This is a genomic window from Sphingorhabdus sp. (genome assembly GCF_040079335.1).
Lineage (GTDB): Bacteria > Pseudomonadota > Alphaproteobacteria > Sphingomonadales > Sphingomonadaceae > Sphingorhabdus_B.
Genome location: NZ_JBEBKL010000015.1, coordinates 1 through 54,184 on the forward strand (window position 1 = coordinate 1; position 54,184 = coordinate 54,184).

The window sequence follows — 54,184 nt, forward strand, 5'->3', positions numbered from 1 at the left end:
TCCCCTCCACCACTCGGCTATCGCCGAGCGGTCCCCCTCCCCATCGCAAGTCGATGGGGAGGATATTAAACACGCAGCAACAAATGCTCGCGTTCCCAACTGCTGACCACCGACTGGTAGTTGAACAGCTCATAATCCTTCACCGCGTAGAATATCTCGAAGAAATCCTCGCCAAGCAGGTTGCGGACGGGTTTGCATGCCGAAAAGCGATCGAGCGCGGCTTCCAACGTGCGCGGCAGGGTGCGGGCGCGGTTATATGCGCTACCGGTTATCGCCTTTGCAGGCACCATCCGGTCGACCATCCCGATATAGCCACAGACCAGCGACGCGGCCATCGCCAGATATGGGTTGGAGTCCGCACCAGGCAGCCGGTTTTCAACGCGGCGGTTATGCTTGTCGGAAATCGGCACGCGAAATCCGCAGGAGCGATTATCCTCTCCCCATTGCACATTGATGGGTGCCGCGCTGTCCGGCCGCATGCGGCGGAAACTGTTCACATTGGGCGCCCAAAGCGGCGAAATTTGCGGCATGAACTTGACTAGGCCGGCAATATAGCTGCGAAACATCGCGCTATCCTTGCCATTGGCGTTAGAGAACAGGTTTTTACCCGTTTCGGCATCGACCACCGACTGGTGGATGTGCATCGCGCTGCCCGGTTGCCCCGCCATCGGGTTTGCCATGAAGGTCGCATAGACGCCGTGCTGCTTCGCCACCGCGCGGACCACGCGTTTGAACAGAAACACCTGATCGGCAAGTTTCAACGGATCGCCATGGAGAAAATTCACCTCCAGCTGTGCAGCACCCATTTCATGGATCATCGTATCGATATCGATCTTCATCAGTTCGCAATCGTCATAGATATGATCGATGATATCTTCATATTCGTTCATCGCCTCCAACCCATAAGGCTGGCTGGCAGTCTCGGCCCGGCCGCTGGACCCTGTCGGCGGAACCAGCGGGAAATCGGGGTCGACATTCTGGCTGACGAGATAAAATTCCACCTCTGGCGCGATGATCGGTTTCCAGCCTTTGGCGGCGTATAAACCCAGCACTTTTTTGAGGATGGCGCGCGGGGCCAACTCCACCTCGGTGCCGTCGCCATTATAAGCATCGGCAATGACAAAGGCGGTGGGCGATTTGAAGCCGGGGGCAATGCAAATCGTATCCGGATCGGCGATCAATATCTTGTCAGGGTCCTTGTCCCAGATATCCTCGATATCTTCGGGATAATGTCCGTCGATCGTGCAGATAAAGATGCTTCCGGGAATGCGGAGTGACTTGTCACTGACCGAGGAGAGGAATTTTTTTGCAGGCAGAACCTTGCCGCGCTGCACCCCGTTAATATCGGGAACGATACATTCGACTTCGTCGATTTTGTTTTCGGCGATCCAGTTCGCCAGATTGACAGACATTGTTTTTCACCGGTTTAGGGCCGGAAATGGACCTGCCGCATAAGGACATGCCGGGCTTGAACAGTCAAGCCCGGCATGCAAATTTGGATTTGCCGGCCCGAAGGCCAGCGAAAAATCAGAAGCCGTAGCTGATGGAGAAGACCGCACCGGCCTTGCCGAGACCACCGACAAAGCGGTTGGTATCGACATAAGATGCACCGAGCGTAAAGCCTTTGACTTCAGCGGTTACACCCAGTGACCAATCGATCTTGTCGTTGCCAAACGCGCCATCTTCATAACCGACCGAACCCGTGAAGGTCAGCGGAGTATCGGGGATGCCGATCGAGGCATTGGTGCCGATATAGACATTGTCGGTGTTGCCTGTGCCGTCCTGGCTCGGTGCATAAGCGAGCATCGCGCCAATAGTTGCCGGGCCGACCGTGGTGCCAACCTTGCCGATGATTTCAGCATAGTTGAATGCCGAAACGCCGGGGTAGATGTAATAGGTAACGCCAAGATCGTATGTTACGGCATCCCCGCCGGCAAAACCGGCGTAGATGTCGAGTTCAAGATCATCGCCAGCATTGTCGGCGATGTTCGAGCCCCAGGCACCTAAATATAAGCCCGATTCATGGCTGATGGTGATGGTGGGCTGAACCGCAAAATCCTTGTCCGACAGCGAAACGCCGCGGAAACGATAGTCGGAAACGACTGCGATGCCGCCCGAAACGGTGATCGGACCTTCGGCTTCTTCAGCGGCTTCTTCCTGCGCAAAGGCAGGAGCTGCAGCCGAGATGCTGCCCAGAGCAACGCAAGCTGCGGCCAGCTTGAAAACAGATTTACGCATATTATTGACCTTTCTTCACTTAAACTCGCTGACAGTCGGCACAAAGGCCCCTGCCTCCAATATGGCTGTTCGTTCCCGCGAGTTCTGCCAGCTTCCACTTGTTGTATGGTTAATATCGCTGTCAGTGTGCAAGTGCACAAAAACAGCAAGACGCACCGCAATCAAGCCATTTTATGTCTGCAACATTGTCCTTTTTATAAGTTGTGGCATATCGGTCACAGTCAGTCGGCGCCCAACGGCGCCCAACAAGGACCGAATCGATGCGTGAAAACGACCCTTTGGCAGCATTCTGGATGCCCTTCACCGCCAACCGCGCCTATAAAGCACACCCGCGCCAGTTGGCCGCTGCCAAGGACATGCATTATTGGGATGTCTCCGGAAACCGCATCCTTGATGGCACCTCTGGCCTGTGGTGTAGCAACGCAGGCCATTGCCGCGCGCCGATTGTGGAGGCGATCTCGAAAACGGCGGCGAGCATGGATTTCGGCCCGACCTTTCAGTTGGGCCATCCGCTTGCCTTTGAACTCGCATCCCGTGTCGCCGAACTGATGCCAGAAGGACTCGACCGCATATTCTTCACCAATTCGGGCAGCGAGTCAGTCGATACCGCGCTCAAGATCGCGCTCGCATTGCAACGGTCACGCGGCCAGGGGACGCGCACCCGACTGGTCGGGCGCGAGCGCGGCTATCATGGCACCGGCTTTGGCGGAATTTCGGTCGGCGGCATCGTCAATAACCGTCGCTGGTGGCAGGGGCTACCCGGTGTCGATCACCTGCCGCACACCCATGATTTGGCGCGCAACGCCTTTTCAAAGGACTTTCCGGCGCACGGTGCGGAACTGGCAGACGACCTTGAACGACTGGTTACACTCCACGGCGCCGAAACGATTGCGGCCGTTATCGTTGAACCGATGGCAGGCTCCACAGGTGTTCTAATTCCCCCGGTCGGTTATCTGCAGCGGCTGCGCAACATCTGCACCAAGCATGGCATTATCTTGATCTTTGACGAGGTAATCACCGCCTATGGCCGCGTCGGCGGCGCAACCGCCGCTGGAACTTGGGGCGTAACGCCCGACATTATCACTATGGCCAAGGGCCTGACCAACGCCGCCGTCCCGATGGGTGCAGTCGCGGTCAGCCGCCAAATCCATGATGATGTGGTCAACAATGCGGCGGACGGCATCGAGCTGTTCCACGGCTATACCTATTCAGGCCACCCGGTCGCCTGCGCGGCGAGCCTTGCGACGCTTGATCTCTACCGTGACGAAGGGCTGTTCGACAAAGCCGACGAATTGGGTGCCTATTGGGCCGACGCCGCGCACAGCCTTCGCGGCAAGCCGCATATCATCGACATCCGCACCATCGGACTGGTCGCCGGAATCGAACTCGAACCCCGCCCCGGCGCCCCCACAAAGCGCGCCACTGAGTTGTTCCATGCCTGTTTTGACAATGGACTATTGGTGCGTGCGACTGGAGACATCATCGCGCTATCTCCGCCGCTGATTCTGGAGAAGGCGCATATTGATGAGATGTTCGGGAAGATCGGGGAACTGCTCGAGACGATCGGTTAGCGCCGACCGAACAGGCGCCTGAAGAAGCCCGGCCTCTCCTCCTCGGCCTCAACCAGCACCCGCTGGCGCAGGCTGCTGCCCGAAAACTCTTCGGGGATTTCTTCCATGTTGCGCTTGATGGTAACCGCAAGCTTCGGGATCCGCGCCATTTCGACAATGACCGCCGATTTCGCCATATAGACTGAGCTGATCTCGGGCTTCATATTGTGCATGCCGACCAGTACCGGCACATTTTTGCGCAGCCCAAAGCCTTCGACCAACGCCTTCACAGCCTGATGATAACGCACTGAGCGCAGCATCGACGTCAGACGGAACTCGACATAGAGCAAGGGCGCGGTGTCGGCGGCCAGCCCGTTCTTTTCATCGAGCACATGCATCTGGTCGCGGAAATAATATTGGCGTTTGTGGTGCAGCAATGCGGTGTTCAACTGGCTGAGGCCGTTGATCTCCAGATAGGCCTCCATATCTTCGCCCAGCCCCCACCAGCTTTCGTCTTCGGTCAGACTTGCGGCGAGCAGTTCCTCGCGCGACATCTCGGAAAAGGCGAGATGCTCGTCGCTGTAGAACACCACTTCGATCATCGGATGGTGGGTCACGCTTTTGTCTTCGAACACCAGATCGGGCTCGTTCGAAATCATGATGTGGACTGCGGTGATCGGTTCGCCTTCATATTGCGAAATCGAATCGCCAAGCTCCTCCCATCCGGCAATATCGACCGCCTCCTCGCTGAGATCGCGGCACAATTGGCCAAGCGGCGTATCGAGGCTGGCCAGGTCGTCTTCAAGGATTGCGGAAGCGGCATCCAGATCGCCCGCCTGCACCATTGCCTCTATGCGCTGGAAATAGGCATTTTCGACCGCTTCATCGGCCCATGCTTTTTGCAATTGATGTTCCATTGGGCCCCCGCCTCGAACAAATATCCACGTATGCGGGGTTAACGTCCAAAGCTTGTCATATTGTAAATCAGCCTAACAGCCTCGGCGGGACCGTGCGGTTGACGACTTCGCGAAGGGCAAAGGCCGTCTCGATCCGCGCTACTCTGGGCAATCGTGCAATTTCCTGACGGTGCACCCGCTCATAATCTTCAATGGACGCTGCCCGGACGGTGAGGTGGTAATCATTGCGCCCGCTCATCAAATGACAGCGCAAAATGGAGGGGCTCGATGCGACAGCTTGCTCAAACGCCTCCATCGCCTCCTCGCTTTGGCTGTCGAGTGTGATCGTCACCATCACCGTTGCGCCCATGCCCAGCTTGCGCAAATTCACATCGGCGCGATAACCGCGCAATATGCCCGCATCCTCCAGCGCCTTTTGCCGCCTTGACGCGGCGCTGGGCGAAAGCCCCGCCGCTTCGCCCAATTCCTGCTGCGTCGCCCGACCATTGGCGACCAGTGCGCCGAGTATCTTGCGGTCTATCCTGTCTATTTGCATATTTTGAGCGCCATTTTGTACAATTTCGGCATTTACCTGCATCAAACAGACAAAACTGTCCAGACTTTGCGCATTACACTTACACTCAGCGTGATAAAAGCGGCGTAACACCGCTTTTATGCAGGAGGCTATTATGCGCGTCGGCGTCCCCACCGAAATCAAGGTCCATGAATATCGCGTCGGACTGACGCCCTCTGCCGTGCGCGAATATGTTGCGCGTGGCCATCAGGTGATGGTGCAATCAGGCGCAGGCGCAGGGATAATGGCGACCGACGAGGCCTATAAAAAGGCGGGGGCCAAGATCGTTAAAACCGCAGAAGAAATCTTTGCCAAGGCCGAAATGGTGGTCAAGGTGAAGGAGCCGCAGCCCAGCGAATGGGTGCAACTGCGCGAAGGCCAGTTGTTGTTCACCTATCTCCACCTTGCGCCCGATCCAAAGCAGGCCAAGGGTCTGGTCAAATCGGGTTGCACCGCGATCGCCTATGAAACCGTCACTGACGACAAGGGCACCCTGCCCCTTCTCGCCCCGATGAGCGAAGTTGCCGGTCGTCTGGCCATCGAAGCCGCAGGCGAAGCGATGCGCCGTTCGGAAGGTGGCGCCGGTATCCTGCTTGGCGGCGTCCCGGGTGTTCCAGCCGGTCGTGTTACCGTCTTGGGCGGCGGTGTTGTCGGCACCCATGCGGCGCGCATGGCAGTTGGCCTTGGTGCCGAGGTGACTATAGTCGACCGCTCGATCCCGCGTCTGCGCCAATTGGACGAGCTGTTCCACGGTCGCGTGCGCACCCGCTATTCGACGCTCGACACTATCGATGCCGAAATCAGCATCGCTGATGCTGTCATCGGCGCGGTCCTCATCCCCGGCGCGAGCGCACCCAAGCTGGTAACCCGCGCCATGCTCAAGCATATGAAGCCCGGCTCGGTGCTCGTCGACGTTGCGATTGACCAAGGCGGCTGCTTTGAAACCTCAAAGCCCACCACCCATGCCGAGCCGACCTATGTCGTTGATGGTATCATCCATTATTGCGTTGCCAATATGCCGGGGGCCGTTCCGCAGACCAGTGCCGCTGCGCTCAACAATGCGACCCTGCCTTATGGTCTTGCCCTCGCCGACAAGGGGCTCGAAGCGCTGCATGGGCATAGCGAAATCGGCCGCGGCCTGCTTGCTGGTCTCAACGTCCACAAGGGCAAGGTGACCAGTAAAGCGGTTGCCGAAAGCTTGAACATGAAGTTCGTCGACCCCGAGGTTGCACTGGCCGATTGATTGCGCCATCCTCTCTCTTGAGGACATAAGAGGGAGAGGCACATGGCCAAAAAAGCGGTTATCGCAGCGGCAGCGCTTGCGGTTGCAACATCGGGTGCGCAGGCACAAAGTGAGCGCAAACAGCTCGATGCGGCTGCAAGCGATCCGGCCAAGCTCGGCTGGATGCAAGGCACACCGCCGCCTGCCGACAAGCAGATCAAGTTCGATGACGGCAGCTATTTCCGCTTCCCGCAGCTGCGATGGAGCTTTTCGAACTGGCGGCAGTTTTTCGCGTCGCAACCGCTCCATCGCGGCGATGCCCCCGCCCATGCCTTTCCGCGCACCGAGCGCGATGACATCGACGCGCTGACCTTTACGCCGCTGGGCAGCGACACGCCGATGAGTTGGAAAGAGGCTCTTGGCGCAAACTACACCGACGCCATTGTCGTGCTGCACAAGGGCAAGATTGTCTATGAACGCTATATGGGCGTCACCACACCCGCGTCGCAGCACATCACATTCTCGGTGACCAAATCCTATATCGGTACGCTAGCCGCAAGTCTTGCGGCAGAGGGCAAGCTTGATCCGGACAAGCTGGTTACCGACTATATTCCCGAACTGGCCGGCAGTGGCTTCGCAGGCGCGACTGTCCGCCATGTCATGGATATGACGACCGGCATCGCCTTTGACGAAACCTACACCAATCCTGACGCCGACATTATCCGTCACGCCCGCGCTGGCCGGGCGGCACCGCGGCCCGCAGGTTATGACGGCCCTGACGGCTTCCTCGCTTTCCTACCCACCATCGGCAAGCAGGGCGAGCATGGCGAACGCTTCACCTATCGCACCGCCAATAGCGACGCGCTTGGCTGGATCATCGCGCGCGCAACCGGCGTTCCGGTTCGCGACCAGTTGGAGCAGCGTTTCTGGTCAAAGCTCGGCATGGAACAGGATGCCGCCATTGTCGTCGATGCGCAGGGCACGCCTTTCGGGGGCGGCGGCCTTATGCTGTCTGCCCGCGACATGGCGCGTTTTGGCGAGATGATGCGGCTGGGTGGCAAGTGGAAAGACAAGCAAGTCGTTCCCGCCGCGGCTATTGCCGATATCGCCAAGGGTGGTGGCAAGGCGGAGTTCGCCAAAAACGGGGCTTACCCGACCCTGCCCGGCTGGACTTACCGTAACCAATGGTGGATCAGCCATAACGACCACGGCGCCTATATGGCGCGCGGCATCCACGGACAGGCGATCTATATCGATCCCAAGGCCGAAATGGTCATCGCCCGCTTTGCCTCGCATCCTGTCGCCGGCAATGTCGCCATCGATCCGACCTCAATCCCGGCCTACGAAGCGCTGGGTCGATATTTCGCCAGCGGTAAATAGAGCGATCGGCCGGAATAGATTGAAACATCAAGGATAAAGAGCTTCAATTCATTTCGACTTTAGCGCTATTCTTCGCCTTCATCTCTGCCGAATAGAGCCGACCTGCAAACACCATCGCAGCCGCGCTAAGCAAGCAAGGTAGCGGTAGAAATTTGAGCGCGACGAGCAGATCATATTGATCGGAGAGCCAACCGGTGACGATCGGTCCCGGCGCAAGTCCGAGCAGGTTGTAGGCGAGTGCAAGTACCGCCATCGACGTGCTGTGGATTTCTCTTGGGGTGGCGTTGGCGACCATCGATCCGGTGACCCCGGTGATCCCGGCAACTACCAGTAGGGCGCCGCCAATCAGCACAAGTTGCAACTGCCCCGGTGGCGAAAAAAATGCCCCGGCAAACAGGGCTGCGGAGAGAAGCGAGAAGCCAATCGACAGCTTGGGCGTGATCGCCGGATCGCGGCGGGCCATCCGGTCGACCAGAACTCCGCAGCTGACCATTCCGATCGCACACAGCATCAGGAAAATAGCGGTGCTCCGCCCGGCAACGTCCAAGGCCATTCCGTAGTGACGGGTGAACAAGATAGGCAGGAACACAGCTAATGTGCCCGTGCAGAACAATTGGATACCCCCGGCGAAATAGGTCAATGGCAGCAGTGGTCGGCCAAACAGCAGGCGCGCCAATTCTCTCCATTCCAGTCGCTTGCGCTCGGGCGGGGTTCCGAGCCGATTCTCACGCACAACCATCGGGTAGATTAGCGCCAGCACCAGTCCGAAAATGCCAATCGCCACAAAAGACGATCGCCAGCCGTGGGTTGCTGCGATTTGCGCCCCCAAAATGACGCCCGCCATCTGGCCTGCGATCGATCCTGCGAGAAACGACGATGACAATGTCGCGCGCATGTGCGTCGGGAAAACCGCCAGCACCACCGCGATGCCAACGCTGCCATAAGCAGCCTCACCAACGCCGACGAACAGCCGTGCCGCCAGCATCTGCGGGTAGCTTTGCGCCCAGGCCCCAGCGAGCGTCGCGAGGCTCCAGAGAAGCGCCATTGCGACCAGACTCTTCACCCGTCCGAACCGATCTGCAATATAGGAAAGCGGCAGGGTGAGCAGCCCGACGGCAAGCGCAACCACGCTGGATAGCGAAGCAAGCTCGGCATCGCTGAGCGACCATTCGCTTTTGATCTGCGGCCCGACCGCGGCGAGCACTTGCCGCGCCATATGGTCGCTCATCAACAGGCCAAAGCTGAGCGCAAAAACCACCCAGCCATATGCGGAGGCACGCGAGGGGCCAGGGCTGTCATCGATTACGATCGGTCCTGCCACCTAGAACATCCCTCCAGTTGGGCTGATTGTCTGGCCGTCAAGATAGTGTTTATCACCCGATAGATACAGGACAAGTTCGGCATATTCGTCCATCGTTCCCAACCGTCCGGTGGGAATGAGCTGGAACAGACGGTTACGCACTTCTTCGCCGATTTTTTCCAAATAGTCGTCGAACATCGGTGTCGCCACGCCAACCGGAGCAATGGCCTTGACGAGAATATTGGCCCCTGCCACTTCAGCCCCAACCGAGTGGGTGAAGGCGATAACGGCACCCTTGGTCGCCGAATAATGCGGGCTGTGGGCGCTGAACATCGACATCCCTACGATCGAAGCGATATTGACGATCCGTCCATAGCGGCGCGGCTCCATTCGGCGGAGCGCTGCGCGGGTGCAATAGAATAGCCCGTGGACGTTGACCGCCCAATATTTGTGCCACTCCGCATCGCTCATAGTTGCCGTGAGCCTAACGCTGTCACGTTCGACCGGGATGGTGAGCCCTGTTTAATGTTTGTCTCGCCGCACTTCATCATCCGTCCCTCGGAGCGGAGAGTCCGCGCGCTTTCATCTCCTCAACCAGCATGGGGGCGCCCAAGGCCACCGAGTGGATGCCAAGCACAGCAACACATTCGAGCACGGCCATAACCTCTTCCGGCGTAGCGCCTGCATCGAGCGCCTTGGCGATGTGCCGACGGGTGCCGGGTGCGTACATATGGGTGCATGAGGCATCGACCGCGATTGCAATCAACTCATAGGTTTTGGGATCAAGCACACCCTTGCGGACCGGCAATGTGCCCATGTCCAGAAACTTCTCTATCCATTCGGAATCGAGCGCCGCGATTTCGTCCCACGCCTTGTTCCATTGCCCGCTCGCACGGGCGGCATCGCTGATGGGTGTTTCGCTCATTGTCGCCTCCCCATTGATATTATTGGGCAAGAGGCGAAGGGTATTGCCCTCCGCCTCTCAGTCCGGTTCAGGCTGCCATCAACGGCGCGCTGCGCACATTTGCTACGCCGAAATTTTTGTTGCGATTGGGAAGCCAGCCATTCTCGCGCAAGGTTTCCTCAACGCTCGAATAGAATGTTCCAATCTTGTAAATGCGGCGGGCCTCCTCGCCTGTTGCGATCGGGCGGTAAAGCTCCTCGGAAATCCGGACCATCTTTTCAATCTGCTGGACCGAGGTTGCACGCTCGCCCTTGCGGCCCCAGAGATTGTCTTCCTGTCCAACGCGGACGTGGAAGCCCATCGCGATGCCCATCGCGCACAGCGGATAGACATTGCGCATCAACCCTTCGACTGTGAACACCGCATTTTGCGGCAGCCGGTTGATGAATTCCATCAGGTTGCGCGGATTGGGGCCATCATGGCCGCCGCCAATGGCGACCCAGTTGAGCACCAGCGGCCCCAAATAATGGCCGCTTCGAACCAACCGCTCCACGGTTTCGAGATCGCGAGCACAGCCGACCATGAAATGGGTCTGGATCCCAGCCGCCGTCAGCCGCTTCATATGCTCCTTCATGAACTTCGGCCCGGCCTCATAATACATTTCGGTATAGGCCTCGGCATAGTTGGTTTCGCCCATCGAGGTGCCGCGCGCATCATCCTCGGTGATCAACTCCATCACGTTCATCTGGTTGGTGTTGACCGCCAACGTGACCTGATCGGGTGCAGGGCTAAGATTGGCGAGCATGTGCCTTGTGTCGTCTGAAAGCCACAACGCGGCCTCGCCGTCATTCTTGGGCGCAAAGCTGATCGAGCCGCCGACCTGGAGGATCATTTTCGGGACAGCTGTCCGCAGCCGGTCCAGCATCTCGTTGAACCGGTCGAGATTTTTTGAACCGCTGCCGTCGGGTTCGCGCACATGGACGTGGAGAACGGTTGCACCCGCGTTATAGCAATCAACCGCTTTCTGAACCTGCTCAGCATAGCTCAGAGGAATATCGTCGCTGTCGCGCGGGAAGAAGCTGGGAGCATAAGGCGCGACTTGAATTACCAGCGGATCCTGGGTTTCGGGAAGCAGGCTATCATCAAAAAACTGCATTGGGATTCTCCTTCAGTCTGTCTTCAAATCGGGGTTAGGTTGTTCGATCTTGGGCATGGCGCACACGGCGTCGAGCCAGTCTATGGCGCTGGCGCTCCACATCTGCATCTTCGGGCGCAGCGTACCGGCCTGCCGCGCGCTCGACAGGCGCAGCGAATAGGTCGTCGCATTTTCAAACTGCGACCCATAAAGTGGCGTGCCGCAGGTTCCGCAAAAGCTGAGCAAGCGTGGAGAACCGCTCGCGGCGATCTTCCGATAGGCTTTGGGGCTACCGCGCAGCAGCGTGAACGCCTCTTTCGGGATCAGAGTTCCCCAGCGGAACGGCCCGCCCGAAAGTATCTGGCAATCGGTGCAATGGCAGATGAGGAGCTTGTCCGGATCAATCTCCGCCTCCCAGGCGATTTCGCCGCAATGGCAGGTGCCGTCGATCTTCATCACGCGTCGCCGTCCGGTCGATAGGCCGTGGGCGTGACGCGATCAGACCATGAAGCGACGCGGTGAAGCAACCGCAACTGATCGCCGATGTCGGCTGACACTCCGTAGTGGCACGTCGCAAAATTATCCCAGATCGCGACATCGCCCGCTTCCCATTGATGACGGACTTGCAGCTCCGGTATTTTCGGCATTTCATTGGCAATCTTGAGGATAAGCTCGCTCAATTCTGCGGTGTAGCCATGAACGCGCTTCACATAGCCATTGCCGACGAACAAGCACGGCTTGCCTGTCGCATGATGCGCAATGACGGCGGGATGGGTATGTGCTTCGCCGAGAGCCGCAATCTTGTCTGGCGACATGCTGGCATCGCCAAAATCGTGCCGGAGCATCAGATAGAGCGTGTCGTGATCAATCTCGATATTCAGAAAAAGCTGCTTCAGCGCATCGGGCAGCCGCGCATAAGCAGATGTCATGCTGGACCACATGGTGTCCGCGCCGAACGGCACCTGATCCGCCTGCAGGATCGACATGATGTTCGGGTGTTTGCGGCTTGTTACGTCATGATGCCAGATGTCGGTTGTGGTTTTGGCCTTTTCGGATTGTAGCTTGCGGATGATCACCACTTCGGGATGGCCCTGATCTGCCATGGTTGGGGCATAGCTATGGGTTTCCAGCTGGTCCCCGAACGCCCAAGCAACAGCCTTCATCGCGTCAAAAGACAGATGCTGTTTGCGCGCAAACAGAACGCCATAGTGCCACAAGGCCTCTCGCAAATCTACCGCCGCTTCATCGTTCAGGTCGCCGAGATGAAAATCTTCAATCCACCCGCCAATGACCGGCGTGCGCGGCGTCACACGAAAGTGGCGATACTGGCGTTCCTGCAAAATTATACTCTCCGCCATTGCCTCACTCCAAATTGGTCTTGCGTGCTTAACTCAATATGGTCGATCGCCAATGATCGTCGCACGGTTCATGCGACGGATGCAGGGTGGGTAGTCCATCACGGCATAATGCTGGGTGCAGCGATTGTCCCAGACGGCAACCGAACCCGGCGTCCAGCGCCAGCGAATCTGATATTCAGGGATGGCTGACTGCGAAATCAGATACTGCAGCAGGTTTGCAGCACCGGGATGCCAATCCTGACCTACGCGGACGCGCTTGGCCGTGTGATAATTGGTGAAATGGGTGATGAACCCGCCAGTGTAGAGGCACTTGCGACCTGTGACGGGATGGGTGCGCACCACCGGATGCTCAGGATCAGGAAAGCGTTCCTTCATCGCCAGTCGCTCGTCGGCGGGCTTGGCGGCCATGAACGTCGCCTCCATGCTGTGACGCGCGCGCAGATCGGCAATGTCTTCCTTGATATGATCCGGCAGCTGCTCATAGGCCAGCTCCATATTGGCCCACATCGTGTCGCCGCCGACCGGCGGACATTCGACGCAGCGAAGCACCGCGCCCATTGGCGGGCGCTCCCGCCACGCCGCATCGGTATGCCAGGAATTCTCATAGCGTTCCGGCGGGCTCTCGGGACTTTTCCATATATGGATGATACCCGGCTCGCTATCCGCGCTAGAGGCAAGCGGATGATCTTCAAGCTCTCCGAAACGACGCGCGAAAGCGGCATGTTCGGCGTCGCTTATTTCCTGCTCACGGAAAAACAGGACCTTGTGCTTGATTAGCAGTTCGTTCACCTCTCCTGCAAGGTCATCATTGCGGCCAACTTCGGCTAACTTGATACCGCTAATTTCGGCACCTAAAGCGCAAGTGAGTTTTTCCACATGCATGACTATTCTTCCGTCACAAAAATTGATGAACCGATAGTCTTTCCAGCCTCGAGATCGCGGTGTGCTTGAACGCACTGGTCGAGGGTGTAACGCTGGCCGATCTCGACTTTGATCCGGCCTGCCGACAGATGATCAAACCAGAACTTGGCAAGTTCGGCGCGCTCGACCGGGTCGGCGAAGAAGTCGGCAAAGGCCGGACGAATGAAATAGACCGAGCCCTGCAGCATCAGCTGGAACGCATCGATCGGCGGGAACGGGCCCGACGCGGTCCCGCAACCGACCAGCACGCCCCGACGACGCAGCGACTTTAAGGAGCCCTCAAAAGTATCCTGGCCAACCGAATCGAAAACGGTCTGCACACCTTCGCCCTCGGTCAGTTCCTTGACGCGTGCGGGCACATCCTCGTGGCGATAATAGATGATTTCATCGCAACCCAGCGAGCGGGCCTTGGCGGCCTTTTCCTCGCTCGAAACCGTTCCGATCACCCTGAGGCCGAGAAGCTTGGCAACCTGCACGGCGAGCAAGCCTACCCCGCCGGCAGCGGCGTGGAGCAGGATCGTATCCCCGGCCTTTAGCCGTGGATCAGCCTTCATCAGCCAATAACAAGCAGACAGCCCGCGCATCGTGGATGCGGCCGCCGCCTCAAACGAGACCGAGTCCGGCAGCTTGAACAGAGGTGCGGCAGGCATTACCCGTTCGGTTGCATAGGCGCCCAAAGGACCGCCATTGTAACTGACCCGATCGCCGACCGCGAAACCTGATACACCTTCGCCAACGGCCTCGATCGTGCCTGCGCCTTCAACGCCGATACCGCAGGGCGGCTGGACCGGATAATAGCCCGAACGGAAATAGGTGTCGGCAAAGTTGCAGCCAATGGCTGCATGCCGGATGCGCACTTCACCCGGCCCGGGCGCGCCGACCGTTGCCTGCTCGATCTTCAGTACATCCGGAGATCCTGCCTGTTGCATGCGAACGACTGTCGCCATTTTCCCGATCCTCCCCTCACTTTGGGACGGAATAATGCACAGCTCGATTGGCGCTTTTCATTTCACACATTTGGCTTATCATTTGGCGACATGTCAGCCCTTGTTCGTGCCGCGACACTTATCAACTATCAGGCGGTGGCCCGCAAACATGGGCTCAATACTGCACCTTTGCTGCGCCAGATGGGGCTTTCCCGCGCGCTCATCGACAATCCCGACCAGCTGATCCCTGCTGTAGCCGTCGTCGAACTGCTCGAAGCATCGGCGCGGGCTACACAATGCTACAGCTTTGGATTGCAAATGGCGGAAGGGCGCAGTCTGTCCGACCTTGGCCCCGTCAGCCTGCTGATCGCGCACCAACCGTCGTTGCGTGATGTGCTGCAAACGATCATCCATTATCGGCACCTTGTGAATCCCACCCTCTCGATGCTGATCGAGGAGGAAGGCGACATTGCCATTGTACGCGAGGAGTTGACCATCGGGGGGGATGCCTTGCCACGGCAGGCAAGCGAACTCGCGCTGGCAGTGTTGCTCGGCTTTTTCCGTTTGGTATTGGGTGCGCACTGGAAACCAGTGTCGGTGTCGCTGATCCATCACAGGCCTAACGATCTTTCCGACCACCATCGCGTCTTTGGCTGTCCGCTGGATTTCGGAAGTGCCCAGAGCGGGATTGTGTGCCTTACGCGGGATCTTGACCGCCCCAACCCGCAAGCCAATGCCGCCTATGCGATGCACGCACGGCAGTTTATCGAGGTCCAGTCGCGACCAGAAAGCCGGTCTTTGGGCAGCGACGTTCGCCAGGCCATTATCCTGCTGTTACCCAGCGGCCGGGCATCGATCGCCACTGTCGCGCAAACGCTCGGCCAGAATGTCCGAACGATGCAGCGTCGCCTTGATACCGAAGGCTTGGTATTCTCCGATCTGCTCGACGAAGTGCGACGCGAACTCGCTCTGCGCTATCTGGATAACCCGAAGTTCAGGCTATTACACATCGCCGAAATGCTGGGCTATGCAACGCCCGCATCATTCACGCGCTGGTTTGTAGCGCAATTCGGCGAACCGCCCTCAAGGCGGCGAGGAATAGCACTCTAGGCCTTCGGAGAGCGTGTGGCTTTCGAATAGCATCCGCAGAAATGCGAGGAAAATGGTGGCAGGGCTAGTATCGAACTAAAACAATAACTGTATGAATAACAAGTGTTTTTACGTTCTTTTACTTTTTATTTCCCCACATTTACCCCCACACGGCGGGCGCGCTGGAGCAAACTACCGTTCGATTAACCGAGAAATTTTTCGGACTGATTTTTGAACAGATTTTTGCAATTCGAACGCATTCTTTGATGCAACTACCCACAACCGTCAGCCCCTTTCAAGTGAAGCCACTTAACGGTGAAATTGAGACTGCCATCAATTAGAATCCGGAACGATGCTGACAGTGCATCGGACGGGTTTGCCAGAAGCGCTTGCTTTCTTGATACAGCCAGAAATGATTTGACGGTTGGCCTGCGCCATTCTCGCTGCCTGCACAACGGCACTCCATGCTTGGGGATCGTCTGCACTCATAAGTCTGGTGCCTGCCTCCCACCCAGATGCTTCATCCAGCATCTCCGCCGCCATGCGTTCGGGCCAGTGCCAGCTCTCCGGCACGGAACCGGCGATAGTTCCGGGAAGGAAAGACCATAGCAGGATGCCGCCGAGCACTCCGCCTCCGACCGCCTGAAACACCGTGCGGCGTTGGTCCGCGTTGGTGCGGGCGTGGGATGTGACACCGCGCATATCCTGCGCCGCTTGCCGCAGCTCATTATATGCGTTGTTCATCCGCGTTTGATCGCCGCGCCGCGCCGCCTCCGCTGCGGCTTCGATCCGCCTGCCAAAGCTATCGGGCGTCACCTGCATGGCCGGGTGTTCCTCGATGCAATCAAGATTCTCCGCCATCTCTTCGAGCCGCTTTGTCATCTCCGTCAGGGTCGCCCCATAGTCAGGGATAACGATGTCCGCTCGCTCGGCGGCAAGATGCTGGACCGCGCGCCGCATGAGGGCCATTTCGCCTTCAAGGCGTGCAAAGGCCTCGGCAGCGGGGTCGCTCTCGACCTCGGCAGACTTTGACTGGGGCTCGGCTTCCGCCTCCGCATCGATGTCCAGTGTCACTTCTTCGGTATCGGCATTGTCCACTTCATTTCTCCTAAAGGCTCATTCCAATCGAGCGGGTCCGCTCGAACGACACAGACGCGGCAAGGTCGCGGGACAAGTCGCGCCCGATATCCTTGCCGAGACCAAGTTCCCGCGTCCGATTGCGGAGCAGCGATTCCACCTGTGGATCGCGCTCCAGCCCTTTCGCCATGTCGGCCATGCGTCCCGCGACGCGGCGCGCGCTATTGTCGTTGCCGTTTTGCTGCATGGCCGCGCGTGCCTGCCCTAGCTGCTGCCAGTCAGTCACAAAGCGGTCGGCGCGCTGCACCGGATCGGCTCGGATTTCAGACTCAAGCTGCATGGCGCGGATTGTGCCTTGGCTGCGGCCATCGGCTGCTTCGCGGATGAGTTCAGGCTGCCGCTGCAAAGCGCTGGCAAGATCGGCGGCGGCATGGGGCTGAATCGCGTCGAGTGTCTTCGCTGCCTTGTCGAGCGCGTCGCGCTGATGAGGTAGGACCGGCAATCCTTGCTCGCGCATCTTCGCCATATCGTCGGCGGCACGCGCAAAGCGTTCGACCGCACGGCGCTGGTTCGACAGGTCTGCCTGTTCGGTTGGCAGCGGTTCCAGCTTCTGCGCCTGCGGGCGGAACGCGGCGAAGATAGATTTCGCGCGCTCCGGCAACTGTCGTGCAATCTCCACAAGACGCTCGCGAAATGTAATGCCGCGCCGCTCGGCAAATCGCTGTTCCGGGCTGTAGTCGCTCGCCATGTCTTTGCCGTGCTCGCGGCTAAGGGTGCGGACGAGTTTCGACTGATCGGCGAAGTCATCGCGTCCATAATGCAGTTCTACGCCGTCACGGTGGCGCGACAGCGCAACATAGGCACCGTGGCTGTCCATGCCCGGCGTGGCGAGCACATGCGCCCGGTCAACCGTCATGCCCTGCGCCTTATGGATGGTGGCGGCGTAACCATGATCGACATGCGCATAATCTTTGGTGTCGAAGGCGACGCTGCGGCCATCGTCGGTACGCACCGCCATACTCTGCGGCGTCACCTGCTCAACGATGCCGAGCGTGCCGTTCTTGACGCCAAGCCCGCGCTCGTTGCGCAGAAACATGATACGGTCGCCGCTGGCAAATTGACGTTCGCCGCGCTCGGCCTTGATCGACACATCGTCACCCAAGCCGCCTGCGACACGCATACGCCCGCGAGCGGCTTCATTGAGTTCGCGCACCTCGTCATTGGTGTGGGTGAGAATGATCCGTGTATCACTGGGGCTAGCCTGCCTTTCGCGATCCCAATGCTCGATCAAATCCTCGCGTGCGACCTCCCGCGTCGCGGCAAGATGCACCATGCCGCGCTCGCCATAGGCATGAATGGCCTGCCCCGTGCGTCCAGTGGCAAGGTGCCGGGTGGCGTCCTGCTGCCAGCCTTGGTGCTGGCGGCGGACTTCGCTGATTTCCACACCGCCATGCCGTTCGTGGATGGCACGGAACGCCGCTCCGGCTTCAATGGCCTGCAACTGTTGCGGGTCACCAACCAGCACGACTTTCGCGCCTGCATCTGCGGCGTGTGACAGCACACGCTTCATCTGGCGCGTACCGACCATGCCCGCCTCGTCGATAACAAGTACGTCGCGCGACGTGAGCTGTTCGCGGCCCTGTCCCCATTGATGTTCAAGGCTGGCGATAGTGCGCGAAGCAATGCCCGAACCCTGCTCCAAACCTTCGGCGGCAATGCCGGATAGCGCCGCGCCGCGAACGGTGTGGCCAGCGCTTTCCCATGCCTCGCGCGCGACGCCGAGCATCGCGCTCTTGCCGGTCCCGGCATAGCCAACGACAATGCTCAGTCCGCTTTTGTCGGTCACATGCTCGAACGCCGCGCGCTGCTCTCCCGATAGCAGCAAGCCGCGCTCCTCGGCGCGCGCCAGCGCGCTCATTTGCTTGTCCTCGCCAACGCGATGCCGTTCGCGCTCCGCCATCAATTCCGATGCGCGCTGCAACCGCTGCTCGGTCTCGATCATCTGGCGCGATGTGAAGCGTTCGTCGCCGCGTCCGTCTTTGCCCAAAGCGATGAAATCGGGCGATCCGCGCACTGCACTTAGCGCCGCATCGAACTGCTCTTTTCCGTCGCTGTGCCGATGCACGAATATGGCAAGGTCGCGGTTCGTGAAGGTGGCTTGGCTGTGCGTGATCGCGTCGAGCGCGACATTCGGATTAGCGATGATCCGCTCGCCATTGCGCTGTGCGATGGCGCGGTGCTCCTCGATGCGCTCGGCCTCAAGCCCACGACCGCCAATGCGTAAGGCAGCCGGGCCGATCTTGTCCTGCGGTTCGAGGCCGATACCCTGCGCTTCAAGGCTGCGATGATCGACGCGCGCGTCGATATCGAGCTCCGCCAGCCGCTGGTTGACATGCTCGGCCCAGCGTTCGCGCCATTGCTCGACCAGCTCGGTCTTGTTCCAGTCGCGCACCTTCGCGCCAAAGCCGTCCTTTCCGACTTCGCGCATGGTCAACATGACATGGGCGTGCGGCTTGGCCTGCCCGTCCTTGCCGATGTCCCAATGCACATTCAGATCGGCGATCATGCCCTTCTCGACGAACTCGGTCTTCACAAAGTCGCGGGCAAGCGCAATGCCTTGGGCCTTGTTCATCTCGCGCGGGATGGCGAACTCGACGTCGCGCGAAAGTTGCGCGTCCTTTCGCTTCTCTGCTGCCTCGACCGCGTTCCAGAGTTTTTCCCGGTCGGCAAACTCGGGCGGCGCACCTTCGGGCAGCATCACTTCGGAATGAACGACGCCGTCCTTGTTCGTGAAGTCATGGTCACGGTCGAGCCGCTCATCGTGCAGGCGTTCGGCTCCGCGATAGGCCGCTGCCGCCACAGCGCTGCGACCGCTGGCGCGGCTGATGACTTTGACCGAGAGATGGAAGATAGCCATGATGGCAATCCATCTACGCCACTAAAGCCACGTCGGCACGACGTATAAGCGCGCCCTCCCATGATAAAATCCTGCTCGGGACTAGGTGGTGTCAGACTGTCTCGAGTACTCTACAGCATTAGGAGAAGCGCGATATTATGATGGGTGCATCAACTCTCAATGGAGACACAAGATGCGTAAACCCCGTGATATTGATTCGGAACTGAAGGCACTTGCCGAAAGGGCAAAGCAACTCAAAGAACGCCGCGTCCAGCAACTTGGTGAACTGGTAATTGCCACCGGAGCCGACGTGATGGACGCCGAAACGCTTGCCGGTGCTTTACTATCCATCGTCGAAATCACCGACTCTGCAAAAAGGGAGAGCTGGCGCAAACGCGGGGCAGCCTTCTTTCAAGGGACGGCACGAAACCGTGGCGAAGGAACTGAAAACAAGCTGGACGGCCCTCGCACGGCTGACGGCGGTACGGCACCGGCTTGAAGCACGAAAAGCACGTACAGACATGCGCGAATGGCAAATCAAAAGACGCGAGCGCACGAAGCAATTGATCGAGCTGGGCGGACTTGTTGTGAAAGCCGAACTTGTCGACCTAACCGACGATGATCGCGCGACGCTCTACGGTGCGTTCCTGACGGTCGCCATCAAACTGCGCAGCGAGGATCGCGAGCAGGCGCTGGCGATTTGGAAACGTAAAGGGAAGCGAGCGTTCGAGGATCAAAACTCGACGCCCTCATTGATCGACCAGCGGAAATAACAACTTGGCGAGGCGCCCGGCACAGAGTGAAAAAGCGCACAATTTCGAGTTCTGTGATAGCAGTGCGTGGGGGGTCGATGCCGCAAGCTCAACCGCTTGACCATCCACCGGCTTATGCACATGCTTGACAAAATTAACGGAAATATTTGGGTGAAGGTGTCCATTTTACTGCGCTATCGTTTCTCGAAGCGTTCGCTATCATCGTCTATAGCAGCGCAAGGCGCACGGCCATAACGTCTGAACGTGACGGAGGAACTATGTCGGTAAAGTATGACCAACCGTCAAAAATAGAAGCTCGCAGACGGAGTTTAACTCATGCTGTTGAGTCTCTGACATCGTCTAGGTTGAACAGCGCCGTTGTTCCTCGCAACCATGTGCGAAAGATAAAGGAGTTTATGGACGGCAAAAGCACATCTTACGACGCGGCGGCCGCCTCTGCGCTCGACGAGCATACGATAACGACGTGGGAAAAGTTCTGGGATAGCCATTTTCAGCCTAAAACCGCGAACGAATTGAAGATCGCATATTTAGCTGGCCCTGAACCGCTGAACGACTTTCGTGTTCTCATTGAACTCGGAGTGCATCCATTCAATATCTGGGCATTTGAAACCGACAATCAGACCTATGATACCGCCCTTAGTGAAGTCTTGGCATCGGAGTTTCCACTTTTGAAACTTCGGCGAGGTAGCCTTGATTCCTTTCTACGCACAGCTCCGACGGTTTTCGATATCATATATTTTGACGCATGCGGTCCAATTCCTAGCACCGGCCAATCTACCCTGCGCACGCTGGTCGATATATTCCGTCACAACGGGCTTGCATCACCAGGTGTACTGATCACGAATTTCGCGGCCCCCGATGAAAGCAACGCGCAACAGGCTGATGCGTATTCCGATCTTGTAAGCGCAAGCCTCTACCCAAGAGCGTTTCTTGAAGCTGCGTTGCAACCGGAGGATGATCCAGACGATGTGTGGAACTTGGATGACGGACCGCAGGCGCACGGTTTTGTCTGCAAGGACAACGAGAACGTCGGCGAATCATTCTTCCATGCGGTTCGAGCTGATCTGAAATGTTACTACGGTCAGTACATAACGCGGCAGATTTTTGACGTTGCCTCGCTGGTCGCTCCGTGGACGGCGTTTGCCAATTCGGAGGCATGGAGCCTTTATATGAACGCTTCTGCGGCAACGATGGCGATGCGATCAAAGGATTTCGGAACTCCCCCAGTTGACGATGTCACGGTCATGGTAACAGATCCAGACATGAATGCGATTGGCTGGACGCTTAATGCTAGCAGAAACGGGAAATCCTATCATGACATCAATTATCCTACCTTTGAATCGGGGTCAGCGAAGCTGATAGAGGCTTGGCGTAACCAGCTCTCTGGCCATCCGTCTCCAAAAATATCAGCGGAAAAGGCGCTTATCGCATATCATGTTCTAAGGAGCGAGGAGCAGGAGTTCGAGACCTCGGCTTTTCACGGTCTTCGAAATGGCTTCCGCTATTTTGAGCGGATGTATCTTTTCTGCGACGTTCCCAATGATGAACTCGCGCTGTTACCTGTTATAGCTCAGTATACGCAGCCAATGCACTACAATGTCGAGCGCACTCGTCGTTTCAGCTATGTGGCGAAGTCCACGCGAATGTACTTGGACGTTATTCCCTTCGACGCTTGCCGTTATGTTTATGATTGGCTGCCACCGGTCGATATGGTTCCAACAGCGTTTAACTTGGGAAACTTTCAGCTGGCGTTTAGGTTCGCATTAGATGGCATCGCAAAACACACTATTCGTTACAATCGAGAATATTTCTTCGGGGTGCATGTTGCAGGCGTGAATAACGAGGGGTTCTGTGAAAAACTTCTGCGACCACGCGAGGAAATCGAGTAACTGCCGATATCATCTGCATCAGACGTGCCGCTGGCAACTGGGTTGGGCACTGCAATTTTGCGTTATCAAAACATCTCTAACTGGTCACGCATGGGGTCCCAAAACCCGATATCCAAAGAGCGCTGTTTGCAGCGGGGCTGCATCGGCTGATTGGCAAGATAGCCCAGCTGCTCCCGCACGCTGACAGGCGCGATGCCGGCTATCATAATCTGGCTGGAGTCGGACGGAGCTATCTGCGGGAACGATTTGCGCTGGGCCATAATTTGCATTCGCTCAATATTCGTCGGCAAGCATGATGGTCAGCACCCGCCGCGTGACGGCGGGGTTCGCCGCATCTTCACTGCCAAACTGCAATTCAAGGTCATAATAATCAGTTCCAGAACACCCGTTCGTGCTCGTCTTCCCGAACCCTTGGGCGCTCGGTCGTCCAACGACCATCGCCAAGCTGATAGACGCACCCGAAATCGCGTTCGCCATGGGGGTCGTTGTCCTCGGTAAAAGCGTCGAATGTCTCGATAAGTTCGCGAGCGCAAGACTGGTCGGCGTCGGACAGCGACCGAAAACCCACAGTAGCAACAACGGTGCAAGCAACCCCCATCGCCTGACGCGCAAAGTCGTTCAAGCGCGCAATCCGTGCGGCCTGCTCACGCGCTGCAACAAGAGCCGCGCTCATAGCACTCGCCCTTGTCTTTGGTTGGCGCTCCGCGCATGGCGCTCTTCACAAATCAGGACAAGCGCGCCAAAATCCTCGCGCTCACCAAGCCGCTCGGCAATCCTTTGAACGCACTCCAGCGGCAGGCCATTCTCATTGGCCAAATCACGCAGATAATCGTCGCGGCACTCCGCGCCGCAAGCGCGATAGTTCAAAAGCAAATCGGTCATCTCAAACCTTCCTTCCTTGTGGCGAAGCCGCACTGCATGCGGAATGCGGCTCTGCCTTCCGGCGAGGATGGGAGGGGGAGGGAAAGCCGAATCGACACCCTTGGCGCGGGCCAGCGGACGCACAGCGACCGCCACACGGGGGTGGCTATTCTGCTTTGGGAACGAGAGGGCAATGCCCTTGGCGTTCCCACACGATCAAACGAACGGAGGCGGTAAGCCTCCCCTAGCCGCCACGCGGCAAAACAACGGCACCCTTGCACAAAACGACGCCAGCCAGACGCCCTGTGCCCGGACCTGTGGGCCAGCGGGCGTCCGGCAAGGAGAGTGGCAAGAGCGCCAGCGGGTCAGCCCAAAAACGCCGCACCCTCAGGAGCGCGAAGCGCGGGAAAGAGTGCGACCCTAGAACCTCCCGCTCATCATCCCACGCTCCCGATCGTCACCCGAAGGGCCAAGACTACAGGCTTGGTTCGCACGGCGAATAGAGCGGGTCGCCCGAAAGGGTAGCGCGGTCAACGCCCCGGATCCTCAATCTGCAAATGCCAGTTTCATGAGATAGAAAGGTGAGATGTCTTAGCGCAGAAAATCACGGGGATTGCATCAGGGTAAACCCTTCTGTTCGCTGCGCGAGGGTCGCAGGAACCGCAACATATTGGTCGACAGTAATGGTGCATTCGCCTAGTCTATGGTTAGGGAGAAAACTGCCTCAATGTCGAATGAAGAAGTTGCCAAACTGAGGTTCCGTCCGCGCGCCAGGATTATACGAACCATCGGTGACCAGCTAATAAGCGGTCCAGAGGCGGCGGTCATAGAACTCGTGAAAAATGCATATGATGCGGATGCCACATCCGTTGTACTCAAATTCTACCCGCCTCTTGAAGCAGGTGCCGGTCGGATCACCGTGCAGGATGATGGGCACGGTATGACATTATCGGATATCCAAGACAAATGGATGGAGCCTGCAACTACATCAAAAGTAGGCACGCGCCTGTCACCCGACCGTAATCGTGTGATGATGGGCTATAAAGGGATCGGGCGATTTGCGGCGGCGAAGCTAGGCGGCCGGATGGCACTAAATTCCACCAGCGAACGTGGAGGTAATCGAGTTGAAGTGCTCATTCCAGAGCTGGACTGGTCAATCTTCGACGGCGACACCTACCTTTCAGATATCGCTATCGACTTTTATACTGAGCCTACTGACGGCCCGACCGGCACATTACTTGAAATATTGGACCTCCGCGAGGCATGGACCGAACCGAAGATCAATCGACTTCTATTGGAACTTCGGCGTCTGATCTCCCCGCTTCAGCAAGCTGATCATCAAGATGATTTCGACATATTTCTTGATCTCTCGGAATGCACCGTTGAAAGTTGTGGTTTTGACGGCCGATCCCTTCTCGACAATGGCAACGCTTCAGTTGAAGAAGGTGAGCTGGAGAAAATCGAGTTTAAAGTCCAGCCTTTCCCGTTACTCAAGGCTTGCGACTATGAGCTGACAGGTTCCTATGACTCTTCCGGCCAATTTTCAGGCACTTTCCGAAATCGACGCGCAGGAACGGGGCCAGAGCAAGTATCTTTGATTATCCCGTTCGAGGGAGAGGAGCAGTCATGCGGGCCTTTTGACATTCGCCTTTTTCTTTTTGATCGCGAGGCGGATACAATCAAAAACAACATGCGGGAGGCGGGGCTTGGTGACCTGACTGCTGCAAAGGCTCGGCAGATACTCGATGAGATCGCAGGGATCGCCATCTATCGCAGCGGATTTCGCGTCCGTCCTTATGGTGATTCTGAGAACGACTGGCTGACGTTGGACCGGAGAAGGGTTCAGAATCCATCGCTGCATATCGGCCACAACCAGGTTGCCGGTTATGTTACCGTGCAAGATCAGGAGACATCGGGCCTTGAGGAGAGAAGCAGCCGCGAAGGATTCGAAGAGAACGGCGCATTTCGGAGACTGAAAAGGCTGGTGGAGGTTCTACTTACGCGTGTTGTTGAACCGAAGAGGTACCATTTCCGTTCGAAGGCCGGAATATCACGTAAGCGCAGCGTTACCTTTGATGAGGTCAGAAATTTGGCCGAGTTGCAGAAGCTTCGCCTGTTAGTCAGCCATTTCGAACCAAGTGAGCGCGCCGAGGCAGAAAGCCTGATTGATAAGCAGGCCATGCTGCTGAGTGACAGGATTGACCAGCTGGAAGATCGAGCCCGCGTCTTGGAAGCTAAATCCTCTCTCGGAGCGATTCTTGCAGAAATTCTGCATGAAGGAACTCAACCTGCCGCATACGTCGCATCGACCGCTGCCCGTTTGAAGGGGCTTTTTCCTGACCTGTTCGGCGGCAGTGGCCCACGCACCGACACCGCCAAGGGTGAATTCGATAAAAAGCTTCCTCTCGTTGCCGAGTCAGGCACACGTTTGGTGACCTTGTTCCGAAATCTAAAGCCACTTGCGGGAGGAAAGCGAGGACTGCCGAAGACCTTCAATCTCGTGAACGTGATCAGGGGGGCTATAGAGCTTTTCTCGAACCACATGACTTCAATCGAAATTGAGAACCCTGACAAAGTTGCCGATATGATCGGCTACCCGGAAGATCTGACCACTGCGCTCGTCAATATCATCGGAAACTCCTTGCACTGGCTTGAAGATGCCCAGACACTTAATCCGCAAATCACGATCAGCATAAGGGGCCTGCCAACCGAAGCAGTCATCTATGTTGATGACAACGGTCCGGGTGTTAAAGAGGAGTTTGCCGAGCTCATTTTTGACGTCGGCTTTTCGCTAAAGAGTGATGGCACGGGCCTCGGCCTTAACATCGCGCGGGAAGCACTGTCGCGGTCTGATGCGACGTTATCCTACCATATGGACTTTCAGGGGGGCACCCGGTTTGAAATACGATTTCCCCGGGTCGAGGAGAGGCGATGACAAAGCATATATTGTTTGTTGAGGATGAAAAAACTCAGCTTGATATGTTTGATACGGCTGTTCGCGACTGGAACGCGAAGAACGAGGATACAGGTAAGCTTTTTTCTTTCGACGTAGCAGCAACTGTCGAGCAGGCATTCTTGGCACTTTCCCGTTTGCGGTGTGATGCGGCTCTTTTTGACTTGCGGGTCAAAAGCGAGAAAGAGGGTGGGAAGTCCGAACCGAGGGGCAACGATTTAGCAAAACTCGCACTGAAAGGGCGAGGTGTACCGGTTGCGATTATATCTGCCAATATCGGAGAACTGGACGACGAAGTCCGTTCTGCGGGCGCTGTCGAAATTTTCGACAAAAATGACCCAATCGATGATCATGGAAACTACTATGATCGCGCCATCGCATGGCTTGGAGCGCAGTGGGATATGATGGACGTCCTAGGTTTGGCCCGAACTGAGATGGACGCCTCTGCGGCAGATGTATTCTTGCTCCGCCTTTGGCCTCGGTGGAAAATGTTTGCGGAACTTGATACCGGGGACCGCAACCAGTTGGTGAAAATAGTAACCCGCCAGTATGTTGGTCATCTTGCCGATTTGCTTGGGCTGGATGACCCCGAGAATGTATCTTGGCATCCATTTGAAAACTATATGAGCCCGGCATTGATGTCTCATCGGGCGCATACCGGAGATATTTTCAAATTTGATGGTGATCTCTGGGTCGTACTTACTCCGCAATGCGATATGGCCACGCAGAAAGTAGATAACGCCATTCTGGCCAAGTGCATACTCGGCATTGCCGATTGGAAGCCGATGATTGATATGCTTGCAGCGAAGGAGACAGACAAAGCTGTAGAGAAAAGTAGCCGATTCCTCTCGCGGTACGTCAATCAAAACGTCGAACCGTCAAAGCACTTTCTTCCCGCGTTGCCCGGCGAGACGGAACCGCTGATGGTGCACTTTTCAAGCTTAAAGACCATGCCTCTAACTGATTTGAATGCGGCACTCGAGCATAGGGTCACCTCAATAGCCACGCCTTTCCTCTCCAACATCGTACAAAGGTTCGGGGCTTATATGAGCCGCACGGGGCAGCCCAATATTGACATCGCCAGATTAAGTTAACTGAACTGGCTCAGTTTCAGGGGAATTCGGTTCGCTTGGCAAATTGTAGAGAGTTGGTTTTGTTTTCTCTAAAGGGCTAGGGGCCTTTTGCCAAACCAGTAGCAATCTACCAGCACTTAAAGCCACGTTAGCCCCAAGCCAACATTCGCCGGTCCCGCAGCTCGTCCCTGAAAAACGTCGCGAAGTCCAGCACGTTATCATGCCGGACATATTCGGTGTCTTTCGATTGTTTGAGCTCCTCCGGTACGACCAGCGAAATGCCAAGTGATGCCATGTCCTCAATGGCGTTGGCCGCTATCGATTCATCCACCGTCGCAAGGAAGAGGTCACTTCCTCCCATTTCCCGCTGGACCTGTTTCCAGCGTTCACGCAGCGTTGTTTTGGCGCTCAGGATCAAACCCCGAGCCGCCCCCTTGAGAGGTTTTCTCAAGTGGGCCAGCGAAGGTAGCACAAAATCGGGTCGCTTGCGCGCGTCCATGACAACCTGTTTGGCAAAAGGAACATTGCCCGCAACCAGCATTGCCTCGATCTGGTGTTCGAACGAATAGCCCGCGCGGGATTTCCGTTGCTGGCTGGCGGAGAGCATGATCGCATCAATCGCTCCCGTCGCATCAACCAGTCGGCGGACCACACCCTTCATGTCTATTGTCGCGGCATCGTCACCCAGAACCGCCCGCACCAGTTCAACGGCCCTTTCGCGACGCTGAAACTCGCGGAACAATCCCCATTCGATCACGCGGCTGATTTCACGAATCGCATCGCCGGGATGCTCCAAGACAAAGGGATCAAGTGCAGCTAATTTGTGTCGTTCCAGAAATGCGGTCCTTGCCATGGCAGCTAGCTCCACGGTGACCGGCATTTTTGCGCGATCAGCTGCAAAGGCGGCAATATTGCCCGCAAGCCACGCCAACGCGACCTCCTCGGCAAAATCCATGATCCTGTCACGTTCCCGCGCAAGGATGTCGCGTGGATCAAGGATGCCGGAAATAAACGTCGTATCCAACCCGAGAGTGTCAGTGAGGACAATCGCGTCATCTGAGTTCGAGTCTATGGTCAGGCAGACAAAGTTGGGTTCGCCGTCCCGGTCTGCGCGAACCACGACGAGCCATGAGGCAGGGGACAGATCGGCAAATGCCTCTTTTGGAACGCCCGTCATGTGCGTTTCCGGTCCCTTGCTGGTATAATGAACCAGCCGGGTCTTTCTTTCGATGCCGAATTGTTGCCAGTCCGTTCGAAACCAAGTCTCGCGAATTTCATGTGCTTCCGGATCGTCACGATCCTTGGCCACCAATCGCGGGAAAAAACCGCTGTCCCGTTCGCGGGGCGGAACATAGACACCGGCTTGGTGCTTGTTGGACAAGCGCGCCCAGTCCCGGTCATTGTTGGACAGCTTTTTCACAAAAAGTCTGTCGGAATTCCGTAACAGGTCCGCAAGCAAGCCACTGCCCGAATCTTCTACAAACATGTCAAACTGTTGTGGCATTCTGTCTCCGGAAACTGGTCAGTCAGGTGCTGCAACTATCTCGATACCGGACAGCCCCGAATGAAGCCAGTCTTCAAGTTGGTCGGTAAAAGTATCGACCGGTATCCTGCGCTTTCCCTTGAGGGCGCACTCCCAGACAATGGCTCTGCGCCATCCGGCCTCCGCAAGCTTCTGCGCGTTGACCAAGTCATTGTTCCGGTTTTTGCTGATTTTTTCCTGCCAGAATTTGACCCTGCTGCGAGGCCAGCGGAACAGATGGCATTCGTGGCCGTGCCAGAAGCAGCCATGAACAAGGATGACCGCGCGAAACTTGGGAAACACAAGATCAGGCTTGCCGGGTAAATCCCTCGCATGCAGTCTGTAGCGAAAGCCTCGCGCGTGTAGTGCGCGCCGGACAATAAGCTCCGGCTTGGTATCCTTCCCCCTGATCCCCGCCATCATCCGGCTGCGGACATCGGGGGATACGATGTCAGCCATGTGCCAGCATAGGCTCGCGAAGATCGGTCGCCTGAACCGCCTGTTTGAAGGTTTCAGTGCGGATATGCGGCGCCATGATGCTGGCAACCGCACGGACAACCGGCACAACGACTGCATTTCCGAACTGGCGGTAGGCCTGTGTGTCAGAAACAGGGATTACGAACTTGCTGCCCTGCGGCTCCTCAAAGCCCATAAGCCTCGCGCATTCTCGGGGAGTCAGGCGACGGGGACGGTTGCCAGGTTGCAAGACCAAGCATTCGGACCCGTCCTTGTGGTAGCGCGCCGAAAGCGTCCGGGACACGTCGTTTGGGCCAAAAACCGAATAGCCAAAGCCGTTGCCAGCCTTGGCGTGCTTTTCTTTGTAACCTTGCAAATAGTTCCAGAGATGCTCGGTCAGGGTATATTTGGGATCGACCTTGCGCTCCAGAATGTCGCCCAGAACAGGCGCGCGACCCTCCGGAACCTCCAGATCACCAAAGTCAAAGGACGAACCGTCCCGGAATCCAACGATGAAAACACGCTCGCGCTTTTGCGGAACCCAGGGAGCTGAACTGATAACGCGATAATCGACCTGATAGCCAAGTTCCTTTCTTAGCACGTGCATGATTGTGGCGAAGGTCCGCCCGCCATCATGCCGCTCGAGGTTCTTCACATTCTCAAGCAGGAAAGCTTGGGGGCGGTGATGCGCAATGATCTTGGCAAGATCATAGAACAGCGTTCCCTGCGTATCGCAAAGGAAGCCATGCGGGCGACCGAGGGAATTCTTCTTGGATACGCCTGCAATCGAGAAGGGCTGACACGGAAAACCGGCAAGGAGCACATCATGTTCCGGCACCTTCCAAGGCTCCTCCGCATAAGGACGGATATCCCCCGCAAACTCGTGCTCAATGGGATTGTCCCGGTAGTTGGCGACATAGGTCTGTCGTGAGTATTTGTCCCATTCGGCGGTAAAGACACATTTGCCGCCGATTTCCTCGAACGGCTTGCGAAGCCCACCAATGCCTGCAAACAAATCTATGAAACGGAAACGTGTTTCTGTTCTGGCGACCGGCAATTTGGGAACACCCGCTTCGGCCATCCGAAACATGAAATCCATCGCAAGAGGAGCAGGCTCTGAGCCACGCGGACCCATTGTCTCATAGCGACGGACCGAACGTTCAGTGACCCGCAACAGCTTCGCCGTCTCTTCGACCGAAAGGCCAGCCCGTTCCCGCAGTTTTGCAAATTCGGTTCGAGGGTCGAGCATGGCAATCTCCGCTGGGACTCATTTGGACATTTTGTCCGTTCTTCTCCCAGTGTTGAAACATTTGCAGAACATGATCAAGGGGGCATCGAAAATAATATCGTATTCTTCGGAATATGTCGCCGCCACGGTGGCATACTGCTGCCAGTTCAAAAAAAGCACCCCCGAATCGAGCGCAGATTTCGTCCTTAGCCGACGGGAATTTACGCCTGCGATGTCCGTCATTGTCGTCAGTTGCGCATGGAAGGTTTTATCGGCTGGATTTGTCGTTCGCCAAAGCTCGCCAAGCCCCCCGTCCATACTCGCCCATATTCGTTTCGAGCCGTTCACAATCGTTCGCTACCTAATGCCGCCGAGTGTGCGCCTGCCTTTACCGGCCCCCAGAACGCTCTTGCGTCGCTGATTTTTAAAACCAATGTTTGGTCCACAGGGGTGCCAATGACTGCCAACGAATGGAAGAACATCCCATGTCCGACCTCGAAAGAATTATCCGCCTTAAAACCGTACTGGCCCGCACCGGGTTGTCCCGCTCGACCATGTACCGCAAGATCGCCGAAGGCACCTTCCCGTGCCAATTGAAAATCAGCGTTCATGGCGCTGGCTGGCGAGAGTCAGCGGTCAACCGCTGGATCGCCAATCCGATTGCTTACCGTGAAGAACCGCAGGAGAAATCCTGCCCATAGCCGCAGCTCGTGGCTGGTCCTGATTGTCGCTCCACCAATGCGTCAATTCGTAGCGCCCACGGCAACTGCGATGCCTATTCGGTGTCCGCCGCCTCGCCCGCGCAATAAAGCCCCCACTCTTCCATCAATGTGACACGCGCGCCAGGCTGCTCCTTTGTGCCAAGGTAAGTTGTGCGCCGATAAGCGGCCTGCACCGCATCAGGCGTCTTGTGAGCCAGCGCCGCCTCTACAACGGCATCGGCAAATCCTTCATTCGCAGCCCAATCTGTAAATGTGGAGCGAAAGCCGTGGACGTGGTATGGTTCCGCCATATCGCGCAGCACCTTGAGCAGCGTCATGTCAGACATCGGCTTTCCAGACACGCCGGGAAATACGACATCGGTGTCCGCCTGACGGAACACATTCGCTTTCGCCAAAACTCGCATCGCGGCCTCAGACAGCGGAACCATGTGCGCCTTGGCCCGCTTCATGTGATCGGCTGGAACAGACCATAGACGCTGGTCCAGATCAAACTCCGCCCATGTCGCCAGCCGAACCTCTTGGCTCCGCACACCAGTAAGAATGAGCAGTTCTAGCGCCAGCCGTCCATAGAATGGTTTGCGGCGCAGTGCGGTAAGAAAAGCAGGCAACTCAATGTAGGGCATTGCTTTGCGGTGTTCCCTCGATTTGACCTGCCGGGGCAGTCCCCGTCCTGCTTTCAGACTGCTGTTGCCTGATGGCGCTTCTTTTGAGCGCCATCCCTTGGCATGGGCATAATCGAGAACCGCGCAGATTCGGTTACGAACTTGACGCGCTGTTTCGGGAATCTCCTGCCAGATCGGCGTCAGTACGGTGATGATGTCGGCAGCTGTGATGCCGCCCGTTGGCACATTGCCCAGTTTTGGAAAGGCGTAATTCTCCAGACTGGCAAGCCATTGGCGAGCATAAAGAGAACTTTTCCAGCCCGCCGCATTCTCTAAATGATATTGCCGCGCGGCATCGTGGAATGTCACTTTGGAAGCGACTGCGTCTTTCCTCTCGGCAAGCACATCGCGCCGGTCGATTTTGATGGCTCTGCGAAGTTCATAGGCCTTATCGCGTGCTTCCGAGAGCCTGAGCAGTTTGGCACTGCCTATTCCGATGTCCTGCCTCTTTCCGTCATGCTGGAGGCGTAAAAGCCAGTAAGCCCCTCCCCGCTTGTCCACTTTAAGGAAAAGCCCATCTCCATCCTGATAGGTGCCGGGAGTCGCGAGATGCGCTTTGACCGCAATTGCTGTGAGTTTTCCCATGAATTTACCCCCACATTTACCCCCCAAAAATCGGGAGAAAAAGTGTGGGGGTAAGCCTATTTACCCCCACATTACCCCCACACCAGGTCTGAGATGCAGTGAAATACGATGCAACGCAGCGGGAGGAACATAGCGAGTATACACTAGGTTTTCTGGGACTTCTAGCGCTTTTTTGGGGTGTCTTGGGAGGGGTAATTGGTGGACAGGGCTGGATTCGAACCAGCGTACGGAAAACCGGGCAGATTTACAGTCTGCTGCCTTTAACCACTCGGCCACCTGTCCACTTTCTGCGGGGCGTTGCGCGAGGCAAAGGGCCGGTCCCGAAGAAGAAGCGGCCTATTGGCGAAACGGCACTTGCCTGTCAATGCCTCAAGTGGGAAAGAGCGGGCATGAACAGAAATTTCTCCAGTCTTACAGGGCCTCATAATGTCATCGCATAAAAGCCAGCGCAGGCGCGGTGCGGCACAGACCAGCGGCAACCCCAAATTCTGGGGTAAGCACGCAGTGACAGCTGCACTCGAAAATCCGGAGCGCCGCATATTAAAGGTGTGGGCGACACGCGAAGCGATGGCATCGTTTGAATTGCCATCGGGCGTGCCTTTCCAGTTTTGCGAAGGTTCCGATCTTGCCCGATTCGTGCCGCGAGATACCCCGCATCAGGGCATCGTAGCCGAGGTCGCCCCGCTCGAGGATGTCTGGCTGTCGGATGTGCTCGATGCGCACGACGACGATGACCGGCCCATCCTGATCCTCGACCAGATTACCGACCCACACAATGTCGGCGCGATTTTCCGGTCTGCCGCCGCCTTTGATGCGATTGCGGTAGTGACGCAGGATCGGCATGCCCCGCCCGAATCCGGCGTGTTGGCAAAATCGGCCTCAGGCGCTCTGGAAGTTGTGCCCTGGGTTCGCGTGGTCAATCTGGCCCGCGCGCTCGACGAGATTGCCGAGCACAATTATTGGCGCATTGGATTGAGCGGTCACGCGGATGTCACGCTTGGAGAAGCGCTGGCACCTTCCCGAAATGCGCTGGTGCTCGGTGCAGAAGGCGAAGGCATGCGCGCCAATATTGAGGAACATTGCGACCAGCTGGCAAAGCTGCCAATCAGCGAACAGATGGAAAGCCTGAACGTCTCCAACGCCGCAGCCATCGCGCTTTATGCCGCGGCGACCCTGCGCCAATCGAAAGCCGACTGAATGCATTTCAAGAAAATAGCCGCCATCGGCCTTGCTGTCATTGCTCCGTTCAGCCTGTCGGGTTGTCTGTTGCTGCCGGGCGAGTTTAATTCGGAAATGACCGTGATGGCCGATGGCGAGTTCGCCTTTAGCTATAAGGGGCAGATCCAGCTAGTTGGTCTTGCCAATCTACTCAACGATACGCTTGATGCCGAAGGTGGAAACACCGAATTCACCGCCTCTTGCTATGGCCCAGAACCGGAGCCGGAAAAGCAGAAGAAGGAAAAGCGCAAGCAGAAGGCGGAGGCAAAAGCCACCGCAGATGCCGCCGCCGCCGATGCTGCAATTGCAGCCATTGCCGCCGAAACGGCTGGCACGGCTGCCTCAAAGGCATCGCAAGAGGAAATCACTCAAGAAGTTGAGGCTGAGGTCGATGCTGCTGCAGCGTCCGAGGACGCGGCCGGGGCTGCCGAGGAAGCCGCAACCGAAGCGGTCGCTGCTGTCGAGGCGATTGAAGATGACTATAGCGAGCGCGACTGCACTCCCGCCGAGGTAGAGCAGCAGAAGAAGGATTGGGACGAACAACAGGCCAACTCCAAGAAAGAAAAAGAGCAGGCCAAAAAGATGTTCGCTGCCATGCTGGGTGGTATTGATCCCAGCAACCCAAAGACGATCGATCGTTTCACTAAGGAAGTCGAACGGCTGGCGGCCTGGAACAAGGTCGAGCATCTGGGCAACGGGTTGTTCATGATCGACTATTCGACCAAGGGCCGTCTGGCCGACGATTTCGCCTTCCCCGTCATCCCCCGCTATGCACTGGGCAATCCGATGATCCATGTCACCCGCTGGGACAATGGCCGGGTCCGGATCGAGGCGCCAACATTTCATAATGATGCCGATGTGTCTTTGATGTCGCTGATGGGTGCCGGATCGATGATCCCGGGAATGAGTTCCGCCAAAAAGAATATCGAGCCGGTCGAGGTCAAAGGCACTTTCACTATCCGTACCAATGCGAAAATCATGGCCAACAACACCGATGAGGGCCCGACCGACGAAGGCGCTATGCAGGTGCTCCGCTGGGATATCGGCCCGAAGACCTTTGGCCCGCCGATGGCGCTGCTGAAGTTGGCGCACTGATGGGATTGACGGCGAAACAGATAAAGCATTCGCTCGATGCGCTTGCTGGTCAGGAGAAGCGTTTTGCGATTGCGCTGGAGCAGGCTGGCTATCCCGAGCCGCGTATAAGGGAACGTGGTTACACGACCTTGCTGCGCACCATTGTCGGTCAGCAGGTCAGTGTCGCTGCTGCCTCGTCAATGTGGAACAAGCTGGCTGCAAAGCTTGGTGAGGATTGCGCGCCGGAGAAACTGCTGGCTGAGGATTTCGACAGCCTGCGCGCTTGCGGACTTAGTCGCCAAAAACAGGGTTATGCGCGCAGCCTTGCAGAACTGGTTGTGTCTGGCGCCCTGCCGCTCGATGCGTTGCCAGAGGATGACGAGGAAGCGATCGCCTATCTGACCAAAGTCAAAGGCATTGGTCGCTGGTCAGCCGAAATCTATCTGCTCTTTGCCGAAGGCCGTGCTGACATCTGGCCCGCAGGCGATCTGGCGGTGCAGGAAGGCGTCAAGCGCATCCTGCTGCTCGAAGAGCGTCCGACCGAGAAACCCACGCGCGAAATTGCTGAAAGCTGGCGTCCGCATCGGGGCGCGGCGGCCATCTTCACCTGGCATTATTACGCGACAGGTTTTGAGGCGATTTAAGGACTACAATCGCAGCGTTGGATTGATCTTCATCATTTCGAGCACGAACGATTTCGGCTTTTTGAAAAACTGGCTCTTGCGGTTCACTGACAGGCCAAGCAGCGCCGCCGCCTCCATTACAAAATGTACGCAATTCCGCTTGTTCAAGCTGTAGCTTTTACCCGGCATACTGCGCCAGCGTTCCACATGGTCAAGCAGTTTTCGATATTCGGCATCGGACAAACGCAGTGAAAAATGCGGGTTGCTTTTGGACACATATTTCGCGTCCTTCGTCTCGATCATCCCTTTGACCGAACCCATCAAGATCGCCGGCGACACGCTGACGGCGGTAAATCCGAAATTTGTGTCCACCGCTTCGCCAGTTCCATCAACCTTGCCCTTTAATGTGATGAAGGCGTGCGGGAAATGATCGCCGAAATCATGGCTGTAAAAGGTCGCGACGACTTCGGCGCGCGCTTGGCCCGAAAGGGTCGAGAGCAACAACGCGGCAAAGGTTGGAAACAGGAAACGGAACAACTGCATATCGGGTGTTTGATTATCGACCTTGTTCAAAAGCTGCAAGTAGGGGTTGACCCGAGGGGGGAATTGCTGTGCTTACAGCAGTGAAAATAAGAGGGAGAGTCGAACCATGTCCAGCAACCGCAAAAGCATTTTCGTAACCGGCGCCGCGTCGGGCCTTGGTCGCGAAGTGTCGCGCTATTTTGCCGGCAAGGGCTGGTTTATCGGCCTGGCCGATGTCAACGAGGCAGGGCTCAAGGAAACCGCAGATATGCTTCCCGCAGGTCAGTGGTCAATCCACAAGCTCGACGTGACCAATCGTCCGCAATGGAAAGAGGCCGCGGCAGAATTTGCCAAGCATACTGGCGGCAAGATGGACGTGTTGTTCAACAATGCCGGTGTCGGCACGGGCGGACCTATCCAGGATATGACCGACGAAGAAATTGACCGGATGATTGCAATCAACATCACCGGCGTGATCAATGGCATCCGTGCCGGATTCCCTTATCTGCAGGCAACCAAAGGCAGCTGCGTGCTCAACACCGCGTCGGCAGCTGGAATTTATGGTTCGGCAGGACTCAGCGTTTACAGCGCGACAAAATTTGCGGTACGTGGCCTAACCGAAGCACATGACATCGAATGGCGTGAACTGGGCATCAGGTCCCGTTCATTGATGCCGGGCTTTATCGACACCAATATCATAGGCGCAGTCGATCCTAGCTCCAACCAGACAGGCAAGGAACGGCTTTTGGAGGCTGGTGTAGAAGTAAGCCCTGTCTCGATCATCGGGCCGGCGGCTTGGGAAGCCGTTCACGGCGATAAGGTCCACACTCCGGTCAACAAGCTCGCGAAACAGCTCGCCTTTGCTGCCCGCTGGTTCCCGGGCCGTTTGCGCAAGCAACTGTCGATGATGCAGGGTATTGAGACGGTGGTGAAGAACTAAAGGAACAACCCGTCGCTCCGGCGCAGGCCGGGGCCGCTGGAGATTTGCGCTTTCATCGCTGGTGAAACCTGATGCGGCGCCGGGGTGACGACATTTAGGCGAAGCCGTCGATCGCTGTCGCCAGCAAAATATCGCGTCCGGACAAACCGCCTGCATCATGCGTCGTCAGCAGAATTTCCACCCGGTTGTAAACGTTGAACCATTCAGGATGGTGATCTGCCTTTTCGGCAAGGATTGCCACCCGGGTCATGAAAGCAAAGGCTTCGGCGAAATCTGCAAAGCGGAAAGTGCGCCTGATCCCGCGCGCGTTGGCGTCATAGATCCAGCCGTTCAGCGTAACCAAAGCGTCGTCGCGTTCGTTTTCGTTCAGTTCCCGAACAGCCATGTCACTCTCCTGCCTTTGCTTTTTGCGCGCGCCGTGCCTATGTCGCACCATGCCGGACAGTCAAGCTGCATCGCCCGCTATCAATTTGGACCGCATCGCGATCATGCGCGGAAGCCGGGTTATCCTGCACGACTTCAATCTGGAAGTCGAAAGCGGCGATTTGATTTGGGTTCGTGGTGCCAATGGCAGCGGAAAATCGACACTGTTTCGGACTTTATCCGGGCTACTTCCCGTTGCATCTGGTAAAGTCAGAATCGATGGCGCGATCGCGCTGTGCGATGACAACCTCGCGCTCGATCTTGATCAACCGCTCGAAAAGGCGATCCGTTTCTGGACAAATCTAGACGGAATTGCCGCATCGCGGCTGGAGGCAGCGCTTGAAACGCTCGATTTGGTCGGCTTGGCCGAATTGCCGGTACGCTTTCTATCCGCAGGACAAAAAAGACGCGGTTGTCTGGCGCGTTTATTGGCCAGTGAGGTGCCCATCTGGTTGCTCGACGAACCCTATAACGGCCTCGATCAGGCCAATGTTGCGCGGCTGGATTCGGCCATCATCCGTCACACCGAAAAAGGCGGCATAGCCTTGATCGCATCACACATCGCGCCGACCGTCAACGTCAGTCGCAGCATCGTGATTGATCGCCCTAAAATGCAGGCAGCAGCATGAACGGTTTTGCGCGTATCGCATGGCGCGAAGTGCGCATGGCGTGGACGGGCGGCGGACTGTGGCTGCCCATCGTGTTCTATCTGGCAGTCGCGACCCTGTTCCCGTTCGTCACTGGCCCGGACAAGGCACTGCTCGCGCGAGTTGGTGGAAGTATCCTCTGGATCGCAGCTTTGCTTGCCAGCCTGCTCCCCATCGAAAGGCTGGTTCTGCCAGACCGCCAGGCAGGCGTGCTTGACCAACTGACTCTCCGTGGCTGGGCCGACGAATGGATCGCTGCAGCAAAAATTGCGGGTCACATAATCGGCTTCGGCATTCCGCTGATTCTGGCGACGCCTGTCGCTATCGCTTTGCTGGGCGTCCCCGACGCAAAAGCGGCTGCCTTACTTATCGGGCTTGCGATAGCTTTGCCCGCCTTTGCCGGCCTTGGGGTCACGATTGCGGCATTGACAGCGGGCCTCAACGGCGCTTCTGCGCTGGGCGGACTGCTGCTTGTTCCGCTTGCCATCCCGATCCTGATTTTCGGTGCGGGGACATTGGGCGATTCGGCCAACAACGCACTACAATTGCTGGCAGCCTCCAGCTTGGCGATGACTGCTCTGTCGCCCTTTGCCGCAGGAGCCGCTCTTAGAGCAGCCCGCGACTAATTTTTTTCCGCCGCCATTTTTTGCGCATAGCCTTGCGCGACCATCGCCTCGACCATGTCGAACAGCTTGTCCGGCTCCTGCGCGCGCATCACCGGAATTGCCGCCTCCATACCTTCAGCCACCACAATCTCACGCTTTCCGGCATCAAGGGCGTCCCATATTGTCTTGGCGACATCGGCGGGATCAAGGCCATTGTCGATCGCCGCATCGCTGACGCCACGCACCGAGCCGTCAGACGCCAGCGCATTGCGCGAGACATTGGTGCGCACCGAACCAGGCGCCACAACCAGCACCTTGATGCCCTGCCCCGCAATTTCGCTGCGCAGCGAATCTGCATAGCCGACAAGGCCGTGCTTGGCGGCGCAATAGGCGGTGCGCATCGGAATGCCTGCCTTGCCTGCAACACTCGAAATCATCACGACCCCGCCCGAACCCCGCGCCAGCAGGTGTGGCAAAAGAGCCTGCGTCAGCGCAATCGGTGCGAGCAGATCGACATCAACAATCTTGCGATACACGGTCATGTCGGTGTCGATGGCAAGCGAGCGCTGCGAAATGCCTGCATTGTTGACGAGCACATCGACATTGCCAGCAAACGCCACCGCCTTGTCGACCATTGCCGGAATGGCCGCAAAGTCGGTGCTTTCAAAAGGCAGCACCAGACAGCGATCGGGCGCGTTTGCCGCAACCGCTTCCAAAGCTGCTACATTGCGGCCTGACAGCACACAGCGCCCGCCGCGCTCCAGCCATTCCTTCGCCAGTCCTTCCCCGATGCCCGACGATGCACCGGTTATCCATGCCGTCTTGCCGCTCATTTCACATCCTCCGGCATTGAGGCCAGTTCGTCGTCCAAGGCTTTCTGCACCGCTTTGTAGAATGCCTCACGGCCATCTTGCCCGGCAGGATCAACTGCGCGCGGCCAGTTGCTGTTCGTCGCGATCACGAGCTTGCGCTTGGGATCGATGAAGATGCCCTGGCCAAAGATGCCCTGCGCGGCATAGCTGCCGTCGTCATAAGTCCACCATTGATAGCCATAGCCTCTGCCGGGGGCACCGATATCGGCTTGTTTGGTCGTCGCAGAGGCGATCCAGCCCTCGGGCAATATCGCCTTGCCGTTCACGACACCGCCGTCGAGAATGAACATCCCGAAGCGGGCATAGTCGCGGGTTGAGGCCTGAATGCAGCAACCGCTGATCTCATGCCCGCTCGAACCCAGCAGCCAGCTTGCGTCCTGCTCCATGCCAAAGGGAGCCCAGACTTTTGCCGACAGATAGTCCGACAGTTTCTTCCCCGTAGCCTTGCTGACCAATACACCGATCAGGTTGGTTTCACCAGTTTTGTAAACCCATTTGGTTCCTGCAGGTGCTTCGCGTGGCAGTTTGCGCATATAGCTGACCGTGACGTCGATGCCGGGTTCGGCCTTATGCTCGTTAAAGCGAGCGACATCGGATTTCGGGTCTTCATAATCCTCATTCCATTTGATGCCCGATGTCATTGTTAGCAATTGCGCGATGGTGACATCGTCATAGGCCGATCCCTTCATTTCGGAGATATATTGCGTCACCTTATCGTCGAGGCTTTTGATGTAACCATCCTTGATCGCCGCGCCGACCATCGTCGAAGTCAGCGACTTGGCAACCGAAAAGCTGGTCCATTTGCCATTGCCGTCAAAATCGAGGCCATATTTTTCGAGACGGATCTTGCCATCGTGAATGATGACGAGTCCGGCGGTGCGTTGCGCCTTCATATAGGCATCGACATCGACGCCAGATTTGAATTCAGCGCCTTTGGCAAGAGGAAAGACCTTGTCGCCGGCCTCGATGATGTTCGCCTTGGCGAGCACTGGCAGGCGGTCCATTGTGCGGAAAGCGGCATCGCGTTGCGGGATTGACCAAAACAGGACGTTGCGATCGGTCGGCAGGTTCGCGGCCAGATTGCGCATTTCCTTATCCATCGTCAGCCAGCCAATGCCCAGCACCGCCGCGACCACGACCAACAGGCCGATTATCCATTTTTTCATGCTGTCCCTCTCCCGTCCCGCTTTATTTTTTGACCAAAGTCACCTGCGCCACATTGATTCCGCCTCCACGGAACCCTCCCTCGCAATACATCAGGTAAAAACGCCAAAGCGCAACGAATTTCTTGTCAAAGCCAGCGGGCAATCGCCCTTCCGCTACGGCAGCCTCAAAGCGTTCACGCCACACGCGGAGCGTTTCCGCATAATGCGCGCCACAATCGACCTGATCCTCCCAGCGCAAACCACGCGCCTCTGCCAAAGCTCGGAAGCGGCTTTCGGAAAGCAGCATCCCGCCGGGGAAGATATAGCGCTGGATGAAATCCTGCCCGTCGGCATATTGTTCAAAAATGTCATCCTCGATGCAGATATATTGCAGCGCGGCACGTCCACCGGGCTTCAGGCAGCGGGCGATGCAATCGAGATAGGCGGGCCAATATTCCTGCCCCACCGCCTCGACCATTTCGACGCTGGCGATGGCGTCATATTGTCCGGTGACATCGCGGTAATCGGTCAATGTGATCTTCCAGTCACCTTTCCCCGCCAGCCGCGTTTCGGCAAAGCGGATCTGCTCTGGGGACAGACTGATGCCATGAAAGGAAATCGGCGCGCGTTCGAGCGCCGCTTCGGCTAGCCCGCCCCAACCGCAGCCGATTTCGAGCAGAGTTTCGCCTGCCTTCAACTGCGTACGATCAAGGATCAGGCCGATCTTTCGCTGCTGCGCGGTTTCGAGTGCCTCTCCGGCTGGCGGCAGATGTCCGAACACCGCGCTCGAATAGGACATCGTCGCGTCGAGCCAGCTAGCGTAAAAATCATTGCCGAGGTCGTAATGCGCCTCAATATTGTCGCGCGCATGCTTGCGGGTGTTGCGGTGCAGCCAATGCGCAATCCGGCCAGCAGCTTTTGCTAGCCCCGACGCCCTCCCGACGCTACCCAACGCCACGCGGTTGCGCATGAACAGGTCGAAAATGGGAACAGGATCAGGGCTGTACCATTCGCCCGCAGCCCAGCCTTCATACCAGCCGATAGAGCCGCTACGCGCTAGCCGGACCAAGGCTTTCCAGTCGCGGATTTCAATCGTTGCGGCGGGGCCCTCTCCCCGCCCTCCGACCACCCGGGTTGACCCATCGGGCAAGCGGCCTTCGATCGTCCCATATTCCAGACCCTGATCGATGCGATCCAATATGGTTTGGATGAAATGCGCTGCTGCTTTACCCTTCAATCGCGAAAAAAAGCCGCCCCGCGCCCCTGGCAAGCTTGCCTGATGGACGAGGTGACGGCCTCTATTCTGTTCGGGTGCATTCATCGCGCCCGTTTATGCTGCGATTACTTCTTCTTCAACTCATCGCGAATTTCGGCGAGCAAATCGACTTCGGTCGGGCCTGCAGCAGCCGGAGGCGGAATCATCTTGTTCGCCTGACGCACAATCAGGAAGATGACAAACGCAAGGATCAGGAAATTGATAATCGCAGTGATGAAACTACCCCAAGCAAAGACATTCGCCCCTGCCGCCTTGGCTGCCGCCAAGGACATTCCGGCCTGAACCTTTTCGGCCCCGCCAAGAATGATATATTTGGCGGTAAAGTCAGTACCACCGCCGGTAACCAGCGAAATCAGCGGCATGATCAAATCGTCGGTCAGCGACGAAACGATTTTACCAAAAGCCGCACCAATAATCACACCAACGGCAAGGTCGAGCACATTGCCGCGTGCGATGAATGCCTTGAATTCACCTAACATTTTACGTCTCCCCATAGGCTATTTTGCCTATTACCATGGTAAACCAATTGTAACTTGTGTCGAGACTGACAAATGTAACTTTTTCAGCGATTGAAACCGTTCGATGGCTGCCCTATCTAAGCAATACACAATCTTCTGGGGAAGGAGTTCACCCATGCGTTCCGATCTTGCCAAATTCCTGCTCGTACCTGTTGCTGCCGTTTCGGTCGCCGGTTGCGGCATCAACAGCGTGCCGACCGCCGAGGAAAATGCGAAAGCGAAATGGGCCGATGTGCAGGCGGCGTTTCAGGAACGCGCCAATCTGATCCCGAATCTCGCCGCAGTCGTCAAAGGCGCCGCCGCGCAGGAAAACAAGACACTGACAGAAGTGATCGAAGCACGCGCAAAGGCGACCTCGGTTACTCTGGCACCAGGCGACCTGAACGATCCGGCAAAGATGGCTGCATTCCAAACTGCGCAAAATAATCTGTCAGGTAGCCTGTCGCGCCTGCTGGTTTCGGTCGAGCAATACCCACAGTTGAAAAGCCAAGAGGGCTTCCTGAAATTGCAGGACCAGCTCGAAGGCCAAGAAAACCGCATCCGCATCACGCTGCGTGACTATAACGAAGCGGTTCGCCAATTTAACACCACGATTCGAACCTTCCCCGATATCATCGGCGCCAAGGTGATCCATGGAGCCAAGCCTATGGTGCCCTATGAAGCCAGCACACCGGGCGCGGAAGTCGCGCCTAAGCTTGATATGGCACCGACGTCGTGATCTCATAAGTAATTGAAAGGCGTCGGTTGCGGCACGCATTCGTCCTTATTTTAACGATCATTTTGATCTCGGCCTGTTCGCAGGTCGAAACCATGCCCAAGGCCAAACCACCGCTCGAACTTACGGGGCGCGTAGTTGATACGGCCGACTTGCTCGACCCCGAAACAGAAAAGCGGATTGAAACGAAGCTTGCCGAAGCTGAGCGTCGATTTGGACCGCAGCTGGTTGTCGTCACGACAAAGTCTCTGAAAGGACGCGAGATCAGCGACTACAGTTTCGACTTGGCTCAAAGCTGGGGCATTGGCCATAAAGAGCGGCTTGATGGACTTGTACTGCTCATAGCGCCTAACGAACGAAAAGTGCGGATCGAAGTCGGTATAGGTCTTGAGGGCAGTTTCACAGACGAGTTGGCAGGACAAATATTGCGAGAATCAATCCTGCCTCAATTTCGAGAAGGCAATATTGCTGGGGGAATAGAAGCGGGCGTTGATCGAATGATAGCCAAAATGAAATCCGTCCCCACATTGCCTGCGAATGACAATGCTGCACCGGATGCCAAGGATGAGGCTGCATGAGCCGGATTATTTTGTTCTTGATTGTGTTGTTCGCATCAATTGGGACAGCATCCGCTCAGAATTTTCCGAAGCTGACCGGTCGCGTTGTTGATCAGGCCGACTTGCTGTCGCCTGAGCAGGAAGCGTCGCTGACTGCCAAGCTGGCGGGGCTAGAAACCCAGTCCAACCGCCAACTGGTCGTCACCACGATCAAGGACCTACAGGGTTACGAAATCTCCGACTATGGCTATCGGCTAGGTCGCCATTGGGCCATTGGGCAAGATGGCAAGGGCGAAAGCGAAAAGGATAATGGCGCGATCCTCATCGTTGCCCCGAACGAACGCAAAATGCGTATCGAGGTTGGTTATGGCCTTGAACCCGTGCTCACCGATGGGCTTTCGTCCAGCATCATCCGCAATGACATCACGCCTTATTTCAAGGCAGGCGATTTCAATGGCGGTATCAATGCCGGGGTTGACCGCATCACGACACAACTGACCCTGCCACCCGAAGAGGCCGCCAAGGTTGCCGAGGAAGCAGCCTTGGCCGACAGCAACAATTCCGGCGATGGCGGCGACATATTCCTCGTCATCTTCTGGTTGTTCATTTTCCTCTTCTTCATCCTGCCCACCATCATTTCGATTGCGCGCGGTGGCAAAAAGCATCGGCGTGGCGGCGACAAACATTGGGGTGGCCCGGTGATCATCTGGGGTGGCGGCGGATCGAGCTGGGGCGGTGGTAGTAGCGGCGGCTTCGGCGGAGGCGGCTTTGGTGGCGGTGGTTTCTCGGGCGGTGGCGGCAGCTTCGGCGGCGGCGGCGCCTCAGGGGGATGGTGAACATGGCTTTGCGTAAGATCAGTCATGTAAGCGCAGCCGATCACCAGTTGGTGACTGCGGCGGTTGCCGCCGCCGAAAACCACACCAGCGGTGAAATCGTGACTATAGTCACAGACCTGTCTGACGATTATAATGACATTGCGCTGTCATGGGCGACGATGATTGCCTTCCTAGCATTGTCGGTGGTTGCAGTGTTCCCCGATTTCTATCTAGGCATGATCGACCGCGCGCTGGGTGGCTGGGATCATGACTGGAGCCCAAGCGAATATCTGGGCCTGATCTTCTTATTCATGGGCGGCAAATGGCTCGGAACTTGGCTTCTATTGAAATGGATGCCGTTGCGGCTGATGCTGACGCCAAAGCATATCAAGATGCGCCGCGTGCGCGCCCGGGCGATCGACCTGTTCAAGGTCGGCACCGAAAGCAAAACTGTCGGGCGTACCGGCGTGTTGCTTTACCTTTCAATGCGCGAGCACCGCGCTGAAATCGTCGCCGATGAAGCGATTGCCGGCAAAGTTGCCCCCGAAGTCTGGGGCGACGCGATGATTGCGCTGATCGACAAGCTCCGCGAAGGCCGCCCCGGCGAAGGCATGGCCGAAGCAGTGCGGCAAATGGGCGTCGTGCTGGCCGAACATTTCCCCAAAGGCAGTGAAAATCCGAATGAATTGCCCGACAGGCTGATCGAAATCTGATGGCGGACAGCGAAGTCGAAGAGATCGTCTGGCAAGGTAAATTCGTTACCGCCAAGCGCAAGGGCAAGTGGGAATTTGTCAGCCGTTCGCGCGGGATAAAGGCGGCGGTGATCCTCGCGGTAGAGGACGGGTATGTCCTGCTAGTTGAGCAATATCGCGTTCCATTGGGGCGCAACTGCATCGAACTGCCCGCTGGGCTAATCGGCGACGAAACCGAAGGCGAAGATCCACTGGAAGCGGCAAGCCGTGAGTTGGAAGAGGAAACCGGATATCGCGCGGCGAAGCTGGAATCGCTGGGTGAATATTATTCGTCCCCCGGCATGGTGAGCGAGAGCTTCACGCTGGTGCGGGCAACCGAGCTGTCAAAAGTGAGCGAAGGCGGTGGCACCGATGGTGAGGACATCACCGTGCACCGGGTAGCGCTAAGCGCGCTTCAGAGCTTCCTTAACACCAAACGTGCGGAAGGTATGGGCGTAGATGTCCGCCTATTGATGCTCTTGGGCCCGCAGCTTATCTGAAATTGTCGGCGTAGGCCTGCAACTTCAGCACCTTAGGTGCAGCTGCGATCACGGTATAGCTGATGCCATTTTTGTCAGCATAGGCCTTGGCCGCATCCAGCGTCGCGAATTTCAGGTTCAACTGGCGACGCGTGTCCGCCGAGCCGGCCCAGCCCATCAGCGGGTCAGGGCGCTGCGCATCGGCGGGAATATATTCGAGCACCCATTGCCCGGTGCCATAACGGCCCGATTGCAACGCATTTTTCGATTTCTGGACGATCCGTGCCTGAGTCATAATGGGCCTTTCGCTGATTTAGACCAACCAATCAATACCAAACCGTCGTCCTTCGACAGGCTCAGGGCTACGGTTAGATTTCATCAAAGCCCCTGCTTCTTCTTGGTCTTCAAACTGGCCGCCGCCACGGTCGGGTCATCGGGCCAATTATGCTTGGGATAACGCCCGCGCATTTCTTTGGCGACGTCCGCCCAGCTGCCTTTCCAGAAGCTGCCCAAGTCGCGCGTGGTCTGGATCGGGCGGCCTGCTGGTGACGTCAGCGACAGGACCAGAGGCGTTCGCCCTGCGCCAATCAGAGGATGCTCGGCAAGGCCGAATAGTGCCTGCACGCGCAGTTCAACCATCGGCCCGCCTTCAGCCGAGTAGTCAATTGCATGGATCGTGCCTGCCGGTGAGGTAAAGTGTGGCGGGGCTAGCCTTTCAATGGCTTGCTGCCCATCCCAACCGATCAAGCCAAGCATCGCATTATGGAGGGCACCCGGGTCAATCTCGGAAAGACGCCGCTTGCCCGCCAGCAACGGTGCCAGCCACAGGTCGAGCGTTTCGGCAAGCTCCGTGTCACCCAATCCTGCAATACCCGCCCATAGGGCGCGCTCGCGCAGGCGGCTTGTGCCCTCTGGCCAAGGAAGCAGACCGAGGCCATGCTCCCGCACGCCCTGCAACAGCGCCGCCGATATCGCTTCAGGATCGGCTTTGGTATCCTGCCCCTTCGACAGAGTAATCGCCCCCAGCCGCCGACCACTTTCCGTCCGCACCCCTCCGGTTGCAGCATCGAAGGTCACATGCGCGCCGCTGGTGATGCGATCGCCGTAAAGCGCCTCAATCTCGGCAAAATCGACTGCCGCTGCGGATAGGATGCGCGCGCCCGATGCCGCGCCCTGAATATCGGCGACGGCCAGCCATTCCGCTTTGGCCAGCGGATGCGCGGGATCAAGCCGATACCCCCTGCCCCCTACGCTGAGCCAGTTTTCGCCCGAAGCATCTCGGCGCTTGGCGATACGGTCGGGGTATGCAAGCGCGACAGCTGCTGCAACACTTCCGTCGATGCTGGCCTTGCCATCGACCGGGGCAAGTCTGGCCCAGCGTTTGGCAATCCCCCTCGCGGTTTCGGCACGTTGTCCACGCTCACCACGCCAGCGTTCAAGCCTCCGTTCAAGGTCGGTGTCGTTGCCGCCCAATCCGCGCTCGGACAGAAGCATGGCGACCTCCGCTGCAAGCCCGCCAAAACCCTTGGGCGACGCAGCAACCAGCATATGCGCAAGGCGCGGCGGAAGCGGAAGGCGGGCAATCGCGCGACCGTGCTCGGTGGGCCTTCCATCCACATCGATTGCATCTAACTCGACCAATCGCGTGCGCGCCTCGTCAAGAGCTACCTTAGACGGCGGATCGAGCCATTGCAGCGATGCCGGCTCGCCTACCCCCCACAAAGCACAATCGAGCAGCAGCGGCGACAGGTCGGCTTCCAATATTTCGGGCGGATCAAAGGGCGGCATTCCGGCGGTCGCGGCTTCTTCCCACAGGCGGTAGGCGACACCCGGACCCTGCCTTGCGGCACGCCCTGCCCTTTGCGTCGCCGCGGCCTGGCTTGCGCGCTCGGTGACCAACCTGGTCGAACCTGCCGCCCGGTCATAGCGCGCGCGGCGTGCAAGCCCGCTATCGACGACAATCCGCACACCGTCGATGGTCAGGCTGGTTTCGGCGATGGAGGTGGCGAGAATGACCTTGCGGTGCGCGCCCTTGCGAATGGCTGCCCGCTGTTCGGCGGGGTCAAGGCTGCCGTGCAGCCGGTGGACTTCGGCCGATACGCCTTCAATCCGCTCCGCCGTTCTTTCGATTTCAGCGACACCCGGCAGAAAGGCAAGCACATCGCCCTGCTTCTCCTCGGTCAAGGCACGGCGAATGGCGGCGGCCATTTCATCCTCAATCCGCGCCTCCGCCTTGCGCCCGATATGGCGCAGTTCGAGCGGCCATGACTTGCCCTCGCTTTCGATGACCGGCGCGGCCATCAGCTTGGCAAAGCGCCCGCCATCGAGCGTGGCCGACATCGCCACCAGCCGCAGTTCGGGCCGCAAACCTCCTTGGGCATCGAGCGCCAAAGCCAAACCGAAATCGCTATCTAGGCTGCGTTCATGGACTTCATCGAACAGCACCGCACTAACATTCGCCAGTTCGGGGTCATCCTGAATCCGTCGCCGGAATATCCCTTCAGTGAGGACCAATATTCGCGTTTTTTCAGAGGTTTTGCTGTCCATACGGGTGGCGTAACCCACCAGCCCACCGACCGCATCACCCGACAGTTCCGCAATCCGTTCCGCAGCGGCGCGCGCGGCCAGCCTACGCGGCGACAAGATCAATATCTGGCCGTTGCACCAAGGCTCGCCCAGCAAAGCCGAGGCGACCATCGTGGTCTTGCCCGCACCCGGTGGAGCGATCAGCACGGCGTTCGAACCCGCGGCGAGCGCGGCCTTCAATTCCGGCAGTACAGCTTCGACAGGAAGGATCACGCAGCCTTAATAGGCGCGGGCAATGGCAAACTCCACCGCCTCGACCAGTGCGTCCTTGGCAGCGCTGGCAGGGAATGGGCCAAGCGCATCAATCGCGCGCTGGCCATAGTGGCGCGCACGCTCCAGCGTATCATCGATGGCGTTATATTTGCGCAGCAGGCTGGTGGCATAGGCCAGATCGTCAGCACTCACGCGGTGGCCGAGCATCGCATTGTGCCAGAAACTCTTTTCGTCCGCATCGCCACGGCTATGCGCGAGGATGACGGGCAGCGTCACCTTGCCATCGCGGAAATCGTCGCCCGCATCCTTGCCCATCGTCGCGCCGTCGGAAACATAGTCGATGGCATCGTCGACCAACTGGAAAGCAATCCCCAAATTGCGGCCATAGGCGTCGAGCGCCAGTTCGTCTGCCTCGGGGCGTTCAGCAACCACGGCCGCGATGCGGCAGGCCGCAGCAAAAAGCGCCGCCGTTTTCGAACCGATAATGTCGAGATATTTCTCCTGACTGGTGCTGATCTGGCGCTGAGCGGTGAGCTGGTTGACCTCACCCTCTGCGATCACTGCCGAAGCATTCGACAGGATTTTCAGGACCTTCAACGAGCCATCCTCAACCATCAGCTCGAACGAGCGGCTGAACAGGAAATCGCCGACCAGAACCGCCGCCGGATTGCCAAAAATCAGGTTCGCTGCCGTCTTGCCACGCCGCATGTCACTACCATCGACAACATCGTCGTGGAGCAAGGTCGCGGTGTGGATAAACTCCACCGCAGCCGCCAGCTTGTGATGACGATCGCCCGGATAATCGAGCAAGCGCGCGCAAGCGAGCGTCAGCATCGGCCGCATCCGCTTTCCACCACCAGCAATCAGATGGCCTGCAAGTTCCGGAATCAGCGGTATTTCGGACTGCATCCGGTCCAGAATCACCGCATTCACCCGGTTCATTTCGGGGGCCACAAGATTCAGCATCGGCTGTAGCGAAGGCGTGCGCGCGGCGCCAAGTTGGTGGATGGTCGCAGTCATATCGACCAGAGCCTTGGCAAGCGCCGTGGCTGCGCGCAAGTGCAAAAGCTGCAATGCCGCTTGCCTGTCGCGGCTTGGCACGGCATGGAATGGCCGATGGCACAGGACGACAAGCTCACCCGGTATCGCGAAAGCATCGACAATATCGATGCTGCGCTCGTTTTCATGTTGGCCGAGCGGTTCAAGATCACGCAGGCTGTTGGCGAGTATAAGGCGACAACCCAGCTACCCCCCGCTGACCCCGGGCGCGAGGAACGCCAGATCGAGCGGCTTCGCCAATTGGCCAAGGACGCCAATCTCGATCCCGATTTCACCGAAAAATTCCTGCGCTTCATCATCGATGAAGTGATCCGCCACCATGAACGGATCCGCGGCAACGGGTGATGCTCGGATTTACGCGTTGGTAATCGGCCTATGCTAGGCCAATGCCATGATTATCGTTCAAGGTTTTATCAAAGTTCAGGCTGCAGACTTTGCCAAATACCGCCGTCGGCTGGCATTGCATGCTGCCCGTGTTCAGGCGCTGGATGGCTGCCTGCAATATAGTCTGGCCGAAGATTCGGGCATCGCCGGATTAATCTGGGTATCGGAACGGTGGCTCGATAAGTCCGCGCAGGCAGCACATTTGGCTGGCGACCATATGGGGGAATTCAACCAGTTCATGAAGCATATGCCCATGAGCGCAGGCCATATCGCAAGCTACAATGTTGACGGCGATGGTGAATGGCTGCTGCGGGTTGGTAGCAGTGACATCACCCTATTGTCGGTTTGAATTCAAGCTTTGGGCAGTTTTAGCCGAACGAGCAACCCGCCCATATCCTCGCTCTCGTCCAGTTCGATAGTGCCGTTGTATATTTCGGCGACATCGCGCACGATGGCCATGCCCAAGCCTGTGCCGGGCTTTCCGCTATCGAGCCGCACACCGCGATCGAAAATGCGTGCGCGATCCTTTTCGGGGATTCCACGACCATCATCCTCGATCACAATCGCGACCATGTCGTCGGCGTCTTCGACGGTGACAAACACGCTGCCTCCCCCATATTTGGCGGCATTTTCGACCAGATTGCCGATCATCTCGTCCAGATCCTGCCGTTCGACCCGCACCGCCAGATCTTGCCGCCCGGCCATGTCGAGCCGGACGTGGCGATAGAGGCGGCCAACAGCGCGCTCGACCGATTCGAGACTATGCCACACCTCGGCGCGGCTATGGCTGTGGCCACGGCGTCCGACCGCACGTGCACGTGCCAGATGGTGATCGACCTGTCTTCGCATCGTCGTCGCTTCGCGGATCACCGTTTCCGACAGGTCAGGCGCCTGCGCAGTCGCGCTGTTCATGATCACCGTCAGAGGTGTCTTCAGGGCGTGGGCAAGATTGCCGGCATGGCGCCGCGCCTCTTCAGCCTGTTTCTCATTATGATCAAGCAACGCATTGAGTTCATTGACCATTGGCATAACCTCATCAGGCAATGCATCCTGAATACGGTGCTGTTTCCCGCTGCGCATCGCCGCAATCTCGCGGCGCACGTCGCGTAACGGCCACAGTCCGTAAAAGGTCTGCAAAGCCGCCATGATGATCAAGCCAAAGGCGAGCACCGCGAAAGCCGTCGCCAGCACGGTGCGCAATTCGGTTATCTGCGCGTCCAGACTTTCACGGCTCTGCGCCACCATGAATATCCAGCGGGTTTCGCTGTCAGGCAACACAATTGCCCGCTCGACAATGCGTAGAGGTTCACCGTCAAATTCGGCGCTGTTGCGGAAATGCGGCTTGGAATCGGTGTGGCTTAAATCGACGCGCAAGGTGCGATCCCACAGTGAACGGGACGGAAAGGCCATCTTGCCCTTGCCGCTGATCTGCCAATATAGTCCGCTATTCGGTTCCAGAAAGCGCTGGTCCCCCAACGGCCGGTTGAGACGCACTTCGCCATCCGGGCCGATTTCGGCCGAGGCGAGCATCGCTGTCAGCACATATTCCATCTGGTCGTCAAAATTGTCGGAAACGGCGTTCACCAACACCCGGTCAAGTGCGAGGCCACCGGCAATCAGCAACAGGGTGATCCAGCCCGCGGCAATGATGATCATGCGGCGGCTGAGCGAGCCGGTACCGCGTGCGGGCTTTTCTGCTGTCGTTACCGGAGCAACCTGGCCCGCCTCATCCGCCATGATGTCAGCCGCGCGGTTCTTCCAGGCTATAGCCGAGGCCGCGAATAGTCGAGATGACATCCTGGCCCAGTTTCTTGCGGATACGCGTGACGAACACTTCGATCGTGTTCGAATCGCGGTCGAAATCCTGATCATAAATATGTTCGATCAATTCGGTGCGGCTGACGACCTTGCCCTTATGGTGCATCAGATAGGACAGCAGCTTATATTCCTGCGCCGTCAGCTTCACCGGTTCGCCGTTTAATGTAACGCGACCCGAGCGGGTATCGAGGCGGACATCGCCTGCCATTAGCTCGGAAGAGGCATTGCCCGAGGCACGGCGGATCAAGGCACGAAGGCGGGCAATCAATTCCTCGGTCTGGAAAGGCTTGGCGAGATAATCATCGGCACCGGCATCAAGCCCGGCCACCTTGTCCGACCAGCTGTCGCGAGCCGTCAGCACCAGGACAGGGAATTTCTTTCCTTCGCGCCGCCAGCGATCAAGCACGGTCAATCCATCCACTTCGGGCAGCCCGAGATCGAGGATGACCGCATCGTAATTTTCGGTGGAGCCCATGAAATGCCCGTCTTCGCCGTCTGTCGACAGATCTACGGCATAGCCAGCACCTTCTAGCGTCGATTTCAGCTGCTGGCCCAGTGTCGGTTCATCTTCCACGATCAGGATGCGCATATCGCTTCCTTGCTCCCTTTGGTTATTCTTGGTTTACCGGAGATAACAGATTGAACGACAGGCGCAAACAAAGGCTGCGTTTGGCCCGTGTTCTTAGCGTTGCCGCAGCACACTGCCCGAACGGGCGTCGACGTCGACGAAGATCACACGACCCGAATCGATAAATTTCAGGCGATAGACCTGCGCATTGCCATCATATTCAGGGCCAAGATATTCCATCCCGCGCATCCGGGGAATGATGCGCCCCTCAATCTCACGCAAAGACAGCACCTTGCCCATATTCATCTGCTCACGCGCTTTGCCCTGATCATCGCCCTTGCGGGCATAGACCGGGGCGGCGATGCTGGCAGAGCCAAGCGCGGTAGCGAGGAGAAGCAGAACAGCTTTTTTCATATGACCCGATTAGACGCGCCGCATTGAACCGAGTCTGAACGGCGCGTCAAGGATTTGGTAAGGATAAAACCGCCCTTCATCGCCGCTTACTTCACCATTTCAAAGGTGAAATTCATCGTCGAACCGATGCGTACCTGTCCCGGTGCAATCGGCGTATCCTTGGCCGAGGACTGCTCGCGCACCGCCATTACGGGCATGGGATAGCCGCCGAAATCGCCCGATTGTTCCTCGACGCGGAGCACCCGCGCGCTGGTAAAGCCCGCCTTGCGCGCAATGGCGTTAGCGCGCTTCATGGCGCTGTCCCACGCTTTATCGCGCGCGGTTTCCTTAAGCTTGCTGTCATCGTCGACCGAAAAGGCGGGGCCGCTGAAATTGGTCGCGCCGTCGCTTGCCAGCGCATCAAGGAATTGCGGCAATTTCTTCAGATCGCGCAGTTTGGCCGTTACGGTGTTGCTGGCTTCGAACCCGCGGAACACCTGACGTCCTTCGGTGTAGTCGAACTGCTGGTTCAATGAAATCTGGGTCGTCTGGATATCCTTGTCGGCTATGCCGAGCTTCTTGAGCCGCGCGATGACCGAAGCCATCTGGGCATTATTCTGCCGCACAGCCTCATTCGCGGTTGGTGCCAGCGTTTGCACACCGGTCGAGAAGCTAGCGACGTCAGGGGTCGCGTCGACATATTCGGTCACCGAAAGATCGATGACGGGATTGGTCGCGGTGATGTGAACTTCGGTTGCCATTGCTTGCCCCGTGATGCTGCCGGTTGCCAAAAGTGCGGCGATTATCAGCTTGCGCATAAAAACTCCTTCTTGCGATCAGATCGCGGAATTGCGCGCGAACTCTATATAGGTTTTGCGCAATTTCCGCGTGATCGGGCCGCATGTGCCATCCCCAAGCTGAACGCCGTCTATACGGGTTACAGGAAGGACGAAGGCGGAGGCAGCGGTGACCATCGCTTCGGCGGCGTCCTTTGCTTCCTCAACCGTGAAAGAACGGGTCTCGACCTCAACCACGCCCTGCCTTGCCAGTTCAAGCACCGCAGTCTGGGTGATGCCGTGCAGGATGCTGCTATCAAGCGGGTGGGTGATAAGCTTTCCCTCTTTCGTTACGATATGCGCGTTTTGCGAGGTGCCTTCGGTGACGAAGCCGTCGCGCACCAGCCATGCATCGTCGGCTCCGCGCGCCTTGGCCTCCGCCTTCATCAGCGATGCATAGAGCAATTGCGTCGTCTTCACATGCGCCATCTGCCAACGGCGGTCGGGCAGAGTCACCACCGAAACCCCGCACTCTGCCTGTGGCCTGTCGACTAGCGATGCGTTCTGGGTGAAGCCGACTATTGTCGGCGGCAGGTCGGTTGAAGGAAAAAGAAAATCGCGATCACCGGGATTACCGCGTGTGACCTCGAAATAGATCATCCCTTCGGTCAGCGCGTTGCGCATCGCTAGTTCGCGGCACATCGTGAGCAGCTCTTCGCGCGCTGGTGGCTGCGGCATGCGCAACTCGGTCATCGACCGGTGCAACCGCGCGACATGGCCTTCGAAGTCGATCAGCTTGCCGTCGATCACCGAAACAACCTCATAGACTGCATCGGCAAACAGAAAGCCGCGGTCGAAGATCGACACCTTGGCATCGGTTTCGAGGATATAGTGGCCGTTGAGATACACTGTGCGCATTCATGGGCTTTGCGGCAAGCAATTCAGAAGGTCAATAATCCCCTTCCCGTTTACGGGAGGGGTTAGGGGAGGGAGCGAGCGCAGCGAGCCTAGCGCCCTTTCAGGCCCGCCCCCGGCCC

Annotated in this window: 60 protein-coding genes and 1 tRNA gene; 23 read left to right on the forward strand and 38 right to left on the reverse strand. The window is 57.6% G+C overall.

Annotated elements, in window-relative coordinates; translation table 11 throughout:
* Nucleotides 1-65: 65 nt before the first annotated feature.
* A complete protein-coding gene (locus ABL922_RS06235; protein ID WP_349023346.1) occupies nt 66-1,412 on the reverse strand; it encodes a glutamine synthetase family protein in 1,347 nt (448 codons plus the stop codon).
* 115 nt (nt 1,413-1,527) lie between these two features.
* Nucleotides 1,528-2,238: a TorF family putative porin gene (locus tag ABL922_RS06240; RefSeq protein ID WP_349023347.1), complete on the reverse strand. Its 711-nt coding sequence runs from the start codon at nt 2,236-2,238 to the stop codon at nt 1,528-1,530.
* A gap of 260 nt (nt 2,239-2,498) precedes the next feature.
* Here ABL922_RS06240 and ABL922_RS06245 point away from each other — a divergent pair, with 260 nt between their 5' ends.
* Nucleotides 2,499-3,809 (forward strand): aspartate aminotransferase family protein, encoded by a 1,311-nt coding sequence (locus ABL922_RS06245; protein ID WP_349023348.1) that lies wholly within the window; start codon nt 2,499-2,501, stop codon nt 3,807-3,809.
* Here the strand turns inward: ABL922_RS06245 and ABL922_RS06250 are convergent.
* A complete protein-coding gene (locus ABL922_RS06250; RefSeq protein WP_349023349.1) occupies nt 3,806-4,705 on the reverse strand; it encodes a hypothetical protein in 900 nt (299 codons plus the stop codon). The two genes, ABL922_RS06245 and ABL922_RS06250, sit on opposite strands and share 4 nt — an antisense overlap.
* Nucleotides 4,706-4,772: 67 nt before the next feature.
* On the reverse strand, nt 4,773-5,240 hold the full coding sequence (locus ABL922_RS06255) for an Lrp/AsnC family transcriptional regulator (RefSeq protein ID WP_349023350.1): 468 nt from the start codon (nt 5,238-5,240) through the stop codon (nt 4,773-4,775).
* Nucleotides 5,241-5,373: 133 nt separating this feature from the next.
* On the opposite strand from ABL922_RS06255, the gene ald reads away from it, so the two are divergent.
* The gene (ald, locus tag ABL922_RS06260) at nt 5,374-6,501 is read left to right on the forward strand and encodes an alanine dehydrogenase (RefSeq protein WP_349023351.1); all 1,128 of its coding nucleotides are present in this window, start codon (nt 5,374-5,376) and stop codon (nt 6,499-6,501) included.
* Nucleotides 6,502-6,543: 42 nt separating this feature from the next.
* Nucleotides 6,544-7,860, forward strand: coding sequence for a serine hydrolase (locus ABL922_RS06265; RefSeq protein ID WP_349023352.1), 1,317 nt, complete (start codon nt 6,544-6,546; stop codon nt 7,858-7,860).
* A gap of 43 nt (nt 7,861-7,903) precedes the next feature.
* Here the strand turns inward: ABL922_RS06265 and ABL922_RS06270 are convergent, their stop codons facing one another.
* The 8 genes from ABL922_RS06270 to ABL922_RS06305 form a co-directional block, all read right to left on the reverse strand.
* On the reverse strand, nt 7,904-9,181 hold the full coding sequence (locus tag ABL922_RS06270) for an MFS transporter (protein WP_349023353.1): 1,278 nt from the start codon (nt 9,179-9,181) through the stop codon (nt 7,904-7,906).
* Nucleotides 9,182-9,631 (reverse strand): SDR family oxidoreductase, encoded by a 450-nt coding sequence (locus ABL922_RS06275; protein WP_349023354.1) that lies wholly within the window; start codon nt 9,629-9,631, stop codon nt 9,182-9,184.
* Nucleotides 9,632-9,707: 76 nt separating this feature from the next.
* On the reverse strand, nt 9,708-10,085 hold the full coding sequence (locus ABL922_RS06280; protein WP_349023355.1) for a carboxymuconolactone decarboxylase family protein: 378 nt from the start codon (nt 10,083-10,085) through the stop codon (nt 9,708-9,710).
* 67 nt (nt 10,086-10,152) lie between these two features.
* Nucleotides 10,153-11,220 (reverse strand): 3-keto-5-aminohexanoate cleavage protein, encoded by a 1,068-nt coding sequence (locus ABL922_RS06285; protein ID WP_349023356.1) that lies wholly within the window; start codon nt 11,218-11,220, stop codon nt 10,153-10,155.
* Between the two features lie 12 nt (nt 11,221-11,232).
* Nucleotides 11,233-11,655, reverse strand: coding sequence for a GFA family protein (locus ABL922_RS06290; RefSeq protein WP_349023357.1), 423 nt, complete (start codon nt 11,653-11,655; stop codon nt 11,233-11,235).
* The gene (locus ABL922_RS06295) at nt 11,655-12,557 is read right to left on the reverse strand and encodes a TauD/TfdA family dioxygenase (RefSeq protein ID WP_349023358.1); all 903 of its coding nucleotides are present in this window, start codon (nt 12,555-12,557) and stop codon (nt 11,655-11,657) included. The genes ABL922_RS06290 and ABL922_RS06295 overlap by 1 nt, the downstream gene beginning before the upstream one ends.
* Before the next feature lie 33 nt (nt 12,558-12,590).
* Complete coding sequence (locus tag ABL922_RS06300) at nt 12,591-13,439, reverse strand: TauD/TfdA family dioxygenase (protein ID WP_349023359.1); 849 nt, start codon at nt 13,437-13,439, stop codon at nt 12,591-12,593.
* A 2-nt stretch (nt 13,440-13,441) separates the two neighbouring features.
* The gene (locus tag ABL922_RS06305) at nt 13,442-14,425 is read right to left on the reverse strand and encodes a quinone oxidoreductase (protein ID WP_349023360.1); all 984 of its coding nucleotides are present in this window, start codon (nt 14,423-14,425) and stop codon (nt 13,442-13,444) included.
* 90 nt (nt 14,426-14,515) lie between these two features.
* Here ABL922_RS06305 and ABL922_RS06310 point away from each other — a divergent pair, with 90 nt between their 5' ends.
* A complete protein-coding gene (locus tag ABL922_RS06310; protein WP_349023361.1) occupies nt 14,516-15,514 on the forward strand; it encodes an AraC family transcriptional regulator in 999 nt (332 codons plus the stop codon).
* A gap of 312 nt (nt 15,515-15,826) precedes the next feature.
* Here the strand turns inward: ABL922_RS06310 and ABL922_RS06315 are convergent, their stop codons facing one another.
* Complete coding sequence (locus tag ABL922_RS06315) at nt 15,827-16,591, reverse strand: DUF6118 family protein (RefSeq protein WP_349023362.1); 765 nt, start codon at nt 16,589-16,591, stop codon at nt 15,827-15,829.
* 10 nt (nt 16,592-16,601) lie between these two features.
* Nucleotides 16,602-19,487, reverse strand: coding sequence for a Ti-type conjugative transfer relaxase TraA (traA, locus tag ABL922_RS06320; protein ID WP_349023363.1), 2,886 nt, complete (start codon nt 19,485-19,487; stop codon nt 16,602-16,604).
* A 172-nt stretch (nt 19,488-19,659) separates the two neighbouring features.
* Between traA and ABL922_RS06325 the strand changes: the two genes are divergently transcribed.
* From ABL922_RS06325 to ABL922_RS06335, 3 genes are all read left to right on the forward strand, one after another.
* A complete protein-coding gene (locus ABL922_RS06325) occupies nt 19,660-19,965 on the forward strand; it encodes a conjugal transfer protein TraD (protein WP_349023364.1) in 306 nt (101 codons plus the stop codon).
* 22 nt (nt 19,966-19,987) lie between these two features.
* Nucleotides 19,988-20,239 (forward strand): conjugal transfer protein TraD, encoded by a 252-nt coding sequence (locus ABL922_RS06330; protein WP_349023365.1) that lies wholly within the window; start codon nt 19,988-19,990, stop codon nt 20,237-20,239.
* 395 nt (nt 20,240-20,634) lie between these two features.
* Nucleotides 20,635-22,128: a hypothetical protein gene (locus tag ABL922_RS06335; protein WP_349023366.1), complete on the forward strand. Its 1,494-nt coding sequence runs from the start codon at nt 20,635-20,637 to the stop codon at nt 22,126-22,128.
* A 65-nt stretch (nt 22,129-22,193) separates the two neighbouring features.
* On the opposite strand, the gene ABL922_RS06340 is transcribed toward ABL922_RS06335, so the two are convergent.
* The 4 genes from ABL922_RS06340 to ABL922_RS06355 are packed head-to-tail and all read right to left on the reverse strand — an operon-like array spanning nt 22,194 to nt 23,010.
* Nucleotides 22,194-22,388: a hypothetical protein gene (locus tag ABL922_RS06340; protein WP_349023367.1), complete on the reverse strand. Its 195-nt coding sequence runs from the start codon at nt 22,386-22,388 to the stop codon at nt 22,194-22,196.
* Between the two features lie 13 nt (nt 22,389-22,401).
* Nucleotides 22,402-22,566: a DUF3768 domain-containing protein gene (locus tag ABL922_RS06345; protein ID WP_349023368.1), complete on the reverse strand. Its 165-nt coding sequence runs from the start codon at nt 22,564-22,566 to the stop codon at nt 22,402-22,404.
* A complete protein-coding gene (locus tag ABL922_RS06350) occupies nt 22,499-22,801 on the reverse strand; it encodes a DUF3768 domain-containing protein (RefSeq protein ID WP_349023369.1) in 303 nt (100 codons plus the stop codon). The genes ABL922_RS06345 and ABL922_RS06350 overlap by 68 nt, the downstream gene beginning before the upstream one ends.
* Nucleotides 22,798-23,010, reverse strand: a complete 213-nt coding sequence (locus ABL922_RS06355) for a hypothetical protein (RefSeq protein ID WP_349023370.1) — start codon at nt 23,008-23,010, stop codon at nt 22,798-22,800. Before ABL922_RS06355 ends, ABL922_RS06350 begins: the two co-directional genes overlap by 4 nt.
* Nucleotides 23,011-23,716: 706 nt before the next feature.
* Here ABL922_RS06355 and ABL922_RS06360 point away from each other — a divergent pair.
* Entirely contained in the window at nt 23,717-25,924 is a 2,208-nt protein-coding gene (locus ABL922_RS06360) for a sensor histidine kinase (protein WP_349023371.1), read from the forward strand.
* On the forward strand, nt 25,921-27,036 hold the full coding sequence (locus tag ABL922_RS06365) for a hypothetical protein (protein ID WP_349023372.1): 1,116 nt from the start codon (nt 25,921-25,923) through the stop codon (nt 27,034-27,036). The genes ABL922_RS06360 and ABL922_RS06365 overlap by 4 nt, the downstream gene beginning before the upstream one ends.
* A 127-nt stretch (nt 27,037-27,163) precedes the next feature.
* On the opposite strand, the gene ABL922_RS06370 is transcribed toward ABL922_RS06365, so the two are convergent.
* Genes ABL922_RS06370 through ABL922_RS06385 form a run of 4 tightly spaced genes read right to left on the reverse strand, consistent with a single transcriptional unit; the run spans nt 27,164 to nt 30,569 of the window.
* Nucleotides 27,164-28,519 carry a type II restriction endonuclease gene (locus tag ABL922_RS06370; protein WP_349023373.1) on the reverse strand — a complete coding sequence of 452 codons (1,356 nt, stop codon included), beginning with the start codon at nt 28,517-28,519 and terminating at the stop codon, nt 27,164-27,166.
* Between the two features lie 18 nt (nt 28,520-28,537).
* Nucleotides 28,538-28,996, reverse strand: coding sequence for a very short patch repair endonuclease (locus ABL922_RS06375; protein ID WP_349023374.1), 459 nt, complete (start codon nt 28,994-28,996; stop codon nt 28,538-28,540).
* Nucleotides 28,989-30,242 carry a DNA (cytosine-5-)-methyltransferase gene (gene dcm / locus ABL922_RS06380; RefSeq protein ID WP_349023375.1) on the reverse strand — a complete coding sequence of 418 codons (1,254 nt, stop codon included), beginning with the start codon at nt 30,240-30,242 and terminating at the stop codon, nt 28,989-28,991. Before dcm ends, ABL922_RS06375 begins: the two co-directional genes overlap by 8 nt.
* Nucleotides 30,243-30,260: 18 nt before the next feature.
* Nucleotides 30,261-30,569 carry a hypothetical protein gene (locus ABL922_RS06385; RefSeq protein WP_349023376.1) on the reverse strand — a complete coding sequence of 103 codons (309 nt, stop codon included), beginning with the start codon at nt 30,567-30,569 and terminating at the stop codon, nt 30,261-30,263.
* Nucleotides 30,570-30,706: 137 nt separating this feature from the next.
* On the opposite strand from ABL922_RS06385, the gene ABL922_RS06390 reads away from it, so the two are divergent.
* Nucleotides 30,707-30,922 carry an AlpA family phage regulatory protein gene (locus ABL922_RS06390; protein WP_349023377.1) on the forward strand — a complete coding sequence of 72 codons (216 nt, stop codon included), beginning with the start codon at nt 30,707-30,709 and terminating at the stop codon, nt 30,920-30,922.
* A 74-nt stretch (nt 30,923-30,996) separates the two neighbouring features.
* Here ABL922_RS06390 and ABL922_RS06395 read toward each other — a convergent pair whose 3' ends face one another.
* Nucleotides 30,997-32,190 carry a tyrosine-type recombinase/integrase gene (locus ABL922_RS06395; protein ID WP_349023378.1) on the reverse strand — a complete coding sequence of 398 codons (1,194 nt, stop codon included), beginning with the start codon at nt 32,188-32,190 and terminating at the stop codon, nt 30,997-30,999.
* Nucleotides 32,191-32,386: 196 nt separating this feature from the next.
* A tRNA-Tyr gene (locus ABL922_RS06400) sits at nt 32,387-32,472 on the reverse strand.
* Nucleotides 32,473-32,616: 144 nt separating this feature from the next.
* Between ABL922_RS06400 and rlmB the strand changes: the two genes are divergently transcribed.
* Genes rlmB through ABL922_RS06415 form a run of 3 tightly spaced genes read left to right on the forward strand, consistent with a single transcriptional unit; the run spans nt 32,617 to nt 35,126 of the window.
* Nucleotides 32,617-33,387, forward strand: coding sequence for a 23S rRNA (guanosine(2251)-2'-O)-methyltransferase RlmB (gene rlmB, locus ABL922_RS06405; protein WP_349023379.1), 771 nt, complete (start codon nt 32,617-32,619; stop codon nt 33,385-33,387).
* Nucleotides 33,388-34,503: a hypothetical protein gene (locus ABL922_RS06410; protein WP_349023380.1), complete on the forward strand. Its 1,116-nt coding sequence runs from the start codon at nt 33,388-33,390 to the stop codon at nt 34,501-34,503.
* Entirely contained in the window at nt 34,503-35,126 is a 624-nt protein-coding gene (locus ABL922_RS06415; RefSeq protein ID WP_349023381.1) for a DNA-3-methyladenine glycosylase 2 family protein, read from the forward strand. Before ABL922_RS06410 ends, ABL922_RS06415 begins: the two co-directional genes overlap by 1 nt.
* A gap of 3 nt (nt 35,127-35,129) precedes the next feature.
* On the opposite strand, the gene ABL922_RS06420 is transcribed toward ABL922_RS06415, so the two are convergent.
* Nucleotides 35,130-35,648: a hypothetical protein gene (locus ABL922_RS06420; protein WP_349023382.1), complete on the reverse strand. Its 519-nt coding sequence runs from the start codon at nt 35,646-35,648 to the stop codon at nt 35,130-35,132.
* A gap of 106 nt (nt 35,649-35,754) precedes the next feature.
* Between ABL922_RS06420 and ABL922_RS06425 the strand changes: the two genes are divergently transcribed.
* Nucleotides 35,755-36,567: an SDR family oxidoreductase gene (locus tag ABL922_RS06425; RefSeq protein ID WP_349023383.1), complete on the forward strand. Its 813-nt coding sequence runs from the start codon at nt 35,755-35,757 to the stop codon at nt 36,565-36,567.
* Nucleotides 36,568-36,661: 94 nt separating this feature from the next.
* On the opposite strand, the gene ABL922_RS06430 is transcribed toward ABL922_RS06425, so the two are convergent.
* Nucleotides 36,662-36,952, reverse strand: coding sequence for a 4a-hydroxytetrahydrobiopterin dehydratase (locus ABL922_RS06430; protein WP_349023384.1), 291 nt, complete (start codon nt 36,950-36,952; stop codon nt 36,662-36,664).
* 49 nt (nt 36,953-37,001) lie between these two features.
* On the opposite strand from ABL922_RS06430, the gene ccmA reads away from it, so the two are divergent.
* Nucleotides 37,002-37,619, forward strand: coding sequence for a heme ABC exporter ATP-binding protein CcmA (gene ccmA / locus ABL922_RS06435; protein ID WP_349023385.1), 618 nt, complete (start codon nt 37,002-37,004; stop codon nt 37,617-37,619).
* A complete protein-coding gene (locus ABL922_RS06440) occupies nt 37,616-38,263 on the forward strand; it encodes a heme exporter protein CcmB (RefSeq protein ID WP_349023386.1) in 648 nt (215 codons plus the stop codon). The genes ccmA and ABL922_RS06440 overlap by 4 nt, the downstream gene beginning before the upstream one ends.
* Here the strand turns inward: ABL922_RS06440 and ABL922_RS06445 are convergent.
* From ABL922_RS06445 to mscL, 4 genes are read right to left on the reverse strand one after another with little or no spacing between them, the layout of a single operon-like run.
* On the reverse strand, nt 38,260-39,075 hold the full coding sequence (locus ABL922_RS06445; RefSeq protein ID WP_349023387.1) for an SDR family NAD(P)-dependent oxidoreductase: 816 nt from the start codon (nt 39,073-39,075) through the stop codon (nt 38,260-38,262). The genes ABL922_RS06440 and ABL922_RS06445 overlap by 4 nt on opposite strands.
* Nucleotides 39,072-40,280 (reverse strand): serine hydrolase, encoded by a 1,209-nt coding sequence (locus ABL922_RS06450; RefSeq protein ID WP_349023388.1) that lies wholly within the window; start codon nt 40,278-40,280, stop codon nt 39,072-39,074. Before ABL922_RS06450 ends, ABL922_RS06445 begins: the two co-directional genes overlap by 4 nt.
* A 22-nt stretch (nt 40,281-40,302) precedes the next feature.
* Nucleotides 40,303-41,580 (reverse strand): cyclopropane-fatty-acyl-phospholipid synthase family protein, encoded by a 1,278-nt coding sequence (locus tag ABL922_RS06455; protein ID WP_349023389.1) that lies wholly within the window; start codon nt 41,578-41,580, stop codon nt 40,303-40,305.
* Nucleotides 41,581-41,600: 20 nt separating this feature from the next.
* The gene (gene mscL, locus ABL922_RS06460; protein ID WP_349023390.1) at nt 41,601-42,014 is read right to left on the reverse strand and encodes a large conductance mechanosensitive channel protein MscL; all 414 of its coding nucleotides are present in this window, start codon (nt 42,012-42,014) and stop codon (nt 41,601-41,603) included.
* A gap of 154 nt (nt 42,015-42,168) precedes the next feature.
* On the opposite strand from mscL, the gene ABL922_RS06465 reads away from it, so the two are divergent.
* From ABL922_RS06465 to ABL922_RS06485, 5 genes are all read left to right on the forward strand, one after another.
* Nucleotides 42,169-42,771 carry a LemA family protein gene (locus ABL922_RS06465; protein ID WP_349023391.1) on the forward strand — a complete coding sequence of 201 codons (603 nt, stop codon included), beginning with the start codon at nt 42,169-42,171 and terminating at the stop codon, nt 42,769-42,771.
* Nucleotides 42,772-42,863: 92 nt separating this feature from the next.
* Nucleotides 42,864-43,346, forward strand: coding sequence for a TPM domain-containing protein (locus tag ABL922_RS06470; RefSeq protein WP_349023392.1), 483 nt, complete (start codon nt 42,864-42,866; stop codon nt 43,344-43,346).
* Nucleotides 43,343-44,161: a TPM domain-containing protein gene (locus ABL922_RS06475; RefSeq protein WP_349023393.1), complete on the forward strand. Its 819-nt coding sequence runs from the start codon at nt 43,343-43,345 to the stop codon at nt 44,159-44,161. The genes ABL922_RS06470 and ABL922_RS06475 overlap by 4 nt, the downstream gene beginning before the upstream one ends.
* An 8-nt stretch (nt 44,162-44,169) precedes the next feature.
* Nucleotides 44,170-44,853: a hypothetical protein gene (locus tag ABL922_RS06480; protein WP_349023404.1), complete on the forward strand. Its 684-nt coding sequence runs from the start codon at nt 44,170-44,172 to the stop codon at nt 44,851-44,853.
* Complete coding sequence (locus tag ABL922_RS06485; protein WP_349023394.1) at nt 44,853-45,371, forward strand: NUDIX hydrolase; 519 nt, start codon at nt 44,853-44,855, stop codon at nt 45,369-45,371. Before ABL922_RS06480 ends, ABL922_RS06485 begins: the two co-directional genes overlap by 1 nt.
* Here ABL922_RS06485 and ABL922_RS06490 read toward each other — a convergent pair.
* From ABL922_RS06490 to ABL922_RS06500, 3 genes are all read right to left on the reverse strand, one after another.
* Nucleotides 45,364-45,645: an ETC complex I subunit gene (locus ABL922_RS06490; protein WP_349023395.1), complete on the reverse strand. Its 282-nt coding sequence runs from the start codon at nt 45,643-45,645 to the stop codon at nt 45,364-45,366. The genes ABL922_RS06485 and ABL922_RS06490 overlap by 8 nt on opposite strands.
* Before the next feature lie 83 nt (nt 45,646-45,728).
* A complete protein-coding gene (gene hrpB / locus ABL922_RS06495) occupies nt 45,729-48,149 on the reverse strand; it encodes an ATP-dependent helicase HrpB (RefSeq protein ID WP_349023396.1) in 2,421 nt (806 codons plus the stop codon).
* Between the two features lie 6 nt (nt 48,150-48,155).
* Complete coding sequence (locus ABL922_RS06500) at nt 48,156-49,169, reverse strand: polyprenyl synthetase family protein (RefSeq protein ID WP_349023397.1); 1,014 nt, start codon at nt 49,167-49,169, stop codon at nt 48,156-48,158.
* Between the two features lie 96 nt (nt 49,170-49,265).
* Here ABL922_RS06500 and ABL922_RS06505 point away from each other — a divergent pair, with 96 nt between their 5' ends.
* On the forward strand, nt 49,266-49,553 hold the full coding sequence (locus ABL922_RS06505) for a chorismate mutase (protein WP_349023405.1): 288 nt from the start codon (nt 49,266-49,268) through the stop codon (nt 49,551-49,553).
* 46 nt (nt 49,554-49,599) lie between these two features.
* A complete protein-coding gene (locus ABL922_RS06510; RefSeq protein ID WP_349023398.1) occupies nt 49,600-49,941 on the forward strand; it encodes an antibiotic biosynthesis monooxygenase in 342 nt (113 codons plus the stop codon).
* Between the two features lie 2 nt (nt 49,942-49,943).
* Here ABL922_RS06510 and ABL922_RS06515 read toward each other — a convergent pair whose 3' ends face one another.
* From ABL922_RS06515 to ABL922_RS06535, 5 genes are all read right to left on the reverse strand, one after another.
* Nucleotides 49,944-51,329: an ATP-binding protein gene (locus ABL922_RS06515; RefSeq protein ID WP_349023399.1), complete on the reverse strand. Its 1,386-nt coding sequence runs from the start codon at nt 51,327-51,329 to the stop codon at nt 49,944-49,946.
* Nucleotides 51,330-51,333: 4 nt separating this feature from the next.
* A complete protein-coding gene (locus ABL922_RS06520; protein WP_349023400.1) occupies nt 51,334-51,999 on the reverse strand; it encodes a response regulator transcription factor in 666 nt (221 codons plus the stop codon).
* 93 nt (nt 52,000-52,092) lie between these two features.
* Nucleotides 52,093-52,392 (reverse strand): PepSY domain-containing protein, encoded by a 300-nt coding sequence (locus ABL922_RS06525; RefSeq protein ID WP_349023401.1) that lies wholly within the window; start codon nt 52,390-52,392, stop codon nt 52,093-52,095.
* Between the two features lie 86 nt (nt 52,393-52,478).
* Nucleotides 52,479-53,189 (reverse strand): SIMPL domain-containing protein, encoded by a 711-nt coding sequence (locus ABL922_RS06530; protein ID WP_349023402.1) that lies wholly within the window; start codon nt 53,187-53,189, stop codon nt 52,479-52,481.
* Nucleotides 53,190-53,207: 18 nt separating this feature from the next.
* Complete coding sequence (locus ABL922_RS06535; protein ID WP_349023403.1) at nt 53,208-54,065, reverse strand: D-amino-acid transaminase; 858 nt, start codon at nt 54,063-54,065, stop codon at nt 53,208-53,210.
* Between the last annotated feature and the right edge of the window lie 119 nt (nt 54,066-54,184).

Bases quoted from the DNA above. Each gene is read 5' to 3' on its own strand.
- ccmA (WP_349023385.1), top strand. From the start codon at position 37,002: ATGCCGGACAGTCAAGCTGCATCGCCCGCTATCAATTTGGACCGCATC.
- ABL922_RS06520 (WP_349023400.1), bottom strand. From the start codon at position 51,999: ATGCGCATCCTGATCGTGGAAGATGAACCGACACTGGGCCAGCAGCTG.
- ABL922_RS06395 (WP_349023378.1), bottom strand. From the start codon at position 32,190: ATGGGAAAACTCACAGCAATTGCGGTCAAAGCGCATCTCGCGACTCCC.
- ABL922_RS06345 (WP_349023368.1), bottom strand. From the start codon at position 22,566: ATGGTCGTTGGACGACCGAGCGCCCAAGGGTTCGGGAAGACGAGCACG.
- ABL922_RS06465 (WP_349023391.1), top strand. From the start codon at position 42,169: ATGCGTTCCGATCTTGCCAAATTCCTGCTCGTACCTGTTGCTGCCGTT.
- ABL922_RS06340 (WP_349023367.1), bottom strand. From the start codon at position 22,388: ATGGCCCAGCGCAAATCGTTCCCGCAGATAGCTCCGTCCGACTCCAGC.
- ABL922_RS06265 (WP_349023352.1), top strand. From the start codon at position 6,544: ATGGCCAAAAAAGCGGTTATCGCAGCGGCAGCGCTTGCGGTTGCAACA.
- ABL922_RS06470 (WP_349023392.1), top strand. From the start codon at position 42,864: ATGCCCAAGGCCAAACCACCGCTCGAACTTACGGGGCGCGTAGTTGAT.
- ABL922_RS06425 (WP_349023383.1), top strand. From the start codon at position 35,755: ATGTCCAGCAACCGCAAAAGCATTTTCGTAACCGGCGCCGCGTCGGGC.
- ABL922_RS06500 (WP_349023397.1), bottom strand. From the start codon at position 49,169: ATGACTGCGACCATCCACCAACTTGGCGCCGCGCGCACGCCTTCGCTA.
- ABL922_RS06530 (WP_349023402.1), bottom strand. From the start codon at position 53,189: ATGCGCAAGCTGATAATCGCCGCACTTTTGGCAACCGGCAGCATCACG.
- ABL922_RS06290 (WP_349023357.1), bottom strand. From the start codon at position 11,655: ATGAAGATCGACGGCACCTGCCATTGCGGCGAAATCGCCTGGGAGGCG.
- traA (WP_349023363.1), bottom strand. From the start codon at position 19,487: ATGGCTATCTTCCATCTCTCGGTCAAAGTCATCAGCCGCGCCAGCGGT.
- ABL922_RS06525 (WP_349023401.1), bottom strand. From the start codon at position 52,392: ATGAAAAAAGCTGTTCTGCTTCTCCTCGCTACCGCGCTTGGCTCTGCC.
- ABL922_RS06440 (WP_349023386.1), top strand. From the start codon at position 37,616: ATGAACGGTTTTGCGCGTATCGCATGGCGCGAAGTGCGCATGGCGTGG.
- ABL922_RS06285 (WP_349023356.1), bottom strand. From the start codon at position 11,220: ATGCAGTTTTTTGATGATAGCCTGCTTCCCGAAACCCAGGATCCGCTG.
- ABL922_RS06515 (WP_349023399.1), bottom strand. From the start codon at position 51,329: ATGGCGGATGAGGCGGGCCAGGTTGCTCCGGTAACGACAGCAGAAAAG.
- ABL922_RS06255 (WP_349023350.1), bottom strand. From the start codon at position 5,240: ATGCAAATAGACAGGATAGACCGCAAGATACTCGGCGCACTGGTCGCC.
- ABL922_RS06350 (WP_349023369.1), bottom strand. From the start codon at position 22,801: ATGAGCGCGGCTCTTGTTGCAGCGCGTGAGCAGGCCGCACGGATTGCG.
- ald (WP_349023351.1), top strand. From the start codon at position 5,374: ATGCGCGTCGGCGTCCCCACCGAAATCAAGGTCCATGAATATCGCGTC.
- ABL922_RS06370 (WP_349023373.1), bottom strand. From the start codon at position 28,519: ATGCCACAACAGTTTGACATGTTTGTAGAAGATTCGGGCAGTGGCTTG.
- ABL922_RS06375 (WP_349023374.1), bottom strand. From the start codon at position 28,996: ATGGCTGACATCGTATCCCCCGATGTCCGCAGCCGGATGATGGCGGGG.
- ABL922_RS06415 (WP_349023381.1), top strand. From the start codon at position 34,503: ATGGGATTGACGGCGAAACAGATAAAGCATTCGCTCGATGCGCTTGCT.
- ABL922_RS06235 (WP_349023346.1), bottom strand. From the start codon at position 1,412: ATGTCTGTCAATCTGGCGAACTGGATCGCCGAAAACAAAATCGACGAA.
- ABL922_RS06445 (WP_349023387.1), bottom strand. From the start codon at position 39,075: ATGAGCGGCAAGACGGCATGGATAACCGGTGCATCGTCGGGCATCGGG.
- mscL (WP_349023390.1), bottom strand. From the start codon at position 42,014: ATGTTAGGTGAATTCAAGGCATTCATCGCACGCGGCAATGTGCTCGAC.
- ABL922_RS06420 (WP_349023382.1), bottom strand. From the start codon at position 35,648: ATGCAGTTGTTCCGTTTCCTGTTTCCAACCTTTGCCGCGTTGTTGCTC.
- ABL922_RS06310 (WP_349023361.1), top strand. From the start codon at position 14,516: ATGTCAGCCCTTGTTCGTGCCGCGACACTTATCAACTATCAGGCGGTG.
- ABL922_RS06510 (WP_349023398.1), top strand. From the start codon at position 49,600: ATGATTATCGTTCAAGGTTTTATCAAAGTTCAGGCTGCAGACTTTGCC.
- ABL922_RS06450 (WP_349023388.1), bottom strand. From the start codon at position 40,280: ATGAAAAAATGGATAATCGGCCTGTTGGTCGTGGTCGCGGCGGTGCTG.
- ABL922_RS06305 (WP_349023360.1), bottom strand. From the start codon at position 14,425: ATGGCGACAGTCGTTCGCATGCAACAGGCAGGATCTCCGGATGTACTG.
- ABL922_RS06410 (WP_349023380.1), top strand. From the start codon at position 33,388: ATGCATTTCAAGAAAATAGCCGCCATCGGCCTTGCTGTCATTGCTCCG.
- ABL922_RS06280 (WP_349023355.1), bottom strand. From the start codon at position 10,085: ATGAGCGAAACACCCATCAGCGATGCCGCCCGTGCGAGCGGGCAATGG.
- ABL922_RS06390 (WP_349023377.1), top strand. From the start codon at position 30,707: ATGTCCGACCTCGAAAGAATTATCCGCCTTAAAACCGTACTGGCCCGC.
- ABL922_RS06295 (WP_349023358.1), bottom strand. From the start codon at position 12,557: ATGGCGGAGAGTATAATTTTGCAGGAACGCCAGTATCGCCACTTTCGT.
- ABL922_RS06240 (WP_349023347.1), bottom strand. From the start codon at position 2,238: ATGCGTAAATCTGTTTTCAAGCTGGCCGCAGCTTGCGTTGCTCTGGGC.
- ABL922_RS06475 (WP_349023393.1), top strand. From the start codon at position 43,343: ATGAGCCGGATTATTTTGTTCTTGATTGTGTTGTTCGCATCAATTGGG.
- rlmB (WP_349023379.1), top strand. From the start codon at position 32,617: ATGTCATCGCATAAAAGCCAGCGCAGGCGCGGTGCGGCACAGACCAGC.
- ABL922_RS06330 (WP_349023365.1), top strand. From the start codon at position 19,988: ATGCGCGAATGGCAAATCAAAAGACGCGAGCGCACGAAGCAATTGATC.
- ABL922_RS06455 (WP_349023389.1), bottom strand. From the start codon at position 41,580: ATGAATGCACCCGAACAGAATAGAGGCCGTCACCTCGTCCATCAGGCA.
- ABL922_RS06535 (WP_349023403.1), bottom strand. From the start codon at position 54,065: ATGCGCACAGTGTATCTCAACGGCCACTATATCCTCGAAACCGATGCC.
- ABL922_RS06505 (WP_349023405.1), top strand. From the start codon at position 49,266: ATGGCACAGGACGACAAGCTCACCCGGTATCGCGAAAGCATCGACAAT.
- ABL922_RS06250 (WP_349023349.1), bottom strand. From the start codon at position 4,705: ATGGAACATCAATTGCAAAAAGCATGGGCCGATGAAGCGGTCGAAAAT.
- ABL922_RS06325 (WP_349023364.1), top strand. From the start codon at position 19,660: ATGCGTAAACCCCGTGATATTGATTCGGAACTGAAGGCACTTGCCGAA.
- ABL922_RS06335 (WP_349023366.1), top strand. From the start codon at position 20,635: ATGGACGGCAAAAGCACATCTTACGACGCGGCGGCCGCCTCTGCGCTC.
- ABL922_RS06275 (WP_349023354.1), bottom strand. From the start codon at position 9,631: ATGAGCGATGCGGAGTGGCACAAATATTGGGCGGTCAACGTCCACGGG.
- ABL922_RS06355 (WP_349023370.1), bottom strand. From the start codon at position 23,010: ATGACCGATTTGCTTTTGAACTATCGCGCTTGCGGCGCGGAGTGCCGC.
- ABL922_RS06300 (WP_349023359.1), bottom strand. From the start codon at position 13,439: ATGCATGTGGAAAAACTCACTTGCGCTTTAGGTGCCGAAATTAGCGGT.
- ABL922_RS06430 (WP_349023384.1), bottom strand. From the start codon at position 36,952: ATGGCTGTTCGGGAACTGAACGAAAACGAACGCGACGACGCTTTGGTT.
- ABL922_RS06245 (WP_349023348.1), top strand. From the start codon at position 2,499: ATGCGTGAAAACGACCCTTTGGCAGCATTCTGGATGCCCTTCACCGCC.
- ABL922_RS06365 (WP_349023372.1), top strand. From the start codon at position 25,921: ATGACAAAGCATATATTGTTTGTTGAGGATGAAAAAACTCAGCTTGAT.
- ABL922_RS06490 (WP_349023395.1), bottom strand. From the start codon at position 45,645: ATGACTCAGGCACGGATCGTCCAGAAATCGAAAAATGCGTTGCAATCG.
- ABL922_RS06485 (WP_349023394.1), top strand. From the start codon at position 44,853: ATGGCGGACAGCGAAGTCGAAGAGATCGTCTGGCAAGGTAAATTCGTT.
- ABL922_RS06360 (WP_349023371.1), top strand. From the start codon at position 23,717: ATGTCGAATGAAGAAGTTGCCAAACTGAGGTTCCGTCCGCGCGCCAGG.
- dcm (WP_349023375.1), bottom strand. From the start codon at position 30,242: ATGCTCGACCCTCGAACCGAATTTGCAAAACTGCGGGAACGGGCTGGC.